This is a genomic window from Bradyrhizobium jicamae (genome assembly GCF_018130215.1).
GTDB classification, from domain to species: domain Bacteria; phylum Pseudomonadota; class Alphaproteobacteria; order Rhizobiales; family Xanthobacteraceae; genus Bradyrhizobium; species Bradyrhizobium jicamae_A.
In genome coordinates, this window is the sequence record NZ_JAFCKQ010000027.1 from 1 (window position 1) to 53,864 (window position 53,864).

The window sequence follows — 53,864 nt, forward strand, 5'->3', positions numbered from 1 at the left end:
CGCGGCCGACCGACCCATCCTCCAGCACGACATCGACCTCGACCGTGGGATTGCCGCGGCTATCAAGGATTTCGCGGCCGATGATGTCGATAATGGCAGTCATGAGAACCTCTTTGGGCAGTGAGGGGGTCGGATCGCGGTGCTTCTACCGCAATGCATCGGGGCGGAAAAGGCCGGTGACGGCCGCCGGATCATTGAGTAAAGACGCCGCACGGAGACCCCATCCATGGCGAAAAAGTCCAGCAAATCGAACCTGTCAGGCGACCTGCAACTCGGCCGCGCGGTGGAATGGCCGGATACGCCGGAAAAGGCAAAACTCGATCGCGTGCCTAATCCGCAGGCTGGTACCGATTATCTGGTACGCTTCGCGGTGCCGGAGTTCACCTCGATCTGCCCGGTAACGGGACAACCGGATTTCGCGCATCTGGTGATCGACTATGTGCCCGGCCGCTGGCTGCTCGAATCCAAGTCGCTGAAGCTTTACGCCGCGAGCTTCCGCAATCACGGCGCCTTCCACGAGGATTGCACCGTGATGATCGGCAAGCGGATCGCCGCCGAGATCAAGCCGAAATGGCTGCGCATCGGCGGCTACTGGTATCCGCGCGGCGGCATCCCGATCGACGTGTTCTTCCAGACCGGCCGGCTGCCGAAGGGGATCTGGGTGCCCGACCAGGGCGTCGCGCCCTATCGCGGGCGGGGTTAGTCATCTAGGGCTCGACGTCCGGTCGTGCGGCCGCGTCTGCCGGACGCCGCTGCTTGAGGAATTTCGCGCACACAAAGCCGAGCGCGGTGATCACGGCGGCGGACGTGATCATCGTCGCCGTCTTGCCGGCGTGCTGCAGGCCGAAGCCGTAGGCGATCGGGCCGACGGTCTGGCCCATGAAGAAAAAGAACGAATGCAGTGACAGCGCGGTGGCGCGCGCTTCGACGGAGAGTTCGCTGGCAAACACCTGCAAGCAGCCGTGGATCATGTAGAAGCCCCAGCCCATCACCAAGAGGCCGAGCATCTGCGGCTTCCAGCCGAGGCCGAACGCGACGGCGCCAAGCGTGATCCCGACCAGCGTCGCGCCCGCGATCATCATGCCCTTGACGCCGAGCCACGGCAGCATGCGCGATACCGTGAGCGTGTAGAACAGCCCGCCGATGGCGAAGCCCGCGATCACGATGCCGGCGATCGACAGCGAGGTCTCGCCGAGCTGGAACAGGAACGAGGCGATGAAGGGAAACAGCCCGAGCACGCAGCAGCCTTCGACGAAGACGGCCGAGTAGCAGATCCGCGCATTCGGATTGGTGAAGATGGTGCGATAGCCGTGGCGGAGCGCGGTCAGGCTGGTGCGCGGTGGACGCGATAGCGCCGCACCGCGAAAGCCGGCCGCGACCGCCAGCGCCACGATGATCACGAGCCCGCCGAGCACGGCGAGCACGCCGCGCCAGCCGAGCAGATCGCCGATCAGCCCGGATGCCGTGGCGCCGAGCAGGTTCCCGGTCATCGAGCCCGCCAGCGTCCGCCCGATCGCCAGCTGCCGCTTGTCGGGGCCGACCAGATCACTGGTCAGCGACAGTGCCACCGGAAACACGCCACCCGAGCCGATGCCGGCGAGGATGCGGGTTGCGAACAGCACCGGGAAGGAGGTCGACAGGGCACCGAGGATATTGGCGACGCCGAGCAGCACGAGGCAGATCGTCATCAGCCGCGCCTTGCCGAACAGATCGGCGGCGGCGCCGATCGCCGGCTGGACGATCGCGAAGGTGAAGGCGAACACCGCGGCAAAGCTCGCCGCGGTCGCGATGCTGACGCCGAAGTCCTCGGCGACGTGCGGCAGCACCGGATCGAGCGCGCGGACCGACAGGCTGGCCGCGAAGGTCGCCAGCGTGATGACGTTGAGGGCCGGCGGCATGCCGCTCTTTGCGGTCATGTCAGCCTCCGCGGCGTCAGGACGGCGTCTTGGCGAGCGCGTCCTTGGCGAGCGCGTCCTTGGCGAGCGCGTCGAACTGCATCAGCCGCCGGACGAGGGATTCGAAATCGCGCAGCGGCACCATGTTCGGACCATCCGACGGCGCATGATCAGGATCGGGATGGGTCTCGATGAACACGCCGGCGACGCCGACCGCGACCGCAGCGCGCGCCAGCACGGGCACGAATTCGCGTTCGCCGCCCGACGAAGTACCCTTCCCGCCCGGCTGCTGCACCGAATGGGTGGCGTCGAAGATCACGGGCGCGCCTGTCGTGCGCGCCAGGATCGGCAGCGCGCGCATGTCCGAGACCAGCGTGTTGTAGCCGAACGACGCGCCGCGCTCGGTGACCAGCACATTGGCATTGCCGGAACTGGTGAGCTTGGTGACCACGTTCGCCATGTCCCAGGGTGCCAGGAACTGACCTTTCTTGACATTGACGACCTTGCCGGTCGCGGCCGCCGCCAGCAGCAGATCGGTCTGCCGGCACAGGAAGGCCGGGATCTGCAACACGTCGACCGCCTGCGCCACCTCGGCGCACTGGGCGGGCTCATGCACGTCGGTCAGCACGGGCAGCCCGAGCGAGCTTCGGATCTCCGCAAAGATCGGCAGCGCCTGCGCCAGGCCGATGCCGCGCGCCGCCGAAGCGCTGGTGCGGTTGGCCTTGTCGAAGGAGGTCTTGTAGACCAGCCCGATCTTCAGCCTTGCCGCGATCTCCTTCAGCGCGGACGCGACTTCAAGGGCGTGGGCGCGGCTCTCGAGCTGACACGGGCCGGCAATCACGGAGATCGGCAACGCGTTGCCGAATTTGGCCGGCCCGACCGGTACGATCGGTGCTGCGGAGGACGTGGTCGTCACTGGGTTTCCCTTAAAATTCGCGCGAACCTTGCCGGTCCGCGTGGTCAGGATCAACCCTGTCGAGCCCTTGAATAACAGGGTTGCAAGGCTTTGCCTTCGGCCCGTTGGCTTCGCGCGGGCTACTTAACCGACGAGAACGCGGTCGGCACCAGCAGCTGGTTGACGACATTGAGGACGATCTGGCCGTCCTCCTCGGTCTTGGCACGCGCGGATATCCACTCCGGATCCGACAGGAACGCAGTCCATTTCTTCTCCCGCTCGGCCAGCGATTCCCAGGCCAGGAGGTAGGTCAGCTCCTGGTTGGACTCGCCGACCAGCGTCGTGAAGAAGCCGGCCTGCCTGATGCCGTGCTTGTCCCAGAGCTTCAGCGTGACGGTCTCGAAGCGCTTCAGCAGCGCCGGCAGCCGGCCCGGCATGCAGCGATAGACGCGGGACTCATAGATCATCGGATGGTCCTCCCTGTTGTTACGGGAGGTTATAGCTGCCCGGGCCCTGCCCTGTCTTGATCGGGCCACGCACAGCGCACGGCCCGTTGCGCATGTCTGGCGCTCGCCGTCAAACCAGCCGGCTCTGCTTCGCCGCGGCCTGGATGAAGGACGCGAACAGCGGGTGCGGCTCAAACGGCCGCGACTTCAGCTCGGGGTGGAACTGGACACCGATGAACCAGGGATGGTCCTCGTACTCGACGATCTCGGGCAGCACGCCATCGGGCGACATGCCGGAGAAGCGCAGGCCGTGCTGCTCGAGCCGGTCCTTGTAGGCGGTGTTCACTTCGTAGCGGTGGCGGTGACGCTCGGAGATCTCGGTGGCGTCGCCATAGACCTGCGAGACCCGGCTGCCGCGCTTCAGCGCCGCCGGATAGGCCCCGAGCCGCATGGTGCCGCCGAGGTCGCCGCTGTGCGACCGCTTCTCCAGTTCGTTGCCGCGCAGCCATTCGGTCATCAGGCCGACCAGGGGCTCGCTGGTCGGGCCGAACTCGGTCGAGTTGGCGTCCTCGATGCCGACCAGGTTGCGCGCCGCCTCGATCACGGCCATCTGCATGCCGAAGCAGATGCCGAAATACGGCACGTCGCGCTCGCGCGCGAACTGCGCCGCCTTGATCTTGCCTTCCGCGCCGCGCTGGCCGAAGCCGCCGGGCACCAGGATGCCGTTGACGTGCTCGAGGAAAGGCGCCGGGTCCTCGTTCTCGAATACCTCGCTCTCGATCCAGTCGAGATTGACCTTCACCTTGTTGGCGATGCCGCCATGCGAAAGCGCCTCGATCAGCGACTTGTAGGCGTCCTTCATGCCGGTGTACTTGCCGACGATCGCGATCGTCACCGCGCCTTCCGGATTGCGGACGCGCTCGTTGATCACGTTCCAGCTCTGCAACGCCGGCGGAATCTTGGGCGCGATGCCGAACGCGGCCAGCACCTCGTCGTCGAGACCGGCGGCATGATAAGCCTCCGGCACCGCATAGATATTGTCGACGTCGCGCGCCTCGATCACGGCGCTTTCGCGCACGTTGCAGAACAGGCCGAGCTTGCGCCGCTCCTCCTTCGGGATCTCGCGATCGGTGCGGCACAACAGGATATCGGGCTGGATGCCGATCGAGCGCAGCTCCTTCACCGAATGCTGCGTCGGCTTTGTCTTGAGTTCGCCGGCACTTGGAATGTACGGCAAAAGCGTCAGATGAATGTAGACGGCGTGATCGCGCGGCAGCTCGTTCTTGAGCTGGCGGATCGCCTCGAAGAACGGGAGGCCCTCGATGTCGCCGACGGTGCCGCCGATCTCGACCAGCACGAAGTCGTACTCGTCGTTGCCGGAGAGCACGAATTCCTTGATCGCGTTGGTGACGTGCGGGATCACCTGGATGGTGGCGCCGAGATAGTCGCCGCGGCGCTCCTTGGTGATGATGTCCTGGTAGATGCGCCCGGTCGTGATGTTGTCGGCCTTGGTGGCCGGCCGACCGGTGAAGCGCTCGTAATGGCCGAGATCGAGGTCGGTCTCGGCGCCGTCGTCGGTCACGAACACTTCGCCGTGCTGATACGGCGACATCGTTCCGGGATCGAGGTTGAGATAGGGGTCGAGCTTGCGGAGGCGGACCTTGTACCCGCGAGCCTGCAGCAGTGCGCCAAGCGCCGCCGATGCCAGACCCTTTCCGAGCGAGGAAACCACGCCGCCGGTGATGAAGATGTACCGCGCCATGGGACTCAACCTTTAATCCGACTCCTGCGATTCGCAAAACGAATCGCCCGCTCCCGGCAAACTATCTGCCGGGCTGTGGGTGACATTAAATTGAAAGCGATTTCAGTGCTCTAATGGGGGTTTTGAATGCAGGACGCCAGAGCCTCATCCTGCATGGCCACCCTGCTTTATTGGGACTTTGGCGCCTGCGGCTCGCTCGGAGCCTGCCGGCCCTGCTGCGCCTCGTCTGCCTTCTTCAGCGAATCGAGGATGCCGCCCGAGGTCGGCGTGCTGATCGGAGCGGACGGGGCGCCGGCCGGCTGGGTCTGCGCCGGGGTGCCGGTGCCGATGATCGAACTCGGCTGGCGATTGTAGCCGGCATACCAGGACAGGAACAGGCTGGTCAGGAAGAACCCCGCCGCCAGCACCGCCGTCGTCCGCGTCAGAAGATTCGCGGTGCCGCGGCTCGACATGAAGCCGGCGCCACCTCCCATGCCGAGGCCGCCGCCCTCGGACTTCTGCAGCAGCACGGAGCCGATCAGGACGACGACGATCATGAGGTGGACGACGATAACGACAGTCTGCATTGCGAGCCTTCCGTCACAAGCCCGGAAGCGGCCAGGCGATCGGCGCTATCGGCTTTGCGGGTTTCGTGAAGTTGCGCCCTGTTACACGATTGCACCGGGCATTGTCACCCCCGAGATAGTCGCAGTCGCTCCTATCACAAGCAATGCGAACCGCCGGCGGCGCGGGACTTGATCGCGGCCATTCTCTTCTCTTATAATAGACGAATGGATACTTTAATTGACGACACCGGGTATCGCCTGGCGCAACGCATCCGGCTGGAACGCGACGGCCGGGGCTGGTCGCTGGCCGACCTGGCCGACCGGTCCGGGGTCTCCAAGGCCACGATCAGCAAGATCGAGCGCGCCGAGGTCAGCCCCACCGCGGTCGTGCTGGTGCGCCTCGCGGCGGCCTTCGACCTCACGCTGGCCGGCCTGATGCTGCGCGCCGAGGGAGAGGGCGAACGGCTGTCGCGCGCCGCCGGGCAGCCGGTCTGGCGTGATCCCGAAACCGGCTACCTGCGCAAACAGGTGTTCAGCCGCCCCGACCATCCGGTCGAGCTGGTGCGGGTCGAGCTGCCGCCGAGGCAGCGCGTCACGCTGCCCGCCTCGTCCTACGCCCATATCCGCCAACTGGTCTGGGTGCTCTGCGGCGACCTCGTCATCACCGAAGGCGGTACGCGCCACATGCTGGAGGCCGGAGACTGCCTCGGCTTCGGCTCGCCGGCCGAGACCACCTTCGCCAACGAGACATCAGCCGCGTGCACCTACGCCGTCGCGCTGGCCCGGAGCTGAAGCATGCCGAACCTTTCGATCAAGCCGCTGCATGACCAGCCGGACATCCGCAACGCGCTCTCCGAAATGCTGGTCGAGACGGTCGCCAATGGCGGCTCGGTCAGCTTCATGCATCCGCTGTCATCGGACGATGCCCGCGCGTTCTGGAAGGACTCGCTCGCCGCAGCCGCCCGCGATGAGCGCATCGTGCTCGGCGCGTTCGACGGCACGGAGCTGATCGGCACCGTGACGCTGCTGCTGGCCCTGCCACCCAACCAGCCGCACCGGGCCGAAATCGCCAAGATGATGACCCGCGTCGCGCACCGGAAGCGCGGCGTGGCGACCGCGCTGATGCGGGCCGCCGAGCGGCTGGCCATCGAACGCGGGCGCACCCTGCTCGTGCTCGACACCGCGGTCGACGAAGGCGCTTCGCCGCTCTACGAGCGACTGGGCTTCCAGCTCAGCGGGATCATCCCGGACTACGCCTTGAAGCCGCATGGCGGGCTCACCGGCACGATGATCTACTGGAAGCGGATCGGGGCCGCAGCTGCGGCCTAGCAGCCGGCCGCGATGGCGAGGAAATCCGACGCCTTCAGGCTGGCGCCGCCGACCAGGGCGCCGTTGACATTGGCGACGCCCATCAGCTCGGCGGCGTTGGACGGCTTGACCGAGCCGCCATAGAGGATCCGGATTTTCGCGCCCTCGCCCTTGAAGCGTTCGCTGAGCACACCGCGGATGAACCTGTGAACCTCTTCGACATCCTTCGCCGTCGGGGTGAGACCGGTGCCGATCGCCCAGACCGGTTCATAGGCCACCACCAGCTTGGCCGCGGTCGATCCGTCGGGCAGCGAGCCCGCAAGCTGGCTGCCGCAGATATCGAGTGTCTTGCCGGCGTCGCGCTGCTCGCGCGTTTCGCCAATGCAGACGATCGCGGTCAGACCCGCCCGCCAGGCGGCCTCCGCCTTCTGCCGGACCAGCGCATCGCTTTCGCCATGATCGGCGCGGCGCTCGGAATGGCCGACGATGATCGCGGTTGCACCCAAATCCGCAAACATTTCCGACGAGAGATCGCCGGTATGCGCGCCCGACGGCTTGGGATGGCAATCCTGGGCCCCGACCGCGACCTTGTCGCCGCGCGCTCTGTCGGCAAAGGCTCCGACCAGCGTCGCGGGCGGGCAGACAAGGAGGTCCGCCTTGGTGGCCAAGGGGCCTGCGCCCGCCAGCATCGCCTCGAACTCGGCCATCGAGGATTTAAGGCCGTTCATTTTCCAGTTGCCGGCGATCAGCGGCCGGATGGCATCGGTCATGTCACAAGTCCCCTTCGATCAAGCTGGTGCATCCGCTATCAGAGCCGCGCCCCGGACTCCAGAGCCGGCAGGCGATGAGCCGAACCGGCCGCCCGATTTCGATCGACTCTTGTGCAGACACCGCGTTTAGTTGCGGCATCCGGCGACTGCACCAGGGGGGCCTGACATGCCGATCACCGAAAGCCACGTCCGCGGCGCGACCGATACCCCACTGATCGAAGACACTATCGGGGACTTCTTCGACAGGGCCTGCGAACGGCTGTCCGGCCGCGAGGCGCTGGTCGTGCGGCACCAGGACATCCGCTGGACCTACGGCGAGTTTCGCACACGGGTCGATGCCCTTGCCGCCGGCCTGCTGGAACTGGGACTGAAGCCCGGCGACCGGGTCGGCATCTGGTCTCCCAACAACGCCGAATGGATCCTCACGCAGTTTGCCACCGCCAAGGCTGGCCTGATCCTGGTCAACATCAACCCGGCCTATCGGGTTGGCGAGCTCGAATACGCACTCAACAAGGTCGGTTGCACCGCGCTGATCACCGCGGCCTCATTCAAGACCAGCGACTATGTCGAGATGCTGAATACGCTGGCGCCGGAAATCGCGACCTGCGAGCCCGGACATCTGGACTCGGCGAAGCTGCCGTCCCTGAAAATCCTGATCTGCATCGGCGCCGATGCGCCCGGCTTCCTCCGCTTCGACCGGGTGCCGGGAATGGCGACGGCGCGATCGCGCGAGCAATTGGCGGCGCTGGCCGGCGAGCTGCGCAACACTGACGCGGTGAACATCCAGTTCACCAGCGGCACCACGGGATCGCCCAAGGGCGCCACGCTCAGCCATCGCAACATCCTCAACAACGCCTTCTTCGTCGGCCGGACCATGGGGCTGCGCGAAGGCGACCGTTATTGCATCCAGGTGCCGCTCTATCATTGCGGCGGCATGGTCGTGGGCACACTGATGTCGATCGTGCATGGCGCCACCATGGTGCTTCCGTCGGAATGGTTCGATCCGCTTGCCTCGCTCGAAGCCATGCAGGCCGAGCGATGCACCGGGGTCGGCGGCGTACCGACCATGTTCCTTGCCATGCTCAACCACCCCGAATTTACCCGCTTCGACCTGAGCTCGCTGCGCACCGGATGGGCTGGCGGCGCCCCCTGTCCGATCGAGATGATGAAGCGCTGCCTGACCGACATGCACCTCGTCGATTTCACCAACGTCTTTGGCATGACCGAGACCAGTCCGGTTTGCCTGCAGACCGCCGCCAACGACCCCATCGAGCGCAAGGTCGGCAGCGTTGGTCGCATCCATCCCCATGTCGAGGTGAAGGTTGTCGACGCCGATGGCAGGACGGTACCGCCGGGCACGCCCGGCGAGTTCTGCACGCGCGGCTATTCGGTGATGCTGGGCTATTGGAATGATCCGCAGAAGACCCTCGAATCGATCGATGCCGACGGCTGGATGCACACCGGTGATCTCGGCATGCTCGACGCCGAGGGCTATGGCAACGTCGTCGGCCGCAGCAAGGACATGGCGATCCGCGGCGGCGAGAACATCTATCCGGTCGAGATCGAGAATGTCCTCTACCAGCATCCCGCGGTCGCAGATGCCCAGGTGTTCGGCGTGCCCGACGAACGCTTTGGCGAAGAGTTATGCGCCTGGATCAGGGTCAGGCAAGGCAACGCGATGACCGAAATCGACGTGCGATCGTTCTGCCGGGACCGCATCGCGCATTTCAAGATCCCGCGTTACGTTCGCTTCGTGGAGGAATTTCCGACCACGGTCACCGGCAAGATCCAGAAATTCGTGATGCGCCAGCGCATGATCGAGGAACTGGGGCTGACCGTGCAGAAGACAGCCTGACCCGGCGCGACATCCCCCTGCGGTAGTGCCTCAGTTTGAAGTTTCGGTGTGATCCGGGGTTCTGATGCCGGATTGTCGCTGAGGTTGCGGCCCGGCGGCTGCCACTTTATAAGCCTTTTCAATCCGGTGACGCCCTGCTGCGGGACATTCAGCCCCCGCCTCGGGCACGACCCGGTTCCCCTCCCTACAAGACAAGTTGGACCCATGCTTCGAGGAATGCGGAAAGCCTCATCAAACTGGCTCGGCAAGACGATTATGGCCGTGGTGATGGGCGTTTTGATCGTCAGTTTCGGTGTTTGGGGCATTGCCGACATCTTCAGGGGCTTTGGCCAGTCGACCCTCGCCAAGGTCGGCCATACCGATATTTCGACCGAGCAGTTCCGCCAGATCTATACCGACCGCCTGCAACAGCTTGGCCGGCAGTTCGGCCGTCCCCTGAGCCCGGACCAGGCGCGCGCCTTCGGGCTTGACCGGCAGGTCCTGCAACAGACCCTCGCCGAAGCGGCGATGGACGAGGAGGCCCGGCGCATGGGCCTTGGCGCGTCCGATGCGGAGGTGCTGCGCACGATCTACAGCGATCCGAACTTCAAGGGCCTGAACGGCCAGTTCGACCCGCAGCGCTTCCAGGCCACGATCCGCAATTTCGGCTACACCGAGGGCCGCTACATCGCCGAGCAGCGCCGGGTCGGGCTGCGCCGGCAGATCGCGGACACCATCTCGTCCGGCATCGAACCCTCGAAGTCCCTGATGGAGGCGCTGACACGTTTCCAGAACGAACAGCGCTCGATCGACTACATCAGGCTCGGCGCCGCGCAGGCCGGCACCATCGAGGCACCGTCGCCCGAGGCGCTCGCCGCGTATTTCGAGGAGCACAAGGCCCAGTTCCGCGCACCCGAATACCGCAAGATCGTCTTCGTTGCCATCACGCCCGCCGAGCTCGGCAAATGGGAAACCGTCTCCGACGAGGACGCCAAGAAGGTGTTCGAGCAGCGCAAGGACCAGCTCGGCGCGCCAGAGAAGCGCGAGGTGTCGCAGATCGTGTTCCCGAACGTCGACGAGGCGCAGGCGGCGCGCGCCCGCATCACGGCCGGCACGTCGTTCGACGACATTGCCAAGGAACGCAAGCTCAATCCGTCCGACGTCAATCTCGGCTTCGTCGCCAAGTCCGCCATCCTCGATCCTGCGGTCGCCGATGCCGCGTTCTCGCTGCCGTCGGGCGAGGTCAGCCAGCCGGTGAAGGGCAGCTTCGGTGTGGCGCTGGTGAAGGTCGGCGCGGTCCAGCCCGGCGTGACGCCGACCTATGAGAGCGTCGCGCAGCAAATCAAGAACGAGATTGCCAGCGAGCGCGCCCGCACCAAGGTCGGCGACCTCAGGGACAAGATGGAGGACGAGCGCGGCGGCGGCGCCAGCGTCGCCGAGGCCGCCAAGAAGCTCGGCCTGACGCCGGTCACCGTCGATGCGGTCGACCGCTCGGGCCACTTGCCGAACGGCCAGGTCGCGTCCGGCATCCCGCGCGGTCTCGATGTGGTGTCGCAGGCCTTTGGCAGCGACGTCGGCGTCGACAACGACCCGATCCAGTTCAACGGCGGCTATGTCTGGTATGACGTGCTCGGCATCACGCCGTCGCGCGAGCGCAATCTCGACGAGGTCCATGACCAGGTCGAGGCGAAATGGCGCGAGGACCAGATCTCGACCAAGCTGCGCGCCAAGGCCACCGAGATCGTCCAGAAGCTCGACAGCGGCAGCAAGCTCGCAGACGAGGCCACCGCCGCCGGCGTGAAGGTCGAGACGGCCGCGAAATTCCGGCGCGATGCCTCGGTGGCAGGCGTGCCGGCCGCCGCGATAGCGGCCGCGTTCCGCACCGCCAAGGATGGCGATGGCCAGACGCCGGTCGCCGGCGGCGACCAGTGGATCGTGTTCCGCGTCACCGACGTGACGGTGCCTCCGATCGATTTCAATTCCAAGGAGGTCAAGCAGCTCCACGAGGCCGTGAAGCGCTCGCTGAGCGACGAGCAGGTCGCGCAATACGTCACCAGGATCGAATCCGACATCGGCATGACCGTCAACGAGGCCGCCTTCGCGCAGGTGACAGGCGCAAACTCAAACAATTGAGCATGATCGCTGCGCAAGCGCGTTTCGCGTTTGTCGCACCGGGCGCGCCCAGCAACAGACCCGAGCCAGCGAATGGATGACCTGAAATCGATCATCGGAAAAGTCGCCACCGGCGCCACGCTGACGCGTGAGGAGGCAGCATCGGCCTTCGACAGCATGATGTCGGGCGAAGCCACCCCCTCGCAGATGGGCGGCCTGTTGATGGCGCTGCGCGTGCGTGGCGAGACCGTCGAGGAGATCACGGGCGCGGTGGCGGCGATGCGCGGCAAGATGCTGCGGGTGACGGCGCCGCCTGAGGCCGTCGACATCGTCGGCACCGGCGGCGACGGCTCCGGTTCGGTCAACGTCTCGACCTGTGCCGCATTCATCGTGGCGGGCGCCGGCGTGCCCGTGGCAAAGCACGGCAACCGCGCGCTGTCGTCGAAGTCGGGCGCGGCCGACGTGCTGGCCTCGCTCGGCGTCAAGATCGATCTCAACCCGGAGCGCGTCGGACGCTGCGTCTCGGAGGCCGGCATCGGCTTCATGTTCGCGCCCGCGCACCACCCGGCGATGAAGAATGTCGGTCCGACCCGGGTCGAGCTCGCCACCCGCACCATCTTCAACCTGCTCGGCCCGCTGTCGAACCCGGCCGGCGTCAAGCGGCAGATGGTCGGCGTGTTCTCGCGGCAATGGGTGCAGCCGCTCGCCCAGGTCTTGAAGAATCTCGGCGCGGACAAGGTCTGGGTGGTGCACGGCTCCGACGGCCTCGACGAGATCACCCTCACCGGCCCGACCTCGGTGGCGAGCCTCGAGAACGGCGAGATCAGGACCTTCGAGGTGACGCCCGACGAAGCCGGTCTCGGCCGGGTCGACGGCGAGGCGCTGAAGGGCGGCGACGCAGATGCCAATGCGATCGCGCTTTCGAGCGTGCTTCAGGGCAAGCCGAGCGCCTTTCGCGATGTCGCGCTGCTCAACGCGGCCGCCGCGTTGATCGTGGCCGACCGTGCCAAGGACCTCAAGGAAGGCGTCGCGATCGGCACGAAATCGCTCGACAGCGGCGCCGCGGCGGCGAAGCTGAAGCACCTGATCGCGGTTTCGAACGGTTGAGGTTGCCCTGATGTCCGACATCCTGACCAGGATCGAGACCTACAAGCGCGAGGAGATCGCCGCCGCCAGGCGCGCCCGTCCGCTCGCCGAGATCGAGGCGCAGGCGAAGGCGGCATCAGCCCCGCGCGGCTTCGTCCGCGCCATCAGTGCCAAGCATGCAAGCGGCGACTACGCCCTGATCGCCGAGGTGAAGAAAGCCTCGCCGTCGAAGGGATTGATCCGTGCCGACTTCGATCCGCCCGTGCTCGCCAAGGCCTATGAGGCTGGCGGCGCGGCGTGCCTCTCGGTGCTGACGGACGCGCCGTCTTTCCAGGGCCATCTCGACTTCATGGTCGCAGCGCGCGCGGCGACGAGCCTGCCCGTGCTGCGCAAGGACTTCCTGTTCGACACCTATCAGGTGGTGGAAGCCCGCGCCCATGGCGCCGACTGTATCCTAATCATCATGGCCGCGCTCGACGATGCGACGGCAAAGGACCTCGAGGACGCAGCGATCGCGCATGGCATGGATGTGCTGATCGAGATCCACGACCGTGCCGAGCTCGATCGCGCGCTGAAGCTCCGCTCGCCGATGATCGGCGTCAACAACCGCAACCTGCGCACCTTCGAGACCACGCTGGCGACCAGCGAGATGCTGGCACCGCTGATCCCGCCTGACCGCCTGATGGTCGGCGAGAGCGGCATCTTCACGCCTGCGGATCTCGCCCGCCTCGAGCGCGTCGGGATGTCGACCTTCCTGGTCGGGGAAAGCCTGATGCGGCAGCCTGATGTCACCGCGGCGACCCGTACGCTGCTGGCTCGATCAGATGCGCCGCGCGCGACCGGCACGCGCTGACACGATGGCGCGGAAGAGCAAGTCCGGATCGTCGGCCCCCGGCGCCGCCCTCACCCACATCGACGCCCGGGGCGAGGCGCGCATGGTCGACGTGTCGGCCAAACCGGCGACCGAGCGGACCGCGGTCGCCGAAGGCCGCGTCCTGATGAGCAAGGCGACGCTCGCGCTGATCGAGTCCGGCCGGGCAAAGAAGGGCGACGTGCTGGCGACCGCGCGGATTGCCGGCATCATGGCGGCAAAGCGGACCTCCGAATTGATCCCGCTGTGCCATCCGCTCGCGCTCTCGAAGGTCACGATCGACATCACGACCGACGGCAAGCTGCCCGGATGCCTCGTCCGCGCCACCGTCAAGGTGACCGGGCCGACCGGCGTCGAGATGGAGGCGCTGACCGCTGTTTCGATCGCCTGCCTGACGATCTACGACATGATCAAGGCCGTCGAGCGCGGCGTGCGCATCGAGGGTATCCATCTGATCGAGAAGATCGGCGGCAAGTCCGGGCATTATCGCGCGAGGGAGTGATCGCGGCCCCAGCAGTTTACTTCAGCGACGTGCTGACGGTGGAGAAGTTTGTGGAGAGCTTGGTGCCGACGCCCTTCACCGCGGCGATGATGGCGATGGCGATCCCGGTTGCGATCAGTCCGTATTCGACAGCCGTGGCGCCGGTCTCGTCGACATAAAAATCTAGCAGCAGCTTCTTCATGTTGGTACTCGCCCTACTGAACCCTGTGCCGCGACACGCAAGCACCGTGCCGGGGATGACATTGAGCGCCGTCATAGGCTTAGATCGTAAATCGATGCTTGCATCGATGTCGGAGGCGGGCAAAGGATTCCGCGCGGCACGTTGGCACGGCAAAATCTGCCGTTCCGGGTCCGGAACTTTCTGTCTGAATTTCAAACAGCGCGAGCGGTCGCACGACCGTCGTCGGCCGCGATCTCCATCGCTTGTTCGATCGCAACGCAAGCGGGCCGGCGATCGCGCGCTGCGGCATCCTTTCGCAGATTAGGGCAACCGTTCGTTAACCAACCTTGCTAACGGCGGCTCCATTTCGTTTCGGTACGACTTTCGCGGGCCGGAGGTGCACAAAACCTACCTCCGGGTGAAACGCCTGGAAGTGGTCGTCTCCGATGAGTTCAAGCGGCAATGCCTCGTTCAACGCGACCTCGGTCCTGCGCAGCGGACCGATCCGCTGGCTGATCGTCGGCGGGGCGGCCCTGATGGTCGCGATCGCGATCGGGGCGACGCTGATGGCCGGCAATTTCCGCGAGCGCGCCCTGCAGAACAGCGAGCGCGAGCTCGAGAACACCGTGCTGCTGCTGGCGCGGCATTTCGACCAGCAGCTCGAGGATATCGAGGTCGTCCAGAAAGACCTGATCGCGTTCATGCAGAACAGCGGCATCGCGACGCCGGATGAGTACAGACGCCGGATGTCGGGTGCGGACATCCACGCCATGCTCAAGTCCAAGATGGACGCGCTGTCCTATGTCGGGGTCCTCAACCTGTTCGACGCCGACGGCGCGCTGATCAACAGCTCGGGCCCGTGGCCACTGCCGGCCGCCTCCATCACCGACCGCAACTATTTCCGCCTGTTCAAGGCGAGCCCCTATTCGCACGACTTGCTGGTCGAACCTGTGGTCAGTCACGTCACGGGACGCTGGACCGTCGTCCTCGCGCGCAAGGTCAGCGGCCCGAACGGCGAATTCCTCGGCGTGATCGTCCGCGGCATCGGGCCCTCCAATTTCGAGAAGTTCTTCGCCACCGTCGCGCTTGGCGAGGGTGCTGCGATCGCGATGCATCACCGCGACGGCACCCTGCTCGCACGCTATCCCCATGTCGATGAGATGATCGGGAAGAACTTTCGCATCGGCCCGGCGATCCAGCAGCAGGTGTTCGAATTGCCGCAGACCACGTCGCGGCTGACCAGCCCGATCGACGGCAAGGACCGCGTGGTGTCGTCGCGGGCGCTGGCGAAATTCCCCATCGTCATCGTGGCGGCGACGACCACGGAGGCCGCGCTCGCCAACTGGCGCGAGCAGATCAGCATCCTGATCGCGGTGACCGGCGCCTCGGTGCTGGCGATCGCGATCCTGCTCTATCTCGTGGTGCGGAAGCTGCTGCAGCAACACCGCGCCCAGCAGCAGCGCCTGACGCTGGAGAAGCTCAGGCTCGACACCGCCGTCAACAACATGACCCAGGGCCTGCTGCTGTTCGATTCGGCGCGACGGCTGGTGATCTGCAACAAGCGCTATATCGAGATGTACGGGTTGTCGGCCGACGTCATCAAGCCCGGCTGCAGCTTCCACGACGTCATCGCCCATCGCCGGCAGACCGGGTCGTTCAACGGCGACGTCGAGCGCTATGTCGACCTCGTGCTGCGCGACGTCGGCGTGCGCAACATTATGGTTATCGCCACCCCCGACGGGCGCTCGATCCAGGTCGTCAATGAGCCGCTGGCCGACGGCGGCTGGGTGGCGACCCATGAGGACATCACCGAGCGGCGCCGTGCCGAGGAGCGCATCACCCACCTCGCCCATTACGATGCGCTGACCGACCTGCCGAACCGCACCCTGTTCCATGAGGAGATCCGGCGCGAGCTGCCGCATGTCGCACCCGACAGCCAGCTCGCGGTGCTCTACATCGACATCGACGAGTTCAAGGGCGTCAACGACTCGCTCGGCCACATGGTCGGCGACGAGCTGCTCAAGTCGGTCGCCAGGAGCCTGGGCGGCGTGATCGGCAACGGCGACTTCGTCGCCCGCCTCGGCGGCGACGAGTTCGCGATCGTGCAGACCGACGTGAAGAGCACGGACGAGGTCACCGAGCTGGTCGCGCGGATCTACGAGGCGATCCGCCCGCCCTATCAGTGCCTCGGCCACCAGGTCACCACCGACGCCAGCATCGGCATCGCGCTGGCGCCGAAGGACGGCACCGATTTCGACCAGATTCTCAAGAACGCCGACCTTGCGATGTATGCGGCGAAGTCGGCCGGCCGCCGCACCTCGCGCTTCTTCGAGCCGTCGATGGACGCCGAGGCCCGCGCCCGGCGCGAGCTCGAAGTGGAACTGCGGCAAACCATCGCCGCGGGCAGCGGGCTCGAAGTCTACTACCAGCCCTGCCTCGACCTTCAGACCAACCAGATCAACGGCTGCGAGGCGCTGGTGCGCTGGCGCCATCCGGAACGCGGCATGATCTCGCCCGCCGATTTCGTGCCGATCGCCGAGGAGAGCGGCCTGATCAACCAGCTCGGCGAATGGGTGCTGGCGACCGCCTGCAAGGAGGCCGTGAACTGGCCGAGCCATGTCAGGCTCGCCGTCAACGTCTCGCCGGTGCAGTTCAGGAGCGGCACGCTGGCCCTCAAGGTGATCGCGGCACTGGCGGGCTCCGGGCTGCCCGCTGGCCGGCTCGAGCTTGAGATCACCGAAGCGGTGTTGATCCGCGACGACGAGGCGGCGCTTGCCGTGCTGCACCAGCTGCGCGCCATCGGCGTGCGGATCGCGCTCGACGATTTCGGCACCGGCTATTCATCGCTCAGCTATCTGAAGCGTTTCCCGTTCGACAAGATCAAGATCGACCGCTGCTTCATCACCGATATCGCCGATCCGCAGGGCTCCGCGGGCATCGTCGAGGCGGTCGTCAACATCGCCGCCGAGCGCCGCATGACGACGACGGCGGAAGGCGTCGAGACCGCCCAGCAGCAGCAAATGCTGCGCGAGCTCGGCTGCTCGGAGATGCAGGGTTACCTGTTCAGCCCGCCGAAGCCCGCCGCCGAGGTCAGGCAATTGCTGGCGGCGCACAGCGAAAGCCCGCCCGCCACCGGCCGCAGCCGCGTGCGCCGGCGCAGGCCTGTCGTCGGGGCGGCGTGACCGCCGAGGAACCAGCGACGGCGTAGGACGTTGAACGGAACAGCGCCGGTCCATTGAAGCTGCGCCCGCGCAGCCGTGGCGACCAGTCATCCAGCGTCAGCAGCCGTCGCGCGCCATGGGGCGAGGATCGATCCCCGCGGGCCTGCGGAGGTCGGCAACAGGCATGTTGGGTGAGCCCATGAACCCGCAAGACCGTACACGCACAGGATGGAGCTGGTGGTACCTGCTCTTCCTGATTCAATTTGTCGCCGTGCTCTGGCCGCCGTTCTTCAACAAGGCTGAACCTTCGTGGATCGGCATGCCCTTCTTCTATTGGTACCAGCTTGCCTGGATCATCGTCGGGGCCATCCTGACCGCAATCGTCTATTTTGCGACCGACGACTAAAGCGCTTTCGTTCAATCAGAACCGAAATCGCTTCAGGTGCGGCAGGCAGCGTTGCGCAACAGGGAGATAACGAGGGAGGGCTATTCGGGAGGAACGTCGTGCAGAACGTCAACTGGACTGCCACCATCATTTTCCTGGCGCTGTTTGTCCTCATCACGTGGCTCGGTTTTGCAGCCGCACGGTGGCGCAGGGGTGACCTCGAGCTGTTGCACGAGTGGGGGCTTGGCGGACGACGCTTCGGCACCCTCGTCACCTGGTTCCTGATCGGGGGCGATCTCTATACGGCCTACACGTTCATTGCCGTTCCGGCGCTGGCCTTCGGCGCCGGCGCTGTTGCATTTTTCGCGGTCCCATACACCATCGTGGCCTATCCCATTCTCTTCCTGGCTTTTCCGCGGCTCTGGTACGTCTGCCACAAGCACAATTACATCACGGCCGCCGACTTCGTCCGTGGCCGTTTCGGCAACCGCTGGCTGGCGTTGGCCGTAGCCGTCACCGGCATCATCGCGACATTGCCGTATATAGCGCTGCAACTCGTCGGGCTGCAGGTCGTGATCGGAGGCCTGGGCATTTCGGGTGAGGGCTACACCGGCGACCTGCCACTTGTCATCGCCTTCATCATTCTCGCCGCCTTCACCTATTCGAGCGGGCTACGGGCTCCCGCCTCGATCGCGATCGTCAAGGATATCCTGATCTATGTGACGGCGTTCGCCACGGTTGTGGTCGTCCCGATCCAGCTCGGCGGGTTTGAAAAGATCTTCGCAGCCGTGCCGGCCTCGAAACTGCTGCTGGCGATTCCCGGCGACAACACGACCGGTGCATATGGGGCCTACGCGACGCTCGCGCTGGGGTCGGCGCTTGCACTGTTTCTCTATCCACACTCCATCACAGGCATCCTGGCCGCCAGCAACGGACGCGCCGTTCGTCAGAACGCCGCGCTGCTGCCGGGGTATTCGTTCATGCTCGGCCTGCTTGCCCTCGTCGGCTTCTTCGCCATCGCGGCCGGCGTCAGCGCAGATCCCGAATATGCCGCCGGCTTCAAGCAATTCGGCAACAATTTCGCGGTGCCGGCGCTGATCCTCCATAGCTTCCCGTCATGGTTTGTCGGGATCGCCTTTGCGGCCGTCGGGATCGGCGCGCTCGTACCAGCTGCGATCATGTCGATCGCCGCAGCCAACCTCTACACCCGCAACATTCACCGCGAGTTCATCAACAGCGAGCCTACGGACAGACACGAAGCGCAAATCGCAAAATGGGTGTCCCTGATCGTCAAGTTCGGCGCGCTGGTCTTCATCGTCTTCATCCCGTCGAAATATGCGATCTACCTGCAGCTTCTCGGCGGCATCTGGATCATCCAGACCCTGCCTTCGGTGATGCTTGGCGTCTACACCCGCTGGTTCAACGACTGGGCGCTGCTGGTCGGCTGGGCCGCCGGAATCGTCGCCGGGACCGCCATGTTCGTCGCCGCGCACCTGACCCCGACTTATGCGCTTGCGGTGGGCAGCTTCACTTTCCCGGGCTATGCCGCGCTGTATGCGGTGGTCCTCAATCTCGTCCTGACAATCGTTCTCACGCCGCTGTTCAACCTCTCGAGCGGAGGCCATCTCGACGAAACCATCGCCGCCGAATATCGAGCCCCGCAGCCAACCTGACGTGCAAGCCTGCGGTGGTGGCCAAAAACGTCGATGGCCGGGTCAAGCCCGGCCATCACGTGAAGGAAACGTACTCCGTACCTAGTTCGGCACCGGATGCTTCGTTGCGGTCTTGGTGTCCGCGTTCTTGGCATCCACGTTCTTGGCGTCGGCGTTCACGGTGACGCCGCGGAGCTGGTTGTAGGCCGCGATCAGCGCCTTGTCGTTCTTCTCGTCCGGCGGCACGTAGGACTGAGAACCGCTCTGCTCGGCGCCTTCGGCCGAGAGATGACCGCGCATCGAGGCCTCGCCCTTGATCTCGGAGCGGGTCTTGAACTCGTCAGGCACGTCCTGCAGCACCTCGATGTCGGGCTTGATTCCGAGCGCCTGGATCGAGTGGCCGGACGGCGTGAAGTAGCGCGCCGTGGTCAGCGCCAGCGCGCCATTGCCGGCGCCGAGCGGGATGATGGTCTGCACCGAGCCCTTGCCGAACGAGCGGCTGCCGATCAGCGTGGCGCGCTTGTGGTCGTGCAGCGCGCCGGCAACGATCTCGGAGGCCGAGGCCGAGCCGCCGTTGATCAGCACGACGAGCGGCTTGCCCTTGGTCATGTCGCCGCCATGCGCGGTGAAGCGCTGGGTCTCCTCCGGATTGCGGCCGCGGGTCGAGACCACCTCGCCGCGCTGCATCAGCGTCGAGGTCACCGAGACCGCCTGGTCGAGCAGGCCGCCCGGATTGTTGCGGAGGTCAATCACATAGCCGGCGAGCTTGTCCTGCGGGATCTCCTTCTGGATATCGGTGATCGCCTTGCGCAGGCCCTCGGTGGTCTGCTCGTTGAACGAGGTGATGCGGATATAGCCGATGTCGCCGCCTTCGGCGTGGGACTTTACCGGGCGGACGCGGATGATCTCGCGATTGAGCGTCACCTCGATCGGCTTGTCGGCGTCCTTGCGGATGATCTTGAGCCGGATCGCGCTGTTGGGCGTGCCCTTCATCTTGTTGACGGCCTGGTCCAGCGTCATGCCCTGGATCGACTCGTCGTCGATGGTGGTGATCACGTCACCGGACATGATGCCGGCGCGCGAGGCCGGGGTGTCGTCGATCGGCGCCACCACCTTGATGAAGCCGTCCTCCATGGTGACCTCGATGCCGAGCCCGCCGAACTCGCCATGCGTGGTCTCCTGCATGTCCGCCCAGCCCTTCTCGTTCATGTAGCGGGAGTGCGGGTCGAGCGAGGAGATCATGCCGTTGATGGCACCCTCGACGAGCTTGGAGTCGTCGGGCTTCTCGACATAATCGGTGCGGACGCGCTCGAAGACCTCGCCGAACAGGTTGAGCTGCGAATAGGTGTTGTCGGAGCGTGCGGCGGCCTTGGCGACGCCGATCATGTGCGCACCCTGCGGCGAGGTCACGAGAAGGGTGAGACACGCCCCCGCAACCGTCCCGAGGAAAAAGCCAACGTTCTTGCGCATCATGCACATCCCTTTTTCGCTATGGCCGGCAATGTTTGGCAACACTGCCCCACCTCACCCCGACGGGGCACCACACAACGCATTTTTGGTCGGATCAAGGCCGTGGCGTTACCGGACCATTACGGCCCTCTCGCGCAACCTGCCCGTCACCCGAAAAGATCATGCCGGGACAAGGAGATGGGAGCAGGATACGATTTCGTCCAGTGGTGCCGGCGGCAGGTCATGACCTAGCCGCTTTTCCCGGCTTCCTCCAGCCCGGACTGCCACGTCGACGGCCGGGTCCCGAATCCCCGCTTCGCCCTGGTGCCCAGCCAATAGCCAAACTGCGGCGGAACATTCCGGAACGGTCCTTCCACCCCGAGCTTGAGCGCGGCGTCCATCGGCCAGTTCGGGTTATTGAGGATTTCCCGGCCGACCGCGATCAAATCCGCTTGTTTGTCGCACAGGATCTGCTCGGCCTGGTCGCCATGGATGATCAGGCCGACCGCCATGGTGAAGATATCGGCGTGCCGCCTGACATAGTCCGACAGCGGCACCTGGTAGCTGTATCTGATCTCCTTGCCGAGGATCGGCGCCATCTCGGTGATCCCGCCCGACGAGCAGTCGATCACGTCGACGCCCTTGGCCTTGAGGATGGCCGCAAGCCGCGCGCTCTGCTCCGGGCCCCAGCCGGCATTGTCCTCGACCGACAGGCGCACGAACAACGGCTTGTGCTCGGGCCAGTGGCTGCGCACCGCCTCGGTGACCTCGATCAGGAACCGCATCCGGTTTGCCTCGGAACCGCCATAGGCGTCGTTGCGCCGGTTGGAACGCTCCGAGAGGAACTCGTGCACGAGATAGCCGTGCGCCCCGTGCAGTTCGAGCACGTCGAAACCGGCCTCGTTGGCCCGCCGCGCCGCCTGCCCCCAGGACTCGACGAGGTCCTTCACCTCGCCGGTCTCGAGGGCCCGCGGCACCGGCCAGCGCTCGCTGTGGGCGACCGCGCTCGGTGCGACCGGCGTCCAGGCGTCCCAATCCTCGATCTCGGCCGTGCGCTCCAGCGGACGGTCGCCCTCCCACGGCCGCGTCGCGCGCGCCTTGCGGCCGGAATGGCCGAGCTGGATTCCCGCCACCGCATTCTGCTGCCTGATGAAGCCGGCGAGACGGCTCAGCGGCGCGACGAAGCTGTCGTCCCAGATGCCGAGATCGCCGACCGTGCCGCAGCCGCGCCGCTCGACCTTGGTCGATTCGACGATCACGAGGCCGGCGCCGCCGGCGGCGAACTTGCCTGCGTTCATCAGGTGCCAGTCGGTCGGAAAGCCCTTCACCGCCGAATATTGGTGCATCGGCGGCACCACGATGCGGTTCTTCAGCGTGACGCCGCGAATCGTCATCGGCGAAAACAGCAGCGTTCCGGACATGGCTTCCTCGCGATCGGTGCCGGTGCCCGGCGTCGGCCGGGTCGATCTTGTATTGGCGCCGACGATATACGCACCAGGCCGGTGCCGGTAGAGCCCGCAACACCGGCCAGCATGTCCAATTTGCAGCTCGCCGGCGGCGACAGCCGTGCCGCGACGCACCGATCCGGGCAGAGCTACTTGTGCGCCCCGTTGTCGAGCAGGCGATCGCCGACCAGACGCACAGCGCCGCGGGTCCAGGAATAATCGGCGCCCATGCGCAGTCCGCTGTCGCCGCGCGACACGACCGCGCCGCTACGGGCATCGCGAAGCTGGAAAGCGACCGTGTATTCGGTACGGCTGACCCGCCTCACCACGCCGACCAGCGATTGATCGGCGCCGAGCTTTTGCGCAATAGCCGCGTCGCAGCCGCCGCAATCGCGCAGCGCCTGGTGTTTGATGACATCGCCGTCCGCGCTGCCGGGGTCGATCAGATGATAGCGGCCTGACTGCGCCAGGAGTTCGCGGACGCCCTTGGTGACGTTGGCGAGATCGGTCGCATCCGCCGGTGTCGGCCCGGATGCCTGCGCAGCAGCGGACGTATCGTCAAGTTCGAACTCGAACACCGCGAGGGCGATCTGTGCCGCCGCATCCGTTTTCGCAAGCGGCTGCGCCTCGGCAAGTGCGGCGAGAACGTCCCGGGATACAAAGATCCGCGCACGATCCCATGCCTGGTCACTGTCGCCGCGGAACGAATAGCGCCGTTCGAACACGAGCCGGTTCGCAACCGTGTCGACAAGGGCAACCTTGACCCACCCGATCAGGGTGCTCATCTTCTGCACCCCGCCGACGATCCTGATCCGGGCTTCGCCCGGCGCCACGAGACGGTAACGCGGCTCCGCCGCGACATCCGCCCTCAACCCCTGCATGAACTGCTCCAGGCGCTTCTCGTGGACGGCGGCCTGATCGGTGACCTCGCCTGACGTGTCGAGATAGTTGAAGTCGTCGATGCTGACGCCCAGCGCAGGCGTGGTCGCAGGGCTGGCGTCGGCGCGGACGGGACCAGGCCCGGCCGAAACGCCGAGCAGCGCGAGGGCAAGAAGAACGAGGCGGGATTGGCGCATGGGTTCGAGCCTTGGGATTGTTCGAGTGTCGGGCAAGCGACCGCAGGCTAGTTGCGCAGGCGCGCCCGCCGCACCGGAGCGCCTCCCGCTCAGCGCCGGGAAAATTTCACGAGCGTGGCCCCGGACCGAGCCCGGCGCTTCTCGGCGCCGCGGTTCTGCCGTTAAATGCCCGTGACGGCGCCACCCGCGATGGGCGCCGGTTTCGAGCCGACGAGGATCCGCCGATGTGGAATTGGTCCAACAGCGACTTGAAGGTCCGGCTCACGCTGCGCGTGGCCGCGGTGTCGACGCTCTGCCTTGCCGCCATCTCCTGCTATTTCCTGATCGATTCCGAGCACACCGTGCGCGCCAGGGTCGAGGCCATCGCGGGCGTCACCGCCCGGACGCTGGAGTTGCAGCAAAGCAAGATCCAGTGGGTGAACAATCCGCGCTCGGATTTTCCCGACCTCGACGCCGTCGCAGCGTCGGTCATGACCTCGGGACTGTGTCTTGCCTTCCGGACCAGCGAGGGCGATGTCCGCCAGCGCATCTGCAGCGGCGCGCAATCCGACACGGCCGCGCCGCCGATCGCGTTTGCGGCGCTCTATCGCCGCCTGTTCGATCCCGGCCGCGAGGCGGTGCACCCTGTGACCGTCAGCGGCAATGCGATCGGCGAAGCCGTGGTCTGGATCGATCCCGCCGTCCTCACGGCCGGGGCATGGCACGATGCCGGCCGGCTGATGGCCGCCTTTGCCATCGCGCTGCCGCTGCTCTGCGCGTTGGTCTATGCAGCGCTCGCGCGCGCGCTGCGCCCGACACGGCTGATTTGCGACGGCCTTGAGCGGATCGCCGCCAACGACCTCACTGCCCGCCTGCCGCCGTTCGACCTTGCCGAGCTGTCGGCGATCCGCGACGTCTTCAATCATCTTGCCGAGAGCCTCGCCACCGCGCTCGCCGACCGCAACGAGCTGACGCAAAAACTGATCTCGCTGCAGGACGAGGAGCGCCGGCACCTGGCGCGCGAGCTTCACGACGAGTTCGGGCAGTCGCTTGCCGCGATCCGCGCGCTCGCCGCGTCGGCACGCCAGACCGCGGCGCAGGATTGCCCGCCTCTGCTCGCCGAATGCGACGGCATCGCCCGAACCGCCGCCGGCATGATGGAGACCCTGCGCGGTGCGCTGTTCAGGTTGCGGCCGCCCGATGTCGACGAGCTCGGTCTTGCGGCGAGCCTGGAAGGTCTGGTCGCCGGCTGGAACGTGCGCAGCCGGGGACGGCCGCGCTTCGAGATCGCCATCTCCGGAACCTTCGAGCGCCTCGCCTCCTCGATCAGCGCCAATCTCTACCGCATTGTGCAGGAGGCACTCACCAACGCGGCCAAGCACGCCGGAGCGACAAGGGTGGCGCTGCGGCTCGAGATGCGCGAGTCAGATCCGCAACTCAGCACGCCCTGCGAGATCGCGCTTGCGATCGATGACGATGGCCGCCCCGGCGATCCGCCGGTCAAGTCAGGCATGGGCCTGCTCGGCATGCGCGAACGGGTCGCAGCCCTGGGCGGGCGGCTGAGCTTCGAGGCCGGACACGGCAAGGGCTCGTCGTTGCGGGTCCTTGTTCCCGTCGCCATCAGCCAGCCCGTCGGCGCCGCCGCGGAGTACGCGGCGTGATCGCCTCGGCGCGAACCATCATGCTCGTCGACGACCACGCCGTGGTTCGAGAGGGCTATCGGTCGATGCTGCAGAAGCAGCCGGGGCTGTGCGTCGTCGCCGAGGCGTCCGACGGCGCGGAAGCCTACCGCCTGTACAAGGAAACCGGCCCCGATCTCGTCATCATGGATCTGTCGATGCCCGGCATCGGCGGCATCGAGGCCATCAGGCGCATCCGGCAGTGGGACAAGCGCGCCAAGGTCCTGGTGTTCACCATGCACCAGAACGCGGCCTTTGCCGTGCAGGCGATCCGCGCCGGCGCAAGCGGCTACGTCACCAAGACCAGCCCGCCCGAGGCGCTCGTGCATGCGGTGATGGACGCGCTCTCGGGCAAGATCGCCATCAGTCCGGACATCGACCACGAGCTCGCGCTCAGTCACCTCGCCGGCGAAACCGCGGCCGCCGACCTCCTGACCGCGCGGGAGTTCGAAGTGCTCCGCATGCTGCTTGCAGAACGGACCACCGACGAAATCGCCAGTGCGCTGCACATCAGCCCAAAAACCGTCGCGAACCTGCATTCCCTCATCAAGGACAAGCTCGGCGTCGGTTCGGATATCGAGCTGGTCCGCCTCGCGCTCCGACAGGGTATCCTGACGCAAATCGATCTGAGCGAGCCGTGAGCGCGCGGCTGCGGAAGCAGACTGGCCTGCACGGGGCCGCTTCCTTTATCGATGCGACGCCGGCTCGTCGCCGGACAGGCTGCCGACGATCGATGCCCGGCGGGACAGCTCGATCCAGTTGCCGTCAGGATCGAGGATCATCGAGATGCGCGCGACGTCGCCGAGCGTCACCGGCGCGAGGCCTTCGCGCACGCCTTTGCTGCGCATCTCGCCATGCACCGCGTCGATATCGGCGACCTGGAAGGTGATGTAGCGCCAGCCGTGCGCCTGCCGCTCCGGATCCACGGTCGCGGCACGATCCTCCCTGAGCAGGATCAGGCTGTCTCCCAGGCGAAAGGCCGGACCGTCAGACCATGATTGTTCGGCAAAGCCGAGGATGTCGCCATAGAACCGGCGGTGCGCAGCGAGGTCCCGAACGCCCATCGCGACGGCGATCTGGGTGATGCCGTCGTGTCCCGGCGCCACCAGGCTGACGCGATTGCCGTCGGGATCGACAAGGGATCGCGGCTCCGCAACGCCTTCCCTCGCAATGATCAGCTCGCGATAACCGCTCGGCGCCGCATCCGCCAGCGGCTCGACATGATGGTTGAGCTTGATGACCGAGCCCAGCGCATCGTGCCGGTACTGCTTCTGGCCGCGGCGGACCGGCAGCACGTGGTCGAAGCGGAGCCCGGCCTCCTGCTGCCAGAACCGCAGCATGGGCTCGAGGTTGTTGGTGGACAGGCCAATATCGATGACAGGCTTTGCGAGTTGCATGTTCGGCACTCCGGTCGAGATGAGCTCTCGAGCTTAGGCCGGAAAGCTGTCGCCGAACATCGGAAGGCCGCTGACGGACTCGGCTCTGGTCGCCTCGTCCTGCAGAACGTCCCAGTGCTCGGCGAACTTGCCGTTTTCGAAGCGCAGGATGTCGGCAGCGATCCAGGCCGCAGGACGGCCGTGGCCGGAAAACCGTCCATGCGTGATCACATAATCGCCCTCGGCGAGGATCAGATGATTTTCGTAGCGCAGCGTGGCCGGAAGCGCCCGAACCAGATTGAACAGGCCGTCACGGCCCGGCGGAATATGGGCGCTGTGCTGGATGTATCTCTCGGACCAGAACCGCAAGGCCGCGTCATAGTCGCGCTTGTTGAACAGCGTGTCGAAGGCCTCGAGCACGAGCCGCCTGTTCTCTTCGGGTGTTGTGGTGGGCATGTCGCGCTCCGTCGAGGTCCGCAGGCCTATTTCCGAACCAGCGGGATCTGCAGATTGGTCGGACGGTTCTGCTCGGTGTCGAAACCGCGGCCGTCGACATTGCGGGCGCCCCAGAACAGCAGGTCGCCCCTGAGATAGACCAGGTCGTATTCCATGAAGTTGGTGCCTTCCTTGAGGCCGAAGGGAAGGAAGCTCTTGCCAAAGATGCTCTGCTGCGCGTTCACCGCCCAGGGCGCGTATCCGGCCGCAGCGACCTTGTTGAGCAAATCGGCAAACCCTTGCGCGAGCGGCGTCATCGGCTGGCATCGCAGGCGGCGGTCGCGCCGCAGGACGTCGTGAACGAGACCTTCTATCTGCCGTCCAAATCCGCGCCCGCGGTGCGTCGCCTCGTCCTGGAGTATCTCGGACAGACCGGTGTCGATCTGAAGCCGGAACAGGAGGTGCACAACGTCGTCCACGCGATCTCGATGATCACGTCGACCCGTGGCGTCATGCTGCTGCCGGCCTACACCAGCCGCTATCTGCCTGCCTCGATCACCACCCGTCCGGTCAAGGGCGGCGCCCCGACGCTCGACCTCGTCATCGCCTATCACAAGGCGAACAAGTCCCCGATCCTGAAGCTGCTGCTGTCGAGGATCGGCAAGCTCGGCGGTGGGGCAACCTAGCGCCCGTCGAGCTCAGCTTCGCGCGTCAGATTTCACGGGCTCGGCGAGGAAGCGTCCGGTCGACAGCTTCAGCGGCGGCTCCTCCATTGCCTCCGAGCCGGCTTGATTGCCCTCCACCATGGACCGCAGGCGAACGATCGCCTGCGTCATGCGTTCGGCGAATTTTCCCGCGGCGCCGTCGACGAACGCCCTGTCCTTCGGCTTGGGCTTGGCGATCCGCAGTTCCAGATGCGTCGTTCCGTTGGGGCCATCCAGCAGGGCGCGGGTCATCACGATCTTCGGCGCGCCCGGAATCGGAAGCGTGATGCCAACCGTATAGTAATCGACCGGGCGCCAATCGAGCGTCTCCTCGATGTTGGTATGATCACCATGCGCGCAGTGATTCTTGGTGCCGGCACCGCGTCGCCCCTTGCCCGACTCTTCGACGATGTCGTCGGCGTCCCACCACCTCCGCCATTGCCCGGGCACGGAGAGATACTCCCACACCGTCTGCTGCGGTGCCGCGATGTCGAACTCCAGTATGGCGTAGGCGTCCTCGCGCGTCACCTCCATCCGGATCTGCTCGTCTTCCCGCTGCCACGCCGGTTCGAGATCGCGCAGCCACAGCGTCACATCGCCGATCACGTCGATGGTTTCGTGATGCGCGATGAAGCCCTGCGCCACCGGGTCGACGCCCATGGCGCGTATCGCCGCATCGCTGTAGAGGGCATAGGCGCGCCCGCCGATCTTCTCGCTGACCGTGTTCTTGAGCAGCCGGTGGACGAGAATGACGTCGCGCCCGGCAAGTTCTTCTCTCCCGCCCATCTTCTGCTTCACCATCTCGCCGTGATGGACGACGAACTTGAAATCGAGGTCGCCCATCGCGACGCAGGCCCGGCACTCGCAGGTCGAGGCCTGCTGCACGTTGCGCAGGCGCCGGCGGAATTTGAAATAGGCGCCCTCGATCGCGTCCTGCAGCAGCGAGCCGTCGACCTTCTCGGCGGTCGTGTAGACGAACGCGGCGTCGCCCTCGAACTTGGCGAGGCGAAATGGCGGGCGCAACCCCTTCACCACAGTGTCCATGAAATCAGCGATGATGTCCTGCGCGTGGTCGAGTTCGACCGCCGCGAGAAAGTTGGTGTAGCCGGAAATGTCGGCAATGGCGAAATATGCGGATTCAGCTTTCGGAAGCATCACGACCTCCCGTGCAATCGGTTTCGTCTTACCGTGCACAGTCTGTCATACCGCGGCGTCCGAGGTCGAGAGCCGAAGAAGCGGCCTGTCTCCGACCTTGAATTGCAGGTCTGCGGCACCGGCAACCTCGGCGGCGCATTGGCAGCGCCGTTCACAGGCGCACGTCCCGTGTCGACGGTGCGGTCCCTGCTCTGCTAGAATGTCGGCGTGGGACCGGCGCTGCCTTCAAAAGGAGACCTGACGTTGAGATTGTTTGGACTTCTGACAATTGTGCTGGCTGCGTTTCTGGTGACGAGGCCCGCATCGGCGCAAATGTCTGATCCGCGCTACCCGGTCTGCATGCGCACTTACGGTGTCCAGGTCGGCGATCGAATGGACTGCGTCTTCATGTCGCTGGATCAATGCCAGGCCTCCGCCCTGGGGCTTCCGGCGACCTGCCTGCTCAACCCCTATTTCGCTCCGCGATCGGTGCGCCCGCACAGGGTTGAACGATGATGGTTGGCACCGGCGGGCGGGCGGCCTCACCCGGGGCATCTTCCCGCGCCCAGCGTGTGTCCGGAACTCCAGAACTTCTTCGTTGTGTCCACTTGTGGACCTACAGCTGCCGGCCGGGGGCGTAGCATCACACTGTCACCGCCCGGTCCGAGGCATCTATCGGTGATGAGAACGCCGGTTGCGCTCCCGCCCCTCCAACCGCAGGGAGTAGCGTCATGTGGCGAATCTTCGAGCAGAGAGAGTCTCCGGAACAGCGCCTGAGCAGGGAGGCGCGCGATCTTCGTGGCCGGGCAAAGCAGATGCCGCATGGCGTGGCACGCGATGCCATCCTCCGACGCGCCCGGCAAGCCGAGACGAATTCGCAAAGGGATCAATGGCTGAAATCGTCCGGCCTGCGTTCGCCGAACTGATCGCTGCGCGACGGCTTGATGCGCTCGCATCCCTCAAAAAAAGGCCTCGGCTCCGGGGGGGACGATAGGAAGCCAAGGCCAAGGTTTGAACCACGTCAAACGTGGTATCAGTCAATGACGAGATGCCAAACCTGTTCCTAATGTCCGTTGCTGGCGTCGCGGATTTTTCAGGCGAGCGGCGCCGGCAGGGTTTTCACGAAGCCAGGATGAGCGGCTCGTATCGCAGGCGGTAGGCATCGATCGCAGAATTGGATAACAGAAGCCTGCGCTTCTCACCGCTGCGCATCATCTCGTCGATCTTGCCCAGCAAGAAGTAGGCCGCCGAATGCGGATCACCGATATCGCCGGACTGCTGCAGGACCGTCCACGCAATCTCGAACGATTGCGCACGTAGCTCACTGTCGGTCATGTGGATGAACGGTCCGGTACGCCAACCGTTCCTATCCTGCAGACCCATTCGTCCCCTGAAAACCGAGGCGCTTTTCGCCATGACGTCCACCGCAGCGCCTCGCTACAATGCCCGCATGACCAGCGATGCGATCAACGTTGTGATGGATCCCCATATCGAGAACAAGGTGACTCCGAGAGACACGGCGTCGAGCACCTCTCCGGTCGTATACCTGTGAGGCTTTTGATCGAGAGGCACGGTCATGGCGCCGTCGTACGACTACGCGGCAAAATGCGCCGCGGCGGCAAACACGATCGCCCATGCAGCGACCAGCATCGACAACGCGACTGCGACGGCCTGGGTCAATTTCGCTCTGGTCAACCGGGGTCTCATGCAGGACCAACAAGCACGCGGCGATGAGGTTCCCCTTCACCGAGATGCGGAGAATGGCGTGCTCGGCAAGTCCTCTGGCGCCTCGTGTCACGGCCCGGCGCCTTTCGGACAAGTAAGGTCATCCCGTGGGCGTTCCGCGGACAGGCCGGGATCGCCTGAGCATCGGATCTCCATCGACAACGGAAGGATCTTCAAAATGTCGGCATCCAGATTTTCACGGCGCGCTGCAGCGCTCCTCTTCGCCCTCACCGCCTTGCCCCCGTTCCTGATGGCCGCTGCCGGTGCAGAGCCGTCGCCGGCCGACGCACTGGTCGGGGTTTGGGAAGCCGACGACGGCACGGTCAAGCTCGACATGTACAAGGCGGGATCGGAATTCCAGGCGCGAATGCTCTACGGCAACGAAATCGTGGAGTCGGACAATGTCACCTTCAAGAAAGATACCAGGAACCCCGATCCAACGCTGCGTTCGCGCTCGTTGAAAAATATCGTCTTCGTCACGGGCCTGCGCTGGACCGACGGGGAATGGAGCGGTGGCTCGATTTATGACGGCTCGTCCGGCCGTACCTACAATTGCAGGGCAATCATCCAGGACAGGAAGATGCATCTTCGAGGATATCTCGGCCTTCCGGCGATGGGTCAAACCCGGATACTCCACCGCGTTCGTGGCTGACGGCCTGCCGCAGCCCCGCGCATCGTCTCGTATGATGAATCCGGCTTGTCTTGGCGATTGGCGCGTTCTGCAAGTCTATTGGCGGATTTCGACGGTGTGTTGGTTTCCCTACAGCGCTAGGCAGATCGGACACTTGAGAGGTTGAGATGAGCGATAAACGGAAAAAGACGGCGCTTGTAACCGGAGCATCATCCGGTATGGGCAAGGAAATAGCAAAGCGGCTGATCAAGGACGGCTTTCAGGTCTTCGTCGCAGCCAGGCATGTCGACAAGATGGACGACCTCGTCAAGCTTGGCGCAAGGTCCATGCGGATGGACATTTCAAATGAAGGCGAGATCAAAGCCACGGTTGACACCATTCTCGGTGAAGTCGACGGCGTTGACGTGCTCGTCAATAACGCGGGCTTTGGCCTGTACGGGCCCGTTGAGGACGTCAGTATCGACGAAGCGCGGTACCAGTTCGAGGTAAATCTGTTCGGTGCTGCCCGGCTGACCCAGCTCCTGCTGCCGAAAATGAGGGAAAAGCGCGCGGGTACCATCATCAACATCACTTCCATGGGCGGCAAAATCTACACCCTGCTCGGGGCCTGGTACCACGCGACCAAGCATGCGCTCGAAGGCTGGTCCGACTGCCTCCGGCTCGAACTCGCACCGTTCGGCATCAAGGTCGTGATCGTAGAGCCCGGCCTGATCGAAACCGGATTTGGCGACGTGGTCGCGAGCGGCCTGCTCAAGCGATCGGGCACCGGTCCTTATGCAAAGCTGACCCAGGCGGTCGCGAAGTCGACCCGGGACGCCTATGGTCAGGGCCGCGGCACCAGCCCCGGCGTGATTGCGGCCGTCGTATCCAAGGCCGTAAGGCAGGCCAGGCCGCGGACGCGCTATGTGGCGGGCAAATATGCCCAGCCCATGATCAAGATGCGCGAATGGCTCGGCGATCGCATGTTCGATCGCGTGATCATGAGTCAGATGCGATAGGATCGAGCATGCACACTGAACATCACCGGCGACGCGACGATCTTGCCGCGGGCTCGAACCGGCGGCAGCGATGACCGGAGCGGCAGCAGACAGATGCAGGGTCCCCAAGGCCTTTTGGCAGACCGTCGAACTCATCGGGGTCGCGCCGGCCGCCCTGCTGCGCCAGGCAAGGCTGCCCGCGACACTGCACCTGAACGAACAAGGCCACGTCACCACGGCTCAGTTCTTTGCCCTCTGGAAGGCGCTAGAGGACCTGAAGCCTGAGCCAGGCCTCGGTTTGCAGCTTGTCGAGCGGACCGACACGGCGGTACATCCGCCATCGAGCCTGGCTGCCTTTTACGCCAGAGATTATCGCGACGGATTGCGGCGCATTGCGCGTTTCAAGCGCATATGCTCCCCGGAGCAGTTGCAAGTGACGGAGGGCGACGGCGAATGCGCAATCACGGTCGAATGGCCCTACGCCAGCGTTCCCGAACCGGCAATTTCGACCGACGTGACGTTCGCCTCGCTGGTCGAGCTCGGACGTCGGGGCACGGGACATCGCTTAGCACCGCAACGTGTAGAGTTCGCCCGCAAGCGTCCGAAATCCGACGTCTATCAAAAGTATTTCGAATGCTCCCTCCGCTATGGAACGGCGCGCAACGCGCTCATCCTGAAATCGGCCGATCTGGATCGTCCGTTTCCCGGGCACAATCAGGAACTGCTCGACATTCTTACCCCCGCATTGGCGGCTGCGCTTGGCGAGTTGCAGGCGCGCAGCTCGATCAAGGACCAGGTGAAGGTCGTGCTCAAGCGAAGTCTTGCAAGCGGACGGCCGGAATTGTCAGACGTGGCGCGTGATCTTGGTCTCAGCGATCGCACGCTTCAGCGCCGCATCACGGAAGAGGGAACAAGCTTTCGCGAGCTTCTCCTTGAGGCACGGCAGGAGCTAGGACGGCAACTTCTATCGGACCCATCGGCCGAGATCGACGAAGTCGCGTGCCTGCTTGGTTATCAGGACGCGAGTTCGTTCTATCGCGCTTTCCGATACTGGGAAGGCGTGACGCCCGGCCGCTGGCGAGAGCTGCAAAGCAGCAAGCTCCATTAGAGCTATTTCCGTTCCCACGTGATCGGAACCTGCATACGAGCTTCCCGCTTTGGCGCATTTCCTCACGCGAACCGGTATCCATCCTGATCGAGTCCGGAACAAGCTTCGCTCGCGAGCGCCCTTGCGGTCGTCGAAATGGATTGAGGATTTTGATCAGTTGCCCTGTCCGCGTTGATTGGTCGCGCGGCGCCCGGCCGACGACTTCCTTCATTTCACCAGCGTTCTCGGGCGCCCGGCCAGCCGGTTCTGCATCTTGTTTGGCACTTGCTGCAACTTCGCTGGCGCCGTTTGCCACTGCCAGCAGCCTGCATCGGCGATAGATCCCCACCACGCCTGCTCAACAATAGCCATCTCACGAGGATCGTCGCATGTCTGGCAAAGTCTGGTTCATCACGGGGGCATCTCGCGGCTTCGGCCGCATCTGGGCTGAAGCCGCCCTCGAGCGCGGCGACAGGGTCGCAGCTACCGCGCGTTCGCTGACAGGTGTCGTCGACCTCGCGAAAAAATATGGTGGCGCTGTCCTGCCACTGGCGCTCGACGTTACCGACAGCCATGCGATCGGCAGCGTTGTCGCCAAAGCCTATTCCCATTTCGGGCGGATCGATATCGTCCTTAATAATGCCGGCTACGCGCTCGTGGGGGCAATTGAAGAAGCGAGCGAAGCGGATGTGCGGGCCGAGTTCGACACAAACTTCTTCGGCGCGCTCCGCGTCATTCAAGCAACTTTGCCGATTTTGCGGCAGCAACGCAGCGGCCACATCATCGGTGTGTCCAGTGTCGCCGGCATCGTCGCGGGCCCCATCACCGGCTTCTACAACGCTTCGAAATTTGCGCTCGAAGCGCTGCATGAAAGCCTGGCGCAGGAGGTCAAAGGCTTCGGCGTCAAGGTCACGCTGCTCGAACCGGGCGCGTACGCGACGGACTTCGCCAGCATGGCTTCGCTCAGGATCTCGCCAGCCATCGAGGCCTACGGCACGACTCGCGCGGAAGTGTTCGCGGCAGGCGCGCGGCTCGCATTCGGCGAACCGAAAGCAACGGCTGGCGCGATCATGACGATCGTGGATGCTGAGAACCCGCCGCTGCGGTTCTTTGTCGGAACCGAAGGTCTACCCCTCGCCCGCGCCGCTTATGCCGATCGCCTGGCCACCTGGGAAGAGTGGCAAGCGCTCTCCAACGCCGCTCAAGGCGAGACCAGACCGCACAACGTCGCATCCTAGCACCGCGTGTTCGAGGAACGCGTCCGCGTTCCCGCCATGAATGGAACGAGCATTATGATGAACGTCACCGCAGCGGCAGATTTCCTTCAGTTCTTCCGCTCCTACGTTTCCAATCCGCGCCAGGTCTCCGCGATCGCGCCATCAGGTCGATCGCTCGCCCGCCTGATGACGCAAGAGATCGTGCCGGGCTCTGGACCGGTGATCGAACTTGGGCCAGGGACCGGCACATTCACCAAGGCGCTGTTGCGGCGGGGCGTGCCGGAATCCGAGTTGCTGCTGGTTGAATACGGGTCGGATTTCGTCCGCCTCTTGCAAGCTCGCTTCCCCAGTGCACGGGTACTCTGGATGGATGCGCGCCAGCTTTCGCAATACGAGCCCTTCGTCGCACCAGCCGCCGCGGTCGTGAGCGGCCTTCCACTCCTGACCATGTCAGCGCGGAAGGTCATCGCCATCCTCACCGGAGCTTTCCGCCACATGCAGGACGGGGGCGTATTCTATCAGTTCACCTATGGACCGCGCTGTCCGGTACCGCGGCCCATTCTCGATCGCCTCGGATTGAAGGCCAGCCTGGTGGGGCGAACGGCCCTCAACATCCCCCCAGCATCGGTCTATCGCGTCCGGCGGCGTCCTCAGTTGCGCGTCTGAACAGCAAGTGTTGCCCGCTCGACACGACGGGCAAATCACCGAAATCTGTCAAGCCGCACACACCAAAATATTTCGGTTTTTCGGGATTGCAAATCAATGTATAGATTGATCCGTCTCACCCGCTGAGGGGCGTTCGCGATCGTCACGATTGCCGGGTCGGGATGCGGTGGACGCCGATTGCGCAGCTGACGAGTGCGCCTGAGGCGGACGGTGAAGTCGTGTGGTTCCAACGCCCTAGTGGCAGGTGTTGACTCCCGGGATGCGAAAGCGTCTCGCGGATGACGGTGACAAAAAAGCCCAGTCTCGCCGGGAAGAGCACGAGATAAGCCGTAACCCATCGCGCAGGGAAAGCCGGCGTGTTTCCGGTTTCACCTGTGGTCCTACCTCCCGTGCTTCCTGTTGCACGGGACCCACGGGTGCAATCGGCACCCGGCTTTCCCTGCGCCTCTGATCGAAGGGGCGAAACGAAAGGCAAGACTCGGGCGAAACGCGCCGCGAGAATACTGATTCACATCCTCACCGGCGTTCGGCGTGCGAACCGGCTCCCTCCCCCGTCATTGCGAGCGAAGCGAAGCAATCCATCGCGCCGCACACGCGAAACGATCGATCGCTTCGTCGCTTCAGCGCGCCGACGGCGTGAGTAGCGGCTTCATCGCATCTGATATCGTGAAAATCGAATCCATTGCCGCCGGCCCGCAATTTTCGTACACCCACCCCGCAATGACCTCGCAACTCTCCCCCAATTCCGTCGACGTGCTGCTGTTCGATATCGGCCGTGTCGTGCTCGATATCAGCTTTGACCGCGTCATGGCGAAATGGGCCGGCCATGCCGGCCGCCGGCCCGCCGACCTCGCCAAGCGCTTCGTCGTCGACGACAGCTTCAGGCATCACGAGATCGGCCGGATCGACGACGCGGCCTTCTTTGCGAATTTGCGCCGTTCACTGGGGATCGAGATTTCCGACGAGGAGTTCCTGGAGGGCTGGAACGCGATCTTCACCGGCGAGATGCCGGGCATTGCCAGCCTGCTCGAGACCGCCGCGAAGCGGATGCCGCTCTATGCCTTCTCCAACACCAACCCGGCCCATGTCGACTATTTCTCGGTCGCCTATGCCGACGTGCTGCGCCATTTCCGGACCGTCTTCCTGTCGTCGGCGATCGGGCTGCGAAAGCCCGACGCTGAAGCCTATGATCATGTGGTAAAAGCGATCGGCGTGCCGGCGTCGCGGATCCTGTTCTTCGACGATACGGCGGCCAATATCGAAGGTGCGCGGGCGCGCGGCCTTCAGGCCATCCACGTGACATCGACGGATGACGTGGCAAGGGCCCTGACCGCACTTGGTATTTGAGGAGCGCCCTATGGCCTTGATGCCGGTTGCCGATGCCCTGTCAGCCATCCTCGCCGGCGCCGAGCCGCTGCAGGAGGAGATGGTCGCGCTCGATGCCGCCTATCACCGCACGCTGGCGCGCGACGTCGCAGCCAGGCGCACGCAACCGCCGCAGCCGATGTCGGCGATGGACGGTTACGCGGTGCGTGCGGCCGATGCCGCCGACCTCTCGGTGCGGCTCAGGGTGATCGGCGAGGTCGCGGCCGGCCGGCCGTTCGAACGGGTCGTCGGTGCCGGCGAGGCGGTGCGGATCTTCACCGGCGGCGTGATCCCCGACGGCACCGATGCCGTCATCATCCAGGAGGACACGCGCGTCGACGGCGACCACATCACCATCACCGAGATCGCCGCCAAGGGCCGGCACATCCGCCCCGCCGGCGTCGACTTCCGCGAGGGCGATGTGCTCCTCGCAGCCGGCAGCAGGCTCTCCGACCGGGCGCTGTCGCTCGCCGCTGCGATGAACTATCCGGAACTTCCGGTGCGTCGCCGTCCAAGGGTCGCGGTGCTGGCGACCGGCGACGAACTGGTGATGCCGGGCACCCAACCGGGACCAGGCCAGATCGTCTATTCCAACGGCTACGCGCTGCGGGCGCTGGCGAGAGCCGAAGGCGCCGATACGGTTGATCTCGGGGTCGCCGCCGACACGGTCGAGGCCACAACGTCGGGCATCCGGCGGGCGCGGGAGGCCAATGCCGACATCCTGATCACCACCGGCGGCGCCTCGGTCGGCGACCACGATCTCGTCCATCAGTCGCTGGAAGCCGAGGGCGTCAAGATGGCGTTCTGGCGGATCGCGATGCGGCCGGGCAAGCCGATGATGCATGGGCGGCTCGGGGCGATGCGGGTGATCGGCCTGCCCGGCAATCCGGTGTCGTCCTATGTCTGCTCCTACCTTTTCCTGGTGCCGTTGATTCGGGCGTTAAGCGGCCGAACAGTGATTCATCATGTCCGCGAGAGCGCCCTGCTCGGCCGCGATGTCGCCGAGAACGACCAGCGCGAGGACTATCTGCGCGCCGTGCTCGAGGAGCGCGACGACGGCACGCTGATCGCAACGCCGGTGACAAAACAGGACAGCTCGCTGTTGGGGAATCTCACTGTGGCACGGGCACTTCTGATCCGTCCGCCGTTCGCGCCTGCGGCCCGCAAGGGCGAGGCGTGCGAGATCCTGACCATGCCGGACTGAGGCGGCCAGCAGCGGCCGCCGAGCCGAGAATGCGGATCGCGTTCACTGGAAATTAAGTGGTTGCGGAACACATATCGAACATATAGTGTCCGTTCATGATTTGTTTCGAGTACTGGTGTCTGGAAATGGGAAGCCACCCAGGAGTTGCGCCGGTCCGGCGCGACCGCGGTTGCCTCACCTGAAGTCTCGGAATCGAACGACGCTACCAACCGGGGGAATACTCGAGATGCTCACGCGCAAACAGTACGAACTTCTGCGTTTCATCAATGAGCGTCTGAAAGAGGCCGGCGTGCCGCCCTCCTTCGACGAGATGAAGGACGCGCTCGACCTGCGCTCGAAGTCTGGCATCCACCGCCTCATCACCGCGCTCGAGGAGCGCGGCTTCATCCGCCGCCTGCCCAACCGCGCGCGTGCGATCGAGGTGATCAAGCTTCCCGAGCTCTCCGCCGGCGGCGGCAATGGCCGGCGCGGCTTCACGCCGAGCGTCATCGAGGGCACGCTCGGCAAGCGCACGAGCACCCCGCCGGTCGCCGAGGACGACGGCAACCGCCCGGTCGCAGTCCCGGTGATGGGCCGGATCGCCGCCGGTACGCCGATCGAGGCCTTGCAGACCCGCAGCCACACCATCAGCGTCCCGCCCGACATGCTCGGCGCGGGCGAGCATTATGCTTTGGAGGTGCGCGGCGATTCCATGGTCGACGCCGGCATCCTCGACGGCGACATGGCGCTGATCCAGCGCAACGACACCGCCAACACCGGCGACATCGTGGTGGCGCTGATCGACGAGGAGGAAGCGACGCTGAAGCGCTTCCGCCGCCGCGGCGCGTCAATCGCGCTTGAGCCGGCGAATACTGCCTATGAAGTGCGCATCCTGCCGCCGAACCGGGTACGCATCCAGGGCAAGCTGATCGGACTCTATCGTAAATACTGAGCGCGGCGAGGAACGCGCAACGCATCGGACCGTTGCTTGACAGAGCGCAAGCGAGTGACCAACCTGGATGCGCCCCGATACCTTCCGCGTCTGTAGCGCGTTTGTGATCGTGGCTTTCCGGAGCCAGTCGTACAATCGCCAAGAAACGGGGAAAAACTCGTGCTATCGTCCACTCTGGTAGAGGCCTTTGCCTCAAGGAGAGGCACGGGTCGCTATCTCGAACCGAGGAGCTATCCGATGTGTGACTATAGTCTGCACGCGGTGCAATCGCGTCCTGCCGTCGTCGGCGAGACGCTGATCACCACGACCTTCCGCGGCACGTCGACCCGCGGCTTTGCTTCGGAGAACGATCCCGCGGTCGCGGTCTGCATGCTGCCGGGCACCGAGCTCGCCTTCGCCGAGAACGTACGCTACGACAGCCGCTGGATCTGGACCAAGACGATTGGTTTCCGCGTCGGCGTGTTCAACGAGGTCGAGCCCGACGTGCCCGATCGCCATCACGACGCGGTCGAATTCCCCGACGGCAACCATGTGCTGGTGACCCAGCTCGTCGAAGGCCAGCGCGTCACCGTGCTGCAACTGCCGGCACGCCCGGTCGCAGTCGAGCAGAAGCCCAAGGTGGCGGAGCGGCGGCCCTCCGTATTCGCATCGTTGTTTTTGGGTTGAGCGCATCGCAGCCGCTGGATGACCTCCGATCCGGCGGCGCTGACCTAGATGATTCGAGAGTCCCGGAACGCAGGTTCCGGGGCAGTTTGCGGATTTGCGTCAAACGGCGCCTTGGCGCATCATCCGATCCGGACAGGGGCGCACACCGTGGTCGACAAGGTCACATGGCAAAGGGCTGGACGCGTCACCGAGCCGGGCCGCTACATGTACCGGTTCGGCTGGCTCACGGTCACGGCCGACGATATCAAGATCTGGGAGCAATACCCGGAGGCTGCCTTCACCCTGGTCAAGAAACCGAGCGCCGGCCCTGATTCCGACGAGTATCATCTCGGCGCCTTCGAGCTGTCGCCACCCCCGCCCGGCGAGCACTAGACTAGTCGTCGCCTTGGACATCCGCCTCCGCCGGCGTCGCATCGACTGCCGGCCGCGATGCGCCGGGGATGCGCAGCACTGTCTCGCTCTCGGTGTCGCCGGGAACCGCAGGCGACCACGGCCGGTCGATACCGTCAGGCTTGACCGCATCGATCGCAAAGCTGCCGCCGGTGCGGCGCAGCATCAGCGCGCCGTGGCGCCGCAACCGCTCGGCGTCGATCACCGGGGCCGCGCAGCCCAGTGGCACCGATTGCGCCGTCACGATCAGTGCCGCGCGCTCGCAATCGTCCTCCAGCGCCTCCGCCTGGGTCGCCAGGGCGATGAAGCCGCCCGGCCCCTGGGTCACGCAGCCGCTGCCGTCGCAGGAAACGCCGTCGGCGAGCGACGCATCGGTTGCGGTCCGTGCATCGGCATCGGCGGCGAGCCACTCCCTGACCAGGAACGCATCCCTGGCACTGCGCATCAGATGCAACCGCCCGTCACCGCCCCGCACCGCGACATTGCGGCCGTTGGCGGAGACCAGCACATCCGGCTGCGGCACCCGCACTGCCCAGATCGTCGCCAGCAAAAGCATGGCCACGCCCGACCAGCGCAGCGGCGTGCGCAACAGCCCGAGCAGGATCAGCCCCGCGCTCGCCAGGATCATCGGCCCGGTGCCGAACGCCGCCATCCGGCCGACTGCGCCGGGCAGCGCTGCGACCCATTGCGTCACCACGATCATCCAGTCGATGCCGAGGCCCATGAGCCACCAGAACAGGCCGTCGAAGCCGAACGGCATGGCGAGCAGCCCGAGCAGGCCTGCCGGCATCACCACCGCCGACACAACCGGCATCGCCGCGAGATTGGCGAGCAACCCGTAGGGCGTCACGCGGTGGAAATGGAAGGCGGCGTAAGGCGTCGTGGCGAGCCCCGCCACCAGCGAGGCCATCACCAGCATCGCGATCTCGCGCCCGCCCCACAGCGCCACGCGGGCCGTCGCCGAGTGATCGGGCGACGCCATCAGGCGCGGCATCCCGATCTGCACCAGCGCCACCAGCCCAAGCGTCGCCGCAAACGACATCTGGAAGCTCGGATGCACCAGGGCCTCGGGCGCGATCACGAGCACGATCAGCGCCGCCACCGCCAGCGTGCGGAAGGTGACCGCACGGCGGTCGACCATGACCGCGATCAGCACCACGGCCGTCATAAAGAACGACCGCTGGGTCGCGACCTCGGCGCCCGACAGCAGGAGATAGAACGCGGCAGCGAACAGCGCCGCGCCTGCCGCCCATTTCTTGATCGGATGCCCGACCGTCAGCGCCGGAAACAGCGCAAGCAGCGCCCGTACGGCGAAGAACACCACGCCCGCGACCACCGCCATGTGATAGCCGGAGATATGTCAATCCTATAAAATTCGCTGCTTGGTCAGTTGCTTATGGCGATATTGCTTCCCATGTAGAACACCTTGGGAAGCAGTTGGGGTAGAAAATGACCGCAATCGAAATGGAGCCGGGTCTTCCGCCTGGCGACGATACACTCCGAGAGCACCTCGGCTATTCGCTTGACCTCGTTGCGATGTCGCTTCGGGAGATCGTAGAGCCCGGCCATATGGACCAGGACCGCGAATGGTATCGGCGGATGAGCATCATTGAGGTGTTTTGGACCCAAGCGCGGCTACTGATCGAGTTTTTCACCGGACGACTTGCGAGTTCAACCACTGCGGCCGCGGAGCACTTCACCCAAGGCAACGTAAGATACGAGTTTCCCAGTGCCCAGCGCCTAAAGCAGATGCGCGACGATCAAATCGCCCACCTGAACTATGCGCGGACGACCAAATTGGACGAAAAACTCCAACCACACGACATGTATGTGACCGCGGACGCGCTCGTTCGCGCGGTGGAAAGGTTTGAACAGAACCTCCGTTCCGATGCCGCAGAAGTTTGGAGGGATAGGATCTGTGGGCGCCTACAGATTGATCCAAACCACGTCTATGTGGGCCCAACGCTGTCGGCTTGTACGACGACTTCAACGTCCGTCGCCTGGGCTGGCCTACTAGGAGCGACGGGCCCGGCGCCCCCCAAGGTAAGGAAGGCCCCGCAAGGACACGCCTCAAGGGCATTGGACGACGAGGTCCCCGACAACGGTCACGACTGACAGATGCCCCCTGCTCGCTCAGGAAGGCGCCGACTAGTTCGTCTCGATAGACGCGGGGCCATAGCCCCGCGCAGGGCCCTCGCGGCTTTAATTCTGACGGCCCGAAGCTTTGTGGGGCGGACACGGACCAGCGGGGACGGGACCGTCAGCGGATAAGTAATTGAATTGACCGCGAGTTACAGGCGTGCGTGAGTCCTCCCAGACGAGCATTCCACTCACAGAACACGTCTTGCGCACCTTGCCGCCCCGACAATAGAGAGAATCGGCGGTCTTTGTTGAGCATCCGAGAACACTCTCGCTCTTCGCTGAGTTCGGCAGCATCACAAGGAGGAGCAAGACGATCCAGCTAGCCCGCGGCATTTGCAATCACTCCGTTGTGCTGCTTTCATCAGACTTCTGATCGAGCTCGACGAGGCGAAGTGAGACCCCGGCGAGGCAATGTGCCGACGCTCCAAATAGAAAGGCCCCGAGGAGGTAAAACACAGAACCCCGACGCGGGCGGGGGCGGCGCGTCGGGGCCTGGCATTCGCTTGCTCCCACGGTCGGGGGTAGACAGCAGGAGCGACTTAAGGTTGAGCCGGCTTTGTTTCGTGCCGATTTCGCCGATCCAGTAAAACGGTTTCGTCCGTTCGCGCCAACCGCTGTCGGCTTTCTCGATCTTCATTTCGCCGGAGGCTGCCACAGTGGGCGCCGATCCAAACTGCCGCGTGTTCCATGTGCGAAGGTAAGCAGGAGAACCGTGAGCGGGGGGCCGTAGCCCCGCGCGCCTCTGGTCATCACAATCTGCCGCCCGCAGCGGGGGTTATCTTCATTTTTCGTCCGGTAGACTTCTTAGAAGTTCAATTACGCCAGCCTCGTATCCGGACAGGGGATGGTCGTTGCAGTACGCCCGCATTAGCCCCCGTATCTTTGCGAACGGCGGAAGTTCTTTGCGGGGCCTGCCAGAGGCCTGCAACAAGAGGTTTGCGCCCGTCAAGTATCCAGCGGCCCACTGGCCAAACTGATAGTCCGTGTCCATTGCGTTATCGCGATACTGTTGCGCAAAAATCCCGCACGTATTGGTCCCAAGCCCGACTTCATCGGCGGCATGGGCTGGCGCTGCCACTAGCATGGCGGCCAACATAAACTTCCTCATCTCAGCTTCCCCATTCTTGTTCATCAGCGGCCAATAGAGACGGTCGCCAATGTCTTGCAGTAGCAGGACCGCTCTGTAGTACCGATAGGCAATTCGCAGGATCGGTCCTCAAACGGGCGAAGCGGCACCAGCGCAAGACGCCAGCGCCGCCGGAGTTGTGGGTAACTACCGCTTCATGACGGCGGCTCGCACAGCCTAATGACGACCGGCGGCTTGGCCCGCAGATTGTCCTTCAGCTCCTCGACCCGCCTCAGAACATCAGAGATGGCGAAGCAGATCATTTCCGCGTCTGCCGCTGGCATGTTGAAGTACTCAGGCTCAACCTCGCTTCTACCAAGATGGTCTGTCGCGCCCATTACCACCAAGGTCATTTGCTGGATTCCGAAAAGCGCGTGGGCAATGTCATCATGGTCCAACATGGTTATGCCGTCCTCCTGCCAGTCAGCGATTGCACCTCGGCCTCATGTCCGGGCGGCCATTTCGTCGGGAAGCACCAGCCGCCTCGTTTGTTGCGGGGATATCCCGGCTTGCCATGCGATCTCGCGTAGTCATCCCAAGCCCGGAGCGCGGCGTAGTCGGTCACCTCGACGAGAGGTCCCTTAGGTAAGATACCCTTAGGTTGGGTAGGATCAGACGCGACCTGTCGGCTACCCGTCGCTGATTGTTCGCCGACGGGTGGCGGAATTTTGCTTTCCTTTGGCTTATCAATCTTCTGGTGATGCCATCCGGTAATCTGAATGAACGATTTCGCGGCCGCGTCGTAGGTCAGTATCAGACCATTCGACGACAGCTCGCCGATCATTCCAGCAACGTCTTCAGGCTCGATCCGATCGCTCGGGAATACTTGCGCCTTGAGCGTCTTCGGTGAGTTGGCCATCCGGCCGGCGTCGTCGGCGAAATTCCACATCCCGATGAAGAGGAGGCGGGCAAGCGGCGAGCACTCCATGACCTGCGCCGATGTCCAGAACTCGGGTTTGATGGTGCGAATGCGGGCCATTGGGTCGGCCCTCCCTAGACGATCAGCGCGAGCAGGAAGGCGCCCACGAAGGCGAGCACGAGCGAAAGGATGACGTCAGCGCGCATCGTCACCCCCATCGATCACGATCTCGAAGCCGCTGTCGCGCAACTGGCGAATGATGGCCTCAGCCGCTGCGTCTGGGTTCGCGATCTCGAAGTCGCCGCTGCCGAGCAAGTCGGCCAAGATGTCGCGGACGATGTCCTCCGCCAGATGCCGGTTTGGGTCTCGGCCGGCAGCGAGATCCTGCCAACGCGCAGCCAAATACCGGTCCGCGCGGGCTTGGCTGCTCTCTCGGTCGTGGAGGGTTTCGGTGGATGTCAGTCGCATCACAGCGACAAAAGCGGCGTGACGGATTATAGGTCGAGAAGCTCGATCCATGTCTTCCTCATGGGTTGGGTCAGGCTCGCTCAAGTGGTGCAAACACCTGGGCGGGCCGCTATCCATTGTTGGACAACTGGCACAACATGTGCTAGTTCTTGGCACAAGTCAATCAACTTGTGCCGGAGGCCCTGTGTCCCTACAAACTGAATGGATGAAGGATCAGCGAATCCCCGTGATGATGTCGGCCGAAGAGGTTGACGCAATTGACGAATGGCGGCGCAAGCAGGAAGACCTGCCGAGCCGATCCGAGGCTATTCGGCGATTGGTAGCCGCCAGCTTGGAAGCGTCAAAGAAGGGTAAGAGGCAGTGAGGCGGCTGGTCGAGATCGGCCTGAAGAAGACCTAGTTAGGTGAAGGGTACGAGTTCATGGACGACGACTTCAGGAAGCAACATGCCAAGCTGGTGCGGGATTTGGCCGACCAGGCGGCCGACCCATTCATCAAGCGACGCCTCCAGGATCTTGCCTCAAGGTACGAGATCAACAGGCGCACCACTCCCGTTACGCCGCTAGATCTTGAGATCGCTAATCCCGCCCGCAAACCGGACGGGGCTTCCGAGCGATAAGCGTGCGCAGGCTGGTCGAGCTCAGGCTGAAGGCCAAGAAGACATGACAATCGATGGTTTGAGTTCCAAAAACTTCTTTCTTAGAGTTCTGTTATCGATGGGCATTACCGCCGCGATCGGCATCACAGCGTTTTTCAGCATCCGGGGGCTATCCGGCGCATACCATGAGCCCGTTCCTCCGCAGGTCCAGATCGGGCTCAAGGCGAAGCCCAACGGCTGATTCGGCTAAAAATCCATCCCCCTCTTGGGCATTGCTTTCGCCTGCCCGCTGCGAATGCGGCGGTCGGCTTTGGTATCTCGGGGACGCATACCGCAACAGCCATCGGCTACGGCAGCAATCGACATACGGTTGTCACTGCGACCGGATCAAAAACCATCATGAATTGCGACGCAACCGCGGACATCGGCGGCCATGGCTCAGGAGTTTGCGAGACCAATGGCGGCGCGCATTACCGTGTGATGTTCTAGGCGAGGCAGGCAGCCACGATGAGCAGTAGCTCGGCGCCGTTCGACCCCCGAGGAATTGATAATTTGCGTGAGCGCGTCGCCAGCGCTCTGATGGGGAATGCCCCAGCAAAAGATCACGTTCGGAGAGATGCGCACGGCCGGCGTGCGCGGCGTGCTGGTCTACTGTTCAGACTACCAGTGTAGCCACTCCATGGCCGTCCTGGCCGACCGCTGGGGCGATGATCTGCGGCTTTCCGACATCGAGCCGCGCCTGGTCTGCACTGCCTGCGGCAAACGAGGCGCTGATGTCCGGCCGGACTTCAACTGGCACATCAAGAGCCCGATCGGTGGCATGGGGTATCGTTGAAGGCACACCTATGCACCGGTAAACCCCGGATGTGGTGGGCGGGCTACAACCGCCAAAAACAGGCCAAAGCAAGTGCTTATTGATGAACTATTAAGTTCCCTGCTTGTTGATAAGGCAGAGGCTGCACGCGCCGTGCATTGCCGAAGTGAAGCGGTCGCGTGTCCAATGGACGTAGCGTGCCGACGCTGATTCGATCCTTGGACGCTCTGGTTACGACTCGTGTCAGGTAGGCACCGCAAAAGCCGAAGGACGACCCCGCGCCAACGGTGGCCGTCCTTCTTTTGAAACCGACCTCGGCAGCCCCGGACAATCGGCTCTCGCAAGAATCGACGATATGCATATTTGCATAAATGTCTATGGCGCCTAGGTCACTATCCAACGGATTGAACATGACCGACGGCAAGAAACCTTTCGTTTTTCCTCCGCAACAGCCTGCAAAGGCCCAAGAGGAAATCAGCCTTAACGCTAACAAGATCAGCGTACTAGCGCCAAAATCGGCATCGAAGGAAATCACCCCGGTGCAGGGCGCTTTGCATCTCGACATCGAGATGAATGCGGACATCAACGGCATCGGGATGGGGGTGCTCTCTGACGGTACGCCCTATCTCAATCAGCGTGGACTTGCTGCGCTCTGCGGCGTGCAGAACGCCCACATCGGGACGATCAGCAGCCAATGGCAGGACGACGACAAACCGCGCGTCAAAGCCATCAAGGCGAACTTGGCGAAGGCAGGCTACAGCGCCGCAGCCGCACACATCGAGATCGTGCACGCCGGCCAAACCTACTACTGCTATCCGGCCGACATCTGTCTCGCTGTTCTGGAGTATTATGCGTTCGACGCCGGGGCGAACTGCCAGCCTGAGGCACGCGACAACTATCGCCGGCTTGCTGGGTCACAGCTCCGCGAAATGATCTATCGCCAGGTCGGTTACGACCCGGCACATCTGAAGCGTTTCGACAAATGGCATGAGCGCATCGCCCTGAATTATCAGTCGGCACCCAAGGGCTTCTTCCATGTGTTCAACGAAGCCCACACCGTGGTCTACGAGCTGATCATGGCTGGTGCTGATATCGGCGAAAAGAACGTAGTCGATATCTCGATCGGCCAACATTGGTCGACGCACTGGGTCGCCAACGACATGGAAGCGATCTACGGGGCCCGCGCGAAGTATCCGCACTGTTATCCGGACAGCCATCCGCAATCGAAGTCGAACCCGCAGGAATCGTGGTGCTATCCGCTCGCCGCTCTTGGCGCGTATCGCGAATGGCTTCAGGACGTCTATATCGAGGGCGGTAAGTTTAGCGCATACTTGAAGGGCAAAGTGTCGAAGGGTGATCTCACCCCATCCATGGCTCTGCTCGCCGTCAGCGCATTGGTGCCCCCGCAACTGCCGGCAAAATAGCTCTCCGCAATCGACCTGTATCACAATGGCCGGGCTTGTCCCGGCCATTTCTCCCAGGGAGACCTCCTCATTGAAGGATCAAGCATGACGGATGCTGACAGAAGTCAATCCACGTTAGATCAGCACTTGGCGATGGTGGGACGCGTGGTGGCGAAATTCGTGTCTACCGGTCTGGCGGCTCACAATATAGACACCCGAGGCGTGACCCAATTTCTTGGAACGCAAGAGGACGAGCCGACCTTCGCCGCGGTGCTGACTTGGATGCTGGACGAGGACATCATCCGAGCCCGGCACGTGAGTCGCACAATTAACGGTCCAATACATTTGTCGGGGGCTCAGCTGACCGCCAAGGGCTTGGCAATCGTGAAGCAGCCGCTCGCAAACGGCGATACCGTCGAGAAACGAATTCAAGCGGCTGACGGCGGAAACTCAACCTGGGCAAACATCGGAGATTTGATCGGTGGCATCGCCGGCGGACTGATTAAGTCAGTTTCGTCCGGCTGACGTGGAACGAGTTTATGGGCCCAATAGCCACAACAAGCAGAAGTTCGCCGCCGTTCCGACCCCGAGGGTGCTGCTCAATACAGCCCACCGATACCCGTCGCGTCTCCGACTGCAGATGCCGCAGCTTGTCCTGCAACCGCAACTTCTGGGCCAGCGAGCAACGACGTAATCGTAGCAACGCCCTTCAGCGCGCCGCCCAAGAAGTTGCCAAACGCGGACGAGCTTCCAGCGTCTTTCGTTTCTTGCGCCATCTGATCCTCGGTCGCGGCCGCGGCGCGCGCGGCGCCTGCGAGCGTGGTGTAGCTCTGCGCCTGCTCCTGATAGCCGGCCTCGGTGATCAGTCCTTGCTGACCAAGCACAGCTTTTGACAACGCCCCCTGCCGCGCACTATCGGCCAGGATGTCGGTCGCCGATCCGGAAGCCGCCAAACCAGCGCCGCCGATTGCTGCCTGCTGGCCGCCGATCTGCTGGTAGGTGCTGCGCTCCAACTGCATCTGTTGAATGGCGGTCGATGTCTTGGTGTAGGCTTCGTTCTGCGATGCCAGCGTCGATGCCAGGTCGTAGTTCGAGGCTTCCGCAAGGTCACCCTGCGCCTGCAGTTGGAGGCTTTGCGCCTTCAGGTTTGCCTGCGCGGATGCGCCGAAACCAGCGAACAGGTCAGAGACCGCGCCGCCCAGATCCGAGAATGTCGATGCCCCGATTGCCATGGCTGTCCCCGCTACTGCGTTCTCGGTTGATGCGAGCTAAGCAAGCTGACGATCGCGAGCGCGCGCTCCTTCAATGTCATATCCTTGCGGTCAACAACCTTCACCGCCGCGTCGATCATCTCAATCGCGTTCGGGTCGTCGATCAAGGAAAGGCCGTTCAATCCCCACTCGAGCGCATCCAAGTATTTCTGCACAGCCGGCGAGGCGCGCACCGCATCGATGAACTTCGGCGCCGCTTCGATTTCAGCGAGAAAAGCCTCGAGCCGATCGTTCATGCGCTCCGCCTCCACGGCCGACACGCTTCATCGTATGCGCGCTGCAAGCTCGGATTGAGTGCGGCGAACACGTCGAACTTCTGATGCAGTACGGTGAAAAAGTTTGGAGAACGGCCATCGCGTCCGTAACCGAGCTTCGCGGCTTCCTGATAGAGCTCATAGCCTTTGTCATCGATCGGCTCGACCATGGATATAACGGCAGGCGTCAACGTGCCGTCGGTCATCTTCTCAAGATGATCGAGAAACATCAGCCGCATCTCAGTCGGCATCTCCCCTTGGAGAGCCCGCTTTGTTACACTGGCCATGACCAGGGTATAAGTGTGGCCCATGCTAATCATGGCGCGGCCTCGTGATCGATGATCTTCGGCCGCGGGAGCGCCACGGCGAACTTGCTGCACAGCTCCTCGATGCGCTGCATTGTGTATGCGGCATCGGCTGCGCTGATCTTCACCTCGCCTTGGACCTTCACCACTGCGGTCGACTGCACCGGCGAGACGCGGTCCATCACGATTCCGATAATGCGGCCGTGCTCGCGGTGTTTCGGATCGTCCAGGATGCGCTTCACAGCGCGCACGGCATACGGGCCCAGCGCACAGAGGTAATTCTGCGAGACCTCGGTGATTGCCAACTGAATCTTCGGATCGTTGTTGAGCTGGTACGCCAACTGTGAAAGCGTATGCCTGGAGCTCGTTGGGCCGTAGCCGGCCGCCTTAACGGCGAACACGCCCGATCCGTGCTTCCGGGGCGCATCGAACAACGCAAGGACGTAGCGCCGCTGCTTCTCCGTCAACGCCGCCATGGCGGGCCCTTCCGGGACTTCGCCGGCGGCCAGTGTTGATGCTGCGTTCGATCGTGCCATTTACTGATCCTCGACGATCGAAACCAGATCGCCGATCAGCCCCGAGATACTGAAAAGGGTAAGCTGATAGGTGCCGTTCGGCAGGTTGACGTTGAGGTAGCCGTCAGCGGATTGCGCGGTCATGACCGAAACCAAGGTCGATCCGTCTGGCATGAGACGCTGCAACGTGGCGGTGCCCCATGTGCCGGCATGCAGCGTGAGACCGTAGGCTCCGCCCCGTAGGACGAAGGTCGCCGGCGTGGCGCTGATGCCGTTCCACGCGATGGCTCGGATACCATTCCTCATGACGATCCTCGCCTAGCAGCCACCTTCACGAGATGTTCACGCGGACACTACATTGGTTGTGATGCTGTGACCGCCCGTCGGGACAGTCCAACGAAATGCTGTCGCGGTCGACATGAACTTCGCCTGCTTGGTGCCGCCTTTCTCTCCGTTAAGCCAACGGAGAGGTGGATTCATGCTGAGCCATTGCCCAGAAACCAACTGAACAAGCTCTGGCGGGTCGATGAGATCAGCAATCGTTCCGCTGAGAGACGCGGAAACCATCGAGCCGGCCAAAGAAAACGGGGAACTGTGCGAGGAAAGGTTAACGTGCGAGACCGTGGTCATTGTAATTCCCGATCAGTTTAGAGTAAGAGGTCGAGGCGCAGCCGTGTGGCACCATTCGCGAGCATCTATTTCGGTGTACGCGGACTGCAACACCACGCAGCCTGCGATCAGGTTTGCATGCTCATCACCACCGGTCTGCCGCGCTCGCTCAACGATTGCAATCTCGTCGGCATCGAGGATCGAGACGAGGTCTTTCCGTTCGCCGGTGCGCTTGTTCTCGAAATGGCAAAAGAACTTCATGCTGCCTTCTCCTCGACACCGTTCGCGATCACGGTATTCATCGCAGCGAGCTGCTGTTGCATGTCGATATCGCCAGCTAGGAGACGTTTCGACCAATCGGCATTGGCTTCCGCTTTCACCCTCGCTTGCTTCACCATATCGAATTCCTTTTGCGGCACTGGCCGGCCCGACAGAGCCTGTTCGATCACCGGCTCAGGAAGTCCGAGCTCGCGAAACCAGCCGGCTGCAGTCGCCATCTGGCGTAATGAGCTGTCCGGGATTTCCGGCAGCGGGCCACCGCTCATCGCAACGGCAACCGGATCCGCATCAGCAGCCGCCTTCACGAGGTTGTCGAATTCCGTGCGCGCCTCCACAGAGCCGGCATCGAGCTTCGCCCGGAAGTCCGGATCGGCGTACTTCGCGTCGAGTTGCTGCTGCGGTGACGGCGCCGGCTGCTTCGCCTTGTAGTCGGCAGTCATCTTCTCCAGCGCCGCGCCGGCCTGGTCAGGCGTCATCGACCAAACATCGTCCGTGAAATCGTTCATGCTGCAGTTCCTTGCTTAACGAGGCCGAGCAGCGCGGCGGCCGCCCGGCGGTTTGCCATCGTGACTGGCCCACACCCCTCATCGGGCGACTTCGCAGGGTGCTTGCATCGGTCGACGGTCGAGATCACGCACTTCTCGGCCGTACAGGCGGCGGGGCATTTTTCCAACGTCATCCCGGTCAGGTCGGTCTTCATGCTGCTGCCGCCTTCTCTTCAACGTCGCGAAGCACGGCGCTGTTCATCCGTTCGATCTGCTTTTCGATCTCGGCCATGACGACCTGATCGGCCTTGCGGAATTCCTCGATGCCCGCAGACAGGTCTCGATGATCGCTGCTTGTCATGAAGGGGCTCGCCTTCGCGAATGGCACTACAAATCGGCCGACGCCGTCCTTGCGCGCCGGACCAAGCCGCCAGAGCTCTGCGAGCAGCAGCCCCTCGCAGGGGCCGAACGAAGGGCCCAGCACTCCGTTCTTCCCCATGCCGACCTGCGGCGCCGTCGTACCGATTGGAACAGCAATCTGCGCCGCCAGCGTTGCCTCGGAAAACTCGCCATACGCTTTGGCCACCACCGCCAGCGCTTCCATGACCTTGGCCATGGCCCCGTCACGTGCCTGCACGCGGACGGTGAACTCGGCCATCTGCTCAGCCCGCATATCGATGACCGCGGTCGCGGCCTTCTGCCGGTCCAGATGCAGCGCCAAAGCGTGAGCTTTTTCCAACTCGTCGACCTCGCGATCGGCCGCCGCGATCTTGACCCGAAGATCAGCCAGTCGCTTGTCGGCGCCGCGGACACCTTCGGCGGCATCAAGAGCAGCTTGGCCAATCTCCCGGTGCAGGACAGCGCGCTCGGAAATGGCCGTTTCAAGCTTCTGCGCCACCGCCGGCGCGCGTGAAGTCTGGCTCATGCCGCAGTCCTCTCAGCGGCGCGCTTCGTCAGCGCTTCCACCAACAACACGCGGATCTCGGCCGACAGCCGCCTGTCGTTCGCCTTCGCCTCGGCCTCAAGGCGCTGACGCAATTCGTCAGGCGTGCGGACCGGAATTGAACTCACAATCATCGCCGCTCCTTTCGTTCCGTTGACAATCGCCGCGTTCGCAATTTTCACCAACGCACGCTTGTGCAGCATTTTCGATTGCGATCGCTGCGAAGGCGAGATTGAGCGCACTGCTGATCCTTACAATCGTCTCCGCAGTGGGCCTACGAGCCCCGCACATGAGCTTTGAGAAATGCCCATCACCAAGACCGGCGGCTTCGTCTACCTCACGGTGAGCCAAGCCAAGCTCAATGGCACGCCGTCTGAACACCGCGATGAAATCAGATGCCGATCTGATCAACGCGTCAGTCACAGATGCACCCGCTGCGACACGAAACGACACGCTGCATTTTCAACGCCAGCCGCCGCCAAAATTTCCGGAGCAGTCGCGCGTGAAAGAGAGTTGATGTCGATTATCTGACGAGCCGGCCCGTTCGACCCCACCCGGCATGCCGCCTGGGTCTTCTTGCGGGGAAATCCCAATGGCCGGTTCGCTCGTTCGAGAGCCGTTTCGCCGGGCCTCGCGCGCGCGCGTCTGCTTCCAAGAGTGTTAAAGGTCATGAGAGAGCGCGCGCTAAAACCCTTCCGATGTGACATCAACATCGGGCGGCATCTCGCCATTGCCAGCCAACGCATTGTAAATGCAGGACATCGAGCAGGGGCGCACTGCGCGAGTGCCGACATTGGAATCATATGGGATGGCTCGCCTGCACGTCCGCCATTGATCTTCACGCTCTGCGCGTAGTCGAGCGGCTGGGCAGATCCGTTGCACTCGAAGGTGCGACGGGCCTTGAGTGTCCGATAGCCGGGATTGCCGGCAATCAGTCCGCTCGTCCCGATGACGAGGTCCTTCCAGCGTTCCCCGGCCCGATAGGCTTTCAGGCGGTCTGAGCGGTGCGCCTGCGAGCGTCGCCGGAGGCAGAGCGCTGCTGGCGCATAGCGGACATGGGACGGATACGCGCGTGCGTGCGCCGCTGCTGCGCCATTGGCGACAGGGGTAATGGCGCGCATTTTTGCGCCATCCCTTGCCCTAGGGAAATTCCAATAACGGCGCAGATTTTTGTGCGCCATTGGTGCGCCATTGGAACGGGCGTAATGGCGCAGCCTCATGACGGCCTCTTGGCGGCGATGACGCGGAAGCCTTTGCGGGGTTTGCGGTCGATCGGGTCGTCGTATTCTTCGGAGACCAGCAGCCCGTTCCTGGCCCATGTGCGGACGATGTCCCGGCATTGACTTTCAGTCCGGCCGGGGCAGTGCTGCTGCACGACGCGCCAAGCCGCGCGGGTGGTCGTGTTGGGCCCGTCGGTGAACCGCTGGCCGTTCGGCAGGCCGGCCTCGATCTCGTCCAGGGCGGCGTTGAGCTGGGCGCTGGTGATGCCATCCCAGGTCTTCGGCGGGTGCCACGGGATCACCGTCTGCACCTCGTCGCCGTTGGGATAGTCGACGGTTCCGTTCTCGAGCCGGACGCCGATCAGCTTGAACCATGTGGCCTCGCCCGACTGCGGGGCGGTGTTCACCTTGGCGCTATCCAGGCGGATGTACTGGCGGCGGTCCTCGGCCCGGATGCCAAAGGCCTCGCCGTCCTGGTCGGACATGCGGGTGAGCGTGTACATGAGCCGACCGGCATCCCGGGCCGAACTCGCGCCGCGGCCGGCGTCAGCGTCACCGGCGACCTGCTGCCCCTTCTTCGTGTGGTGCGGGACGTCGACCGCGATGTTGAGCTCGATGGCTAATTGCACCAGCAGGCCGCAGACAAAGTCCATCGCGCCGTTGTCGTTCTCCTCCAGCGTATGGAGCTTCACAAATGGATCCAGCCCGAGCAGGTCGATCTGGCGCCGGGTGATCGTCTCGCGCAGCATGGCCTCCAGCGGGCCGCGGACGCGTGCACCGTCCTTGATGTCGGCCAGCTTGATCCCCTTCGGGGTCGCGCAGAACAGCCAGCCCTTGAGGTCGGCAGCCTCGATGCCGTGGTGAATGCGAGCGGCGAGCAGCCGGCGCTGCAGTTCGTTGTCGTCGTCCTCCAGGCTCAGCAGCAGCACGCGGCTGCGTTTGAACACATGCTGCCCGGTGAGCGGCCGGCCGGTGGCGAGCGCGAGATATTGCAGCGTCCGTAGCGCGGTCTTGCCGGTGGCGCCCGGCGCAAGGATGCCGGACAGGAAACTGC

At 64.0% G+C, this 53,864-nt stretch carries 63 protein-coding genes and 1 pseudogene (1 of these 64 running past the window's edge); 31 read left to right on the top strand and 33 right to left on the bottom strand.

Annotation, left to right across the window (positions count from 1 at the left end):
- Window positions 1-103: hypothetical protein (locus JQ586_RS41175; protein WP_212397385.1), on the bottom strand; the 103-nt coding region annotated here is incomplete at its 3' end.
- Window positions 104-226: 123 nt separating this feature from the next.
- Between JQ586_RS41175 and queF the strand changes: the two genes are divergently transcribed.
- Window positions 227-703, top strand: a complete 477-nt coding sequence (gene queF, locus JQ586_RS25090) for a preQ(1) synthase (protein WP_212397292.1) — start codon at window positions 227-229, stop codon at window positions 701-703.
- A 4-nt stretch (window positions 704-707) separates the two neighbouring features.
- On the opposite strand, the gene JQ586_RS25095 is transcribed toward queF, so the two are convergent.
- The 5 genes from JQ586_RS25095 to secG form a co-directional block, all read right to left on the bottom strand.
- Entirely contained in the window at window positions 708-1,916 is a 1,209-nt protein-coding gene (locus tag JQ586_RS25095) for an MFS transporter (RefSeq protein WP_212397293.1), read from the bottom strand.
- A gap of 16 nt (window positions 1,917-1,932) precedes the next feature.
- On the bottom strand, window positions 1,933-2,811 hold the full coding sequence (kdsA, locus tag JQ586_RS25100) for a 3-deoxy-8-phosphooctulonate synthase (protein WP_212397294.1): 879 nt from the start codon (window positions 2,809-2,811) through the stop codon (window positions 1,933-1,935).
- 119 nt (window positions 2,812-2,930) lie between these two features.
- Window positions 2,931-3,257: an NIPSNAP family protein gene (locus tag JQ586_RS25105; RefSeq protein ID WP_212397295.1), complete on the bottom strand. Its 327-nt coding sequence runs from the start codon at window positions 3,255-3,257 to the stop codon at window positions 2,931-2,933.
- A gap of 109 nt (window positions 3,258-3,366) precedes the next feature.
- Entirely contained in the window at window positions 3,367-4,998 is a 1,632-nt protein-coding gene (locus JQ586_RS25110) for a CTP synthase (protein ID WP_212397296.1), read from the bottom strand.
- A 167-nt stretch (window positions 4,999-5,165) separates the two neighbouring features.
- Window positions 5,166-5,564, bottom strand: coding sequence for a preprotein translocase subunit SecG (gene secG / locus JQ586_RS25115; protein ID WP_212397297.1), 399 nt, complete (start codon window positions 5,562-5,564; stop codon window positions 5,166-5,168).
- Window positions 5,565-5,768: 204 nt separating this feature from the next.
- On the opposite strand from secG, the gene JQ586_RS25120 reads away from it, so the two are divergent.
- Both JQ586_RS25120 and JQ586_RS25125 read left to right on the top strand, forming a co-directional pair.
- Complete coding sequence (locus JQ586_RS25120; RefSeq protein WP_212397298.1) at window positions 5,769-6,335, top strand: XRE family transcriptional regulator; 567 nt, start codon at window positions 5,769-5,771, stop codon at window positions 6,333-6,335.
- 3 nt (window positions 6,336-6,338) lie between these two features.
- Window positions 6,339-6,872 carry a GNAT family N-acetyltransferase gene (locus tag JQ586_RS25125; RefSeq protein ID WP_212397299.1) on the top strand — a complete coding sequence of 178 codons (534 nt, stop codon included), beginning with the start codon at window positions 6,339-6,341 and terminating at the stop codon, window positions 6,870-6,872.
- Here the strand turns inward: JQ586_RS25125 and tpiA are convergent.
- Window positions 6,869-7,621 (bottom strand): triose-phosphate isomerase, encoded by a 753-nt coding sequence (tpiA, locus tag JQ586_RS25130; protein ID WP_212397300.1) that lies wholly within the window; start codon window positions 7,619-7,621, stop codon window positions 6,869-6,871. The genes JQ586_RS25125 and tpiA overlap by 4 nt on opposite strands.
- 166 nt (window positions 7,622-7,787) lie before the next feature.
- On the opposite strand from tpiA, the gene JQ586_RS25135 reads away from it, so the two are divergent.
- The 5 genes from JQ586_RS25135 to moaC all read left to right on the top strand — a co-directional run bounded on the left by JQ586_RS25135 (window position 7,788) and on the right by moaC (window position 14,026).
- Window positions 7,788-9,476, top strand: coding sequence for an AMP-binding protein (locus JQ586_RS25135; protein WP_212397301.1), 1,689 nt, complete (start codon window positions 7,788-7,790; stop codon window positions 9,474-9,476).
- Between the two features lie 204 nt (window positions 9,477-9,680).
- Window positions 9,681-11,588 carry a peptidylprolyl isomerase gene (locus JQ586_RS25140; RefSeq protein ID WP_212397302.1) on the top strand — a complete coding sequence of 636 codons (1,908 nt, stop codon included), beginning with the start codon at window positions 9,681-9,683 and terminating at the stop codon, window positions 11,586-11,588.
- Window positions 11,589-11,660: 72 nt separating this feature from the next.
- Complete coding sequence (gene trpD / locus JQ586_RS25145) at window positions 11,661-12,674, top strand: anthranilate phosphoribosyltransferase (protein ID WP_212397303.1); 1,014 nt, start codon at window positions 11,661-11,663, stop codon at window positions 12,672-12,674.
- Between the two features lie 10 nt (window positions 12,675-12,684).
- A complete protein-coding gene (trpC, locus tag JQ586_RS25150) occupies window positions 12,685-13,506 on the top strand; it encodes an indole-3-glycerol phosphate synthase TrpC (RefSeq protein WP_212397304.1) in 822 nt (273 codons plus the stop codon).
- Between the two features lie 4 nt (window positions 13,507-13,510).
- On the top strand, window positions 13,511-14,026 hold the full coding sequence (gene moaC / locus JQ586_RS25155; protein ID WP_212397305.1) for a cyclic pyranopterin monophosphate synthase MoaC: 516 nt from the start codon (window positions 13,511-13,513) through the stop codon (window positions 14,024-14,026).
- 16 nt (window positions 14,027-14,042) lie between these two features.
- On the opposite strand, the gene JQ586_RS25160 is transcribed toward moaC, so the two are convergent.
- Complete coding sequence (locus tag JQ586_RS25160) at window positions 14,043-14,207, bottom strand: Flp family type IVb pilin (protein WP_212397306.1); 165 nt, start codon at window positions 14,205-14,207, stop codon at window positions 14,043-14,045.
- Window positions 14,208-14,632: 425 nt separating this feature from the next.
- On the opposite strand from JQ586_RS25160, the gene JQ586_RS25165 reads away from it, so the two are divergent.
- The 3 genes from JQ586_RS25165 (at window position 14,633) to mctP (ending at window position 19,405) form a co-directional block, all read left to right on the top strand.
- Window positions 14,633-17,368, top strand: coding sequence for an EAL domain-containing protein (locus JQ586_RS25165; RefSeq protein WP_212397307.1), 2,736 nt, complete (start codon window positions 14,633-14,635; stop codon window positions 17,366-17,368).
- A 178-nt stretch (window positions 17,369-17,546) separates the two neighbouring features.
- The gene (locus JQ586_RS25170; RefSeq protein WP_212397308.1) at window positions 17,547-17,753 is read left to right on the top strand and encodes a DUF3311 domain-containing protein; all 207 of its coding nucleotides are present in this window, start codon (window positions 17,547-17,549) and stop codon (window positions 17,751-17,753) included.
- A 98-nt stretch (window positions 17,754-17,851) separates the two neighbouring features.
- Window positions 17,852-19,405, top strand: coding sequence for a monocarboxylate uptake permease MctP (gene mctP, locus JQ586_RS25175; protein WP_312017017.1), 1,554 nt, complete (start codon window positions 17,852-17,854; stop codon window positions 19,403-19,405).
- Window positions 19,406-19,486: 81 nt separating this feature from the next.
- On the opposite strand, the gene JQ586_RS25180 is transcribed toward mctP, so the two are convergent.
- The 3 genes from JQ586_RS25180 to JQ586_RS25190 all read right to left on the bottom strand — a co-directional run bounded on the left by JQ586_RS25180 (window position 19,487) and on the right by JQ586_RS25190 (window position 23,354).
- Complete coding sequence (locus JQ586_RS25180; RefSeq protein ID WP_212397309.1) at window positions 19,487-20,854, bottom strand: S41 family peptidase; 1,368 nt, start codon at window positions 20,852-20,854, stop codon at window positions 19,487-19,489.
- A 227-nt stretch (window positions 20,855-21,081) separates the two neighbouring features.
- On the bottom strand, window positions 21,082-22,254 hold the full coding sequence (locus JQ586_RS25185; RefSeq protein ID WP_212397310.1) for an NADH:flavin oxidoreductase/NADH oxidase: 1,173 nt from the start codon (window positions 22,252-22,254) through the stop codon (window positions 21,082-21,084).
- Window positions 22,255-22,427: 173 nt separating this feature from the next.
- A complete protein-coding gene (locus JQ586_RS25190) occupies window positions 22,428-23,354 on the bottom strand; it encodes a DUF3280 domain-containing protein (RefSeq protein WP_212397311.1) in 927 nt (308 codons plus the stop codon).
- A 224-nt stretch (window positions 23,355-23,578) separates the two neighbouring features.
- On the opposite strand from JQ586_RS25190, the gene JQ586_RS25195 reads away from it, so the two are divergent.
- Window positions 23,579-24,994, top strand: coding sequence for a sensor histidine kinase (locus JQ586_RS25195; protein ID WP_212397312.1), 1,416 nt, complete (start codon window positions 23,579-23,581; stop codon window positions 24,992-24,994).
- 20 nt (window positions 24,995-25,014) lie between these two features.
- Window positions 25,015-25,653, top strand: a complete 639-nt coding sequence (locus JQ586_RS25200; RefSeq protein ID WP_249148119.1) for a response regulator transcription factor — start codon at window positions 25,015-25,017, stop codon at window positions 25,651-25,653.
- 45 nt (window positions 25,654-25,698) lie between these two features.
- Here JQ586_RS25200 and JQ586_RS25205 read toward each other — a convergent pair whose 3' ends face one another.
- From JQ586_RS25205 to JQ586_RS40640, 3 genes are read right to left on the bottom strand one after another with little or no spacing between them, the layout of a single operon-like run.
- Window positions 25,699-26,409, bottom strand: a complete 711-nt coding sequence (locus JQ586_RS25205; protein ID WP_212397314.1) for a VOC family protein — start codon at window positions 26,407-26,409, stop codon at window positions 25,699-25,701.
- A 33-nt stretch (window positions 26,410-26,442) separates the two neighbouring features.
- Window positions 26,443-26,844: a nuclear transport factor 2 family protein gene (locus JQ586_RS25210; protein WP_212397315.1), complete on the bottom strand. Its 402-nt coding sequence runs from the start codon at window positions 26,842-26,844 to the stop codon at window positions 26,443-26,445.
- 26 nt (window positions 26,845-26,870) lie between these two features.
- Window positions 26,871-27,140 carry a hypothetical protein gene (locus JQ586_RS40640; RefSeq protein ID WP_249148093.1) on the bottom strand — a complete coding sequence of 90 codons (270 nt, stop codon included), beginning with the start codon at window positions 27,138-27,140 and terminating at the stop codon, window positions 26,871-26,873.
- A gap of 39 nt (window positions 27,141-27,179) precedes the next feature.
- Between JQ586_RS40640 and JQ586_RS40645 the strand changes: the two genes are divergently transcribed.
- Window positions 27,180-27,509 carry a LysR substrate-binding domain-containing protein gene (locus tag JQ586_RS40645; RefSeq protein WP_312017018.1) on the top strand — a complete coding sequence of 110 codons (330 nt, stop codon included), beginning with the start codon at window positions 27,180-27,182 and terminating at the stop codon, window positions 27,507-27,509.
- Window positions 27,510-27,521: 12 nt separating this feature from the next.
- Here the strand turns inward: JQ586_RS40645 and JQ586_RS25220 are convergent, their stop codons facing one another.
- Window positions 27,522-28,682 carry a DUF2652 domain-containing protein gene (locus tag JQ586_RS25220; RefSeq protein WP_212397317.1) on the bottom strand — a complete coding sequence of 387 codons (1,161 nt, stop codon included), beginning with the start codon at window positions 28,680-28,682 and terminating at the stop codon, window positions 27,522-27,524.
- Between the two features lie 270 nt (window positions 28,683-28,952).
- Between JQ586_RS25220 and JQ586_RS25225 the strand changes: the two genes are divergently transcribed.
- Window positions 28,953-29,177: a DUF3551 domain-containing protein gene (locus JQ586_RS25225; RefSeq protein ID WP_409411010.1), complete on the top strand. Its 225-nt coding sequence runs from the start codon at window positions 28,953-28,955 to the stop codon at window positions 29,175-29,177.
- 603 nt (window positions 29,178-29,780) lie between these two features.
- On the opposite strand, the gene JQ586_RS25230 is transcribed toward JQ586_RS25225, so the two are convergent.
- Window positions 29,781-30,077, bottom strand: coding sequence for a hypothetical protein (locus JQ586_RS25230; protein WP_312017019.1), 297 nt, complete (start codon window positions 30,075-30,077; stop codon window positions 29,781-29,783).
- A gap of 160 nt (window positions 30,078-30,237) precedes the next feature.
- Here JQ586_RS25230 and JQ586_RS40650 point away from each other — a divergent pair, with 160 nt between their 5' ends.
- From JQ586_RS40650 to JQ586_RS25280, 10 genes are all read left to right on the top strand, one after another.
- Window positions 30,238-31,038, top strand: a complete 801-nt coding sequence (locus JQ586_RS40650) for a DUF2147 domain-containing protein (protein ID WP_249148097.1) — start codon at window positions 30,238-30,240, stop codon at window positions 31,036-31,038.
- A 146-nt stretch (window positions 31,039-31,184) separates the two neighbouring features.
- The gene (locus JQ586_RS25240) at window positions 31,185-32,015 is read left to right on the top strand and encodes an oxidoreductase (protein WP_212397318.1); all 831 of its coding nucleotides are present in this window, start codon (window positions 31,185-31,187) and stop codon (window positions 32,013-32,015) included.
- Window positions 32,016-32,085: 70 nt separating this feature from the next.
- Window positions 32,086-33,102, top strand: coding sequence for an AraC family transcriptional regulator (locus tag JQ586_RS25245; RefSeq protein ID WP_212397319.1), 1,017 nt, complete (start codon window positions 32,086-32,088; stop codon window positions 33,100-33,102).
- Window positions 33,103-33,470: 368 nt separating this feature from the next.
- Window positions 33,471-34,319 (top strand): SDR family NAD(P)-dependent oxidoreductase, encoded by an 849-nt coding sequence (locus JQ586_RS25250; RefSeq protein ID WP_212397320.1) that lies wholly within the window; start codon window positions 33,471-33,473, stop codon window positions 34,317-34,319.
- 57 nt (window positions 34,320-34,376) lie between these two features.
- Window positions 34,377-34,964, top strand: coding sequence for a class I SAM-dependent methyltransferase (locus tag JQ586_RS25255; protein ID WP_212397321.1), 588 nt, complete (start codon window positions 34,377-34,379; stop codon window positions 34,962-34,964).
- 720 nt (window positions 34,965-35,684) lie between these two features.
- Window positions 35,685-36,311: an HAD-IA family hydrolase gene (locus JQ586_RS25260; RefSeq protein ID WP_212397389.1), complete on the top strand. Its 627-nt coding sequence runs from the start codon at window positions 35,685-35,687 to the stop codon at window positions 36,309-36,311.
- A gap of 10 nt (window positions 36,312-36,321) precedes the next feature.
- The gene (gene glp, locus JQ586_RS25265; protein WP_212397322.1) at window positions 36,322-37,533 is read left to right on the top strand and encodes a gephyrin-like molybdotransferase Glp; all 1,212 of its coding nucleotides are present in this window, start codon (window positions 36,322-36,324) and stop codon (window positions 37,531-37,533) included.
- A 226-nt stretch (window positions 37,534-37,759) separates the two neighbouring features.
- The gene (lexA, locus tag JQ586_RS25270; protein ID WP_212397323.1) at window positions 37,760-38,464 is read left to right on the top strand and encodes a transcriptional repressor LexA; all 705 of its coding nucleotides are present in this window, start codon (window positions 37,760-37,762) and stop codon (window positions 38,462-38,464) included.
- A gap of 237 nt (window positions 38,465-38,701) precedes the next feature.
- Window positions 38,702-39,130, top strand: coding sequence for a hypothetical protein (locus JQ586_RS25275; protein ID WP_212397324.1), 429 nt, complete (start codon window positions 38,702-38,704; stop codon window positions 39,128-39,130).
- Between the two features lie 147 nt (window positions 39,131-39,277).
- Window positions 39,278-39,502, top strand: a complete 225-nt coding sequence (locus JQ586_RS25280) for a hypothetical protein (protein WP_212397325.1) — start codon at window positions 39,278-39,280, stop codon at window positions 39,500-39,502.
- Between the two features lies 1 nt (window position 39,503).
- Here the strand turns inward: JQ586_RS25280 and JQ586_RS25285 are convergent.
- Window positions 39,504-40,877, bottom strand: a pseudogene (locus tag JQ586_RS25285) (ComEC/Rec2 family competence protein); the annotation flags it as partial.
- Window positions 40,878-40,969: 92 nt separating this feature from the next.
- On the opposite strand from JQ586_RS25285, the gene JQ586_RS25290 reads away from it, so the two are divergent.
- Window positions 40,970-41,635 carry a hypothetical protein gene (locus JQ586_RS25290; RefSeq protein ID WP_212397326.1) on the top strand — a complete coding sequence of 222 codons (666 nt, stop codon included), beginning with the start codon at window positions 40,970-40,972 and terminating at the stop codon, window positions 41,633-41,635.
- A gap of 1,308 nt (window positions 41,636-42,943) precedes the next feature.
- Here the strand turns inward: JQ586_RS25290 and JQ586_RS25295 are convergent.
- The 3 genes from JQ586_RS25295 to JQ586_RS25305 form a co-directional block, all read right to left on the bottom strand.
- The gene (locus JQ586_RS25295) at window positions 42,944-43,189 is read right to left on the bottom strand and encodes a hypothetical protein (RefSeq protein WP_212397327.1); all 246 of its coding nucleotides are present in this window, start codon (window positions 43,187-43,189) and stop codon (window positions 42,944-42,946) included.
- A 2-nt stretch (window positions 43,190-43,191) separates the two neighbouring features.
- Complete coding sequence (locus JQ586_RS25300; RefSeq protein WP_212397328.1) at window positions 43,192-43,767, bottom strand: hypothetical protein; 576 nt, start codon at window positions 43,765-43,767, stop codon at window positions 43,192-43,194.
- A 75-nt stretch (window positions 43,768-43,842) separates the two neighbouring features.
- Window positions 43,843-44,166 carry a hypothetical protein gene (locus JQ586_RS25305; RefSeq protein ID WP_212397329.1) on the bottom strand — a complete coding sequence of 108 codons (324 nt, stop codon included), beginning with the start codon at window positions 44,164-44,166 and terminating at the stop codon, window positions 43,843-43,845.
- Between the two features lie 369 nt (window positions 44,167-44,535).
- On the opposite strand from JQ586_RS25305, the gene JQ586_RS25310 reads away from it, so the two are divergent.
- The 5 genes from JQ586_RS25310 to JQ586_RS25330 all read left to right on the top strand — a co-directional run bounded on the left by JQ586_RS25310 (window position 44,536) and on the right by JQ586_RS25330 (window position 47,454).
- Window positions 44,536-44,733: a hypothetical protein gene (locus JQ586_RS25310; protein WP_212397330.1), complete on the top strand. Its 198-nt coding sequence runs from the start codon at window positions 44,536-44,538 to the stop codon at window positions 44,731-44,733.
- Window positions 44,734-44,776: 43 nt separating this feature from the next.
- Window positions 44,777-44,953, top strand: coding sequence for a hypothetical protein (locus tag JQ586_RS25315; RefSeq protein ID WP_212397331.1), 177 nt, complete (start codon window positions 44,777-44,779; stop codon window positions 44,951-44,953).
- Window positions 44,954-45,298: 345 nt separating this feature from the next.
- Window positions 45,299-45,547 (top strand): hypothetical protein, encoded by a 249-nt coding sequence (locus tag JQ586_RS25320; protein WP_212397332.1) that lies wholly within the window; start codon window positions 45,299-45,301, stop codon window positions 45,545-45,547.
- A 389-nt stretch (window positions 45,548-45,936) separates the two neighbouring features.
- Window positions 45,937-46,950, top strand: coding sequence for a hypothetical protein (locus JQ586_RS25325; protein ID WP_212397333.1), 1,014 nt, complete (start codon window positions 45,937-45,939; stop codon window positions 46,948-46,950).
- A gap of 84 nt (window positions 46,951-47,034) precedes the next feature.
- A complete protein-coding gene (locus JQ586_RS25330; protein WP_212397334.1) occupies window positions 47,035-47,454 on the top strand; it encodes a hypothetical protein in 420 nt (139 codons plus the stop codon).
- Window positions 47,455-47,528: 74 nt separating this feature from the next.
- Here the strand turns inward: JQ586_RS25330 and JQ586_RS25335 are convergent, their stop codons facing one another.
- The 13 genes from JQ586_RS25335 to JQ586_RS25395 form a co-directional block, all read right to left on the bottom strand.
- Complete coding sequence (locus tag JQ586_RS25335; RefSeq protein WP_212397335.1) at window positions 47,529-48,161, bottom strand: hypothetical protein; 633 nt, start codon at window positions 48,159-48,161, stop codon at window positions 47,529-47,531.
- Between the two features lie 11 nt (window positions 48,162-48,172).
- Window positions 48,173-48,436, bottom strand: coding sequence for a hypothetical protein (locus JQ586_RS25340; protein ID WP_212397336.1), 264 nt, complete (start codon window positions 48,434-48,436; stop codon window positions 48,173-48,175).
- The gene (locus JQ586_RS25345; RefSeq protein ID WP_212397337.1) at window positions 48,433-48,774 is read right to left on the bottom strand and encodes a hypothetical protein; all 342 of its coding nucleotides are present in this window, start codon (window positions 48,772-48,774) and stop codon (window positions 48,433-48,435) included. Before JQ586_RS25345 ends, JQ586_RS25340 begins: the two co-directional genes overlap by 4 nt.
- Window positions 48,771-49,295 carry a hypothetical protein gene (locus tag JQ586_RS25350; protein WP_249148098.1) on the bottom strand — a complete coding sequence of 175 codons (525 nt, stop codon included), beginning with the start codon at window positions 49,293-49,295 and terminating at the stop codon, window positions 48,771-48,773. The genes JQ586_RS25345 and JQ586_RS25350 overlap by 4 nt, the downstream gene beginning before the upstream one ends.
- On the bottom strand, window positions 49,296-49,580 hold the full coding sequence (locus JQ586_RS25355; protein ID WP_212397338.1) for a hypothetical protein: 285 nt from the start codon (window positions 49,578-49,580) through the stop codon (window positions 49,296-49,298). It abuts the gene before it with no gap.
- Between the two features lie 36 nt (window positions 49,581-49,616).
- Window positions 49,617-49,904, bottom strand: a complete 288-nt coding sequence (locus JQ586_RS25360) for a hypothetical protein (RefSeq protein WP_212397339.1) — start codon at window positions 49,902-49,904, stop codon at window positions 49,617-49,619.
- Window positions 49,905-49,916: 12 nt separating this feature from the next.
- On the bottom strand, window positions 49,917-50,144 hold the full coding sequence (locus tag JQ586_RS25365; RefSeq protein WP_212397340.1) for a hypothetical protein: 228 nt from the start codon (window positions 50,142-50,144) through the stop codon (window positions 49,917-49,919).
- The gene (locus JQ586_RS25370) at window positions 50,141-50,668 is read right to left on the bottom strand and encodes a hypothetical protein (RefSeq protein ID WP_212397341.1); all 528 of its coding nucleotides are present in this window, start codon (window positions 50,666-50,668) and stop codon (window positions 50,141-50,143) included. The genes JQ586_RS25365 and JQ586_RS25370 overlap by 4 nt, the downstream gene beginning before the upstream one ends.
- A complete protein-coding gene (locus JQ586_RS25375; RefSeq protein ID WP_212397342.1) occupies window positions 50,665-50,862 on the bottom strand; it encodes a hypothetical protein in 198 nt (65 codons plus the stop codon). Before JQ586_RS25375 ends, JQ586_RS25370 begins: the two co-directional genes overlap by 4 nt.
- Window positions 50,859-51,572, bottom strand: a complete 714-nt coding sequence (locus JQ586_RS25380) for a hypothetical protein (protein WP_212397343.1) — start codon at window positions 51,570-51,572, stop codon at window positions 50,859-50,861. The genes JQ586_RS25375 and JQ586_RS25380 overlap by 4 nt, the downstream gene beginning before the upstream one ends.
- On the bottom strand, window positions 51,569-51,793 hold the full coding sequence (locus tag JQ586_RS25385) for a hypothetical protein (protein ID WP_212397344.1): 225 nt from the start codon (window positions 51,791-51,793) through the stop codon (window positions 51,569-51,571). Before JQ586_RS25385 ends, JQ586_RS25380 begins: the two co-directional genes overlap by 4 nt.
- Window positions 51,794-52,009: 216 nt before the next feature.
- A complete protein-coding gene (locus tag JQ586_RS25390; RefSeq protein WP_212397345.1) occupies window positions 52,010-52,810 on the bottom strand; it encodes a hypothetical protein in 801 nt (266 codons plus the stop codon).
- On the bottom strand, window positions 52,807-53,864 hold the 3' portion of the coding sequence (locus JQ586_RS25395; RefSeq protein ID WP_212397346.1) for an AAA family ATPase. 301 nt of this gene lie beyond the right edge of the window; only the last 1,058 of its 1,359 coding nucleotides appear in the window; its start codon lies beyond the right edge, outside the window — the gene reads right to left on this strand; its stop codon occupies window positions 52,807-52,809. Before JQ586_RS25395 ends, JQ586_RS25390 begins: the two co-directional genes overlap by 4 nt.

Bases quoted from the DNA above. Each gene is read 5' to 3' on its own strand.
- JQ586_RS25135 (WP_212397301.1), top strand. From the start codon at position 7,788: ATGCCGATCACCGAAAGCCACGTCCGCGGCGCGACCGATACCCCACTG.
- JQ586_RS25330 (WP_212397334.1), top strand. From the start codon at position 47,035: ATGACGGATGCTGACAGAAGTCAATCCACGTTAGATCAGCACTTGGCG.
- JQ586_RS25290 (WP_212397326.1), top strand. From the start codon at position 40,970: ATGACCGCAATCGAAATGGAGCCGGGTCTTCCGCCTGGCGACGATACA.
- JQ586_RS25360 (WP_212397339.1), bottom strand. From the start codon at position 49,904: ATGACCACGGTCTCGCACGTTAACCTTTCCTCGCACAGTTCCCCGTTT.
- JQ586_RS25275 (WP_212397324.1), top strand. From the start codon at position 38,702: ATGTGTGACTATAGTCTGCACGCGGTGCAATCGCGTCCTGCCGTCGTC.
- lexA (WP_212397323.1), top strand. From the start codon at position 37,760: ATGCTCACGCGCAAACAGTACGAACTTCTGCGTTTCATCAATGAGCGT.
- JQ586_RS25125 (WP_212397299.1), top strand. From the start codon at position 6,339: ATGCCGAACCTTTCGATCAAGCCGCTGCATGACCAGCCGGACATCCGC.
- JQ586_RS25120 (WP_212397298.1), top strand. From the start codon at position 5,769: ATGGATACTTTAATTGACGACACCGGGTATCGCCTGGCGCAACGCATC.
- JQ586_RS25345 (WP_212397337.1), bottom strand. From the start codon at position 48,774: ATGATTAGCATGGGCCACACTTATACCCTGGTCATGGCCAGTGTAACA.
- JQ586_RS25200 (WP_249148119.1), top strand. From the start codon at position 25,015: ATGCTCGTCGACGACCACGCCGTGGTTCGAGAGGGCTATCGGTCGATG.
- JQ586_RS25390 (WP_212397345.1), bottom strand. From the start codon at position 52,810: ATGAGGCTGCGCCATTACGCCCGTTCCAATGGCGCACCAATGGCGCAC.
- JQ586_RS25385 (WP_212397344.1), bottom strand. From the start codon at position 51,793: ATGCTGCACAAGCGTGCGTTGGTGAAAATTGCGAACGCGGCGATTGTC.
- JQ586_RS25240 (WP_212397318.1), top strand. From the start codon at position 31,185: ATGAGCGATAAACGGAAAAAGACGGCGCTTGTAACCGGAGCATCATCC.
- JQ586_RS25250 (WP_212397320.1), top strand. From the start codon at position 33,471: ATGTCTGGCAAAGTCTGGTTCATCACGGGGGCATCTCGCGGCTTCGGC.
- glp (WP_212397322.1), top strand. From the start codon at position 36,322: ATGGCCTTGATGCCGGTTGCCGATGCCCTGTCAGCCATCCTCGCCGGC.
- JQ586_RS25335 (WP_212397335.1), bottom strand. From the start codon at position 48,161: ATGGCAATCGGGGCATCGACATTCTCGGATCTGGGCGGCGCGGTCTCT.
- JQ586_RS25380 (WP_212397343.1), bottom strand. From the start codon at position 51,572: ATGAGCCAGACTTCACGCGCGCCGGCGGTGGCGCAGAAGCTTGAAACG.
- JQ586_RS25355 (WP_212397338.1), bottom strand. From the start codon at position 49,580: ATGAGGAATGGTATCCGAGCCATCGCGTGGAACGGCATCAGCGCCACG.
- JQ586_RS25305 (WP_212397329.1), bottom strand. From the start codon at position 44,166: ATGGATCGAGCTTCTCGACCTATAATCCGTCACGCCGCTTTTGTCGCT.
- JQ586_RS25375 (WP_212397342.1), bottom strand. From the start codon at position 50,862: ATGAAGACCGACCTGACCGGGATGACGTTGGAAAAATGCCCCGCCGCC.
- JQ586_RS40640 (WP_249148093.1), bottom strand. From the start codon at position 27,140: ATGACGCCGCTCGCGCAAGGGTTTGCCGATTTGCTCAACAAGGTCGCT.
- JQ586_RS25160 (WP_212397306.1), bottom strand. From the start codon at position 14,207: ATGAAGAAGCTGCTGCTAGATTTTTATGTCGACGAGACCGGCGCCACG.
- JQ586_RS25295 (WP_212397327.1), bottom strand. From the start codon at position 43,189: ATGTTGGACCATGATGACATTGCCCACGCGCTTTTCGGAATCCAGCAA.
- trpC (WP_212397304.1), top strand. From the start codon at position 12,685: ATGTCCGACATCCTGACCAGGATCGAGACCTACAAGCGCGAGGAGATC.
- queF (WP_212397292.1), top strand. From the start codon at position 227: ATGGCGAAAAAGTCCAGCAAATCGAACCTGTCAGGCGACCTGCAACTC.
- JQ586_RS25310 (WP_212397330.1), top strand. From the start codon at position 44,536: ATGGACGACGACTTCAGGAAGCAACATGCCAAGCTGGTGCGGGATTTG.
- JQ586_RS25170 (WP_212397308.1), top strand. From the start codon at position 17,547: ATGAACCCGCAAGACCGTACACGCACAGGATGGAGCTGGTGGTACCTG.
- JQ586_RS25180 (WP_212397309.1), bottom strand. From the start codon at position 20,854: ATGCGCAAGAACGTTGGCTTTTTCCTCGGGACGGTTGCGGGGGCGTGT.
- JQ586_RS25320 (WP_212397332.1), top strand. From the start codon at position 45,299: ATGCCCCAGCAAAAGATCACGTTCGGAGAGATGCGCACGGCCGGCGTG.
- JQ586_RS25350 (WP_249148098.1), bottom strand. From the start codon at position 49,295: ATGGCACGATCGAACGCAGCATCAACACTGGCCGCCGGCGAAGTCCCG.
- JQ586_RS40650 (WP_249148097.1), top strand. From the start codon at position 30,238: ATGGCGCCGTCGTACGACTACGCGGCAAAATGCGCCGCGGCGGCAAAC.
- JQ586_RS25300 (WP_212397328.1), bottom strand. From the start codon at position 43,767: ATGGCCCGCATTCGCACCATCAAACCCGAGTTCTGGACATCGGCGCAG.
- JQ586_RS25190 (WP_212397311.1), bottom strand. From the start codon at position 23,354: ATGCGCCAATCCCGCCTCGTTCTTCTTGCCCTCGCGCTGCTCGGCGTT.
- JQ586_RS25165 (WP_212397307.1), top strand. From the start codon at position 14,633: ATGAGTTCAAGCGGCAATGCCTCGTTCAACGCGACCTCGGTCCTGCGC.
- JQ586_RS25325 (WP_212397333.1), top strand. From the start codon at position 45,937: ATGACCGACGGCAAGAAACCTTTCGTTTTTCCTCCGCAACAGCCTGCA.
- secG (WP_212397297.1), bottom strand. From the start codon at position 5,564: ATGCAGACTGTCGTTATCGTCGTCCACCTCATGATCGTCGTCGTCCTG.
- JQ586_RS25105 (WP_212397295.1), bottom strand. From the start codon at position 3,257: ATGATCTATGAGTCCCGCGTCTATCGCTGCATGCCGGGCCGGCTGCCG.
- JQ586_RS25260 (WP_212397389.1), top strand. From the start codon at position 35,685: ATGACCTCGCAACTCTCCCCCAATTCCGTCGACGTGCTGCTGTTCGAT.
- tpiA (WP_212397300.1), bottom strand. From the start codon at position 7,621: ATGACCGATGCCATCCGGCCGCTGATCGCCGGCAACTGGAAAATGAAC.
- JQ586_RS25110 (WP_212397296.1), bottom strand. From the start codon at position 4,998: ATGGCGCGGTACATCTTCATCACCGGCGGCGTGGTTTCCTCGCTCGGA.
- JQ586_RS25370 (WP_212397341.1), bottom strand. From the start codon at position 50,668: ATGAACGATTTCACGGACGATGTTTGGTCGATGACGCCTGACCAGGCC.
- JQ586_RS25255 (WP_212397321.1), top strand. From the start codon at position 34,377: ATGAACGTCACCGCAGCGGCAGATTTCCTTCAGTTCTTCCGCTCCTAC.
- JQ586_RS25315 (WP_212397331.1), top strand. From the start codon at position 44,777: ATGACAATCGATGGTTTGAGTTCCAAAAACTTCTTTCTTAGAGTTCTG.
- JQ586_RS25205 (WP_212397314.1), bottom strand. From the start codon at position 26,409: ATGCAACTCGCAAAGCCTGTCATCGATATTGGCCTGTCCACCAACAAC.
- JQ586_RS25245 (WP_212397319.1), top strand. From the start codon at position 32,086: ATGACCGGAGCGGCAGCAGACAGATGCAGGGTCCCCAAGGCCTTTTGG.
- JQ586_RS25195 (WP_212397312.1), top strand. From the start codon at position 23,579: ATGTGGAATTGGTCCAACAGCGACTTGAAGGTCCGGCTCACGCTGCGC.
- trpD (WP_212397303.1), top strand. From the start codon at position 11,661: ATGGATGACCTGAAATCGATCATCGGAAAAGTCGCCACCGGCGCCACG.
- JQ586_RS25340 (WP_212397336.1), bottom strand. From the start codon at position 48,436: ATGAACGATCGGCTCGAGGCTTTTCTCGCTGAAATCGAAGCGGCGCCG.
- JQ586_RS25185 (WP_212397310.1), bottom strand. From the start codon at position 22,254: ATGTCCGGAACGCTGCTGTTTTCGCCGATGACGATTCGCGGCGTCACG.
- JQ586_RS25220 (WP_212397317.1), bottom strand. From the start codon at position 28,682: ATGCTTCCGAAAGCTGAATCCGCATATTTCGCCATTGCCGACATTTCC.
- JQ586_RS25095 (WP_212397293.1), bottom strand. From the start codon at position 1,916: ATGACCGCAAAGAGCGGCATGCCGCCGGCCCTCAACGTCATCACGCTG.
- JQ586_RS25365 (WP_212397340.1), bottom strand. From the start codon at position 50,144: ATGAAGTTCTTTTGCCATTTCGAGAACAAGCGCACCGGCGAACGGAAA.
- moaC (WP_212397305.1), top strand. From the start codon at position 13,511: ATGGCGCGGAAGAGCAAGTCCGGATCGTCGGCCCCCGGCGCCGCCCTC.
- JQ586_RS25140 (WP_212397302.1), top strand. From the start codon at position 9,681: ATGCTTCGAGGAATGCGGAAAGCCTCATCAAACTGGCTCGGCAAGACG.
- JQ586_RS25210 (WP_212397315.1), bottom strand. From the start codon at position 26,844: ATGCCCACCACAACACCCGAAGAGAACAGGCGGCTCGTGCTCGAGGCC.
- JQ586_RS25230 (WP_312017019.1), bottom strand. From the start codon at position 30,077: ATGGCGAAAAGCGCCTCGGTTTTCAGGGGACGAATGGGTCTGCAGGAT.